This window comes from Bartonella sp. CM31XJBT, from assembly GCF_028618555.1.
In the GTDB taxonomy this organism is placed as follows: domain Bacteria; phylum Pseudomonadota; class Alphaproteobacteria; order Rhizobiales; family Rhizobiaceae; genus Bartonella.
In genome coordinates this window covers 1-49,484 of the sequence record NZ_JAQITD010000017.1, presented here as the reverse complement: position 1 = coordinate 49,484, position 49,484 = coordinate 1, and the positions used below count along the sequence as shown (strand labels likewise).

The 49,484-nt window shown below is 38.9% G+C and carries 41 protein-coding genes and 8 pseudogenes; 15 read left to right on the top strand and 34 right to left on the bottom strand.

Features of this window, described 5'->3' with window-relative positions; genetic code table 11:
- Positions 1-172 precede the first annotated feature (172 nt).
- The 6 genes from PVV63_RS07685 to PVV63_RS07660 all read left to right on the top strand — a co-directional run bounded on the left by PVV63_RS07685 (position 173) and on the right by PVV63_RS07660 (position 8,321).
- Complete coding sequence (locus tag PVV63_RS07685) at positions 173-529, top strand: hypothetical protein (RefSeq protein ID WP_273791363.1); 357 nt, start codon at positions 173-175, stop codon at positions 527-529.
- Positions 530-703: 174 nt separating this feature from the next.
- Complete coding sequence (locus PVV63_RS07680) at positions 704-1,066, top strand: hypothetical protein (RefSeq protein ID WP_273791362.1); 363 nt, start codon at positions 704-706, stop codon at positions 1,064-1,066.
- Positions 1,067-1,282: 216 nt separating this feature from the next.
- A complete protein-coding gene (locus tag PVV63_RS07675) occupies positions 1,283-1,645 on the top strand; it encodes a hypothetical protein (protein ID WP_273791361.1) in 363 nt (120 codons plus the stop codon).
- A gap of 637 nt (positions 1,646-2,282) precedes the next feature.
- Entirely contained in the window at positions 2,283-3,680 is a 1,398-nt protein-coding gene (gene thrC / locus PVV63_RS07670) for a threonine synthase (RefSeq protein ID WP_273791360.1), read from the top strand.
- 82 nt (positions 3,681-3,762) lie between these two features.
- On the top strand, positions 3,763-5,037 hold the full coding sequence (locus PVV63_RS07665; protein ID WP_273791359.1) for a pitrilysin family protein: 1,275 nt from the start codon (positions 3,763-3,765) through the stop codon (positions 5,035-5,037).
- A gap of 398 nt (positions 5,038-5,435) precedes the next feature.
- The gene (locus PVV63_RS07660) at positions 5,436-8,321 is read left to right on the top strand and encodes an EAL domain-containing protein (RefSeq protein WP_273791358.1); all 2,886 of its coding nucleotides are present in this window, start codon (positions 5,436-5,438) and stop codon (positions 8,319-8,321) included.
- 42 nt (positions 8,322-8,363) lie between these two features.
- On the opposite strand, the gene PVV63_RS07655 is transcribed toward PVV63_RS07660, so the two are convergent.
- Positions 8,364-8,948 carry a YqgE/AlgH family protein gene (locus PVV63_RS07655; protein WP_273791357.1) on the bottom strand — a complete coding sequence of 195 codons (585 nt, stop codon included), beginning with the start codon at positions 8,946-8,948 and terminating at the stop codon, positions 8,364-8,366.
- 71 nt (positions 8,949-9,019) lie between these two features.
- On the opposite strand from PVV63_RS07655, the gene PVV63_RS07650 reads away from it, so the two are divergent.
- A complete protein-coding gene (locus PVV63_RS07650) occupies positions 9,020-9,898 on the top strand; it encodes a protein-disulfide reductase DsbD domain-containing protein (RefSeq protein ID WP_273791356.1) in 879 nt (292 codons plus the stop codon).
- A gap of 26 nt (positions 9,899-9,924) precedes the next feature.
- On the opposite strand, the gene rnhA is transcribed toward PVV63_RS07650, so the two are convergent.
- The 4 genes from rnhA to cyoE form a co-directional block, all read right to left on the bottom strand.
- Positions 9,925-10,392 (bottom strand): ribonuclease HI, encoded by a 468-nt coding sequence (rnhA, locus tag PVV63_RS07645; protein WP_273791355.1) that lies wholly within the window; start codon positions 10,390-10,392, stop codon positions 9,925-9,927.
- 5 nt (positions 10,393-10,397) lie between these two features.
- Positions 10,398-11,357: a homoserine kinase gene (locus tag PVV63_RS07640; protein WP_273791354.1), complete on the bottom strand. Its 960-nt coding sequence runs from the start codon at positions 11,355-11,357 to the stop codon at positions 10,398-10,400.
- Positions 11,357-12,412 carry a 4-hydroxy-3-methylbut-2-enyl diphosphate reductase gene (gene ispH, locus PVV63_RS07635; protein WP_273791353.1) on the bottom strand — a complete coding sequence of 352 codons (1,056 nt, stop codon included), beginning with the start codon at positions 12,410-12,412 and terminating at the stop codon, positions 11,357-11,359. The genes PVV63_RS07640 and ispH overlap by 1 nt, the downstream gene beginning before the upstream one ends.
- Before the next feature lie 182 nt (positions 12,413-12,594).
- The gene (gene cyoE / locus PVV63_RS07630; protein ID WP_273791365.1) at positions 12,595-13,530 is read right to left on the bottom strand and encodes a heme o synthase; all 936 of its coding nucleotides are present in this window, start codon (positions 13,528-13,530) and stop codon (positions 12,595-12,597) included.
- A 344-nt stretch (positions 13,531-13,874) separates the two neighbouring features.
- Here cyoE and PVV63_RS07625 point away from each other — a divergent pair, with 344 nt between their 5' ends.
- Positions 13,875-14,414, top strand: coding sequence for an invasion associated locus B family protein (locus tag PVV63_RS07625; protein WP_273791352.1), 540 nt, complete (start codon positions 13,875-13,877; stop codon positions 14,412-14,414).
- Positions 14,415-14,524: 110 nt separating this feature from the next.
- Positions 14,525-15,949 carry a metalloprotease TldD gene (tldD, locus tag PVV63_RS07620; RefSeq protein WP_273791351.1) on the top strand — a complete coding sequence of 475 codons (1,425 nt, stop codon included), beginning with the start codon at positions 14,525-14,527 and terminating at the stop codon, positions 15,947-15,949.
- A 518-nt stretch (positions 15,950-16,467) separates the two neighbouring features.
- On the opposite strand, the gene PVV63_RS07615 is transcribed toward tldD, so the two are convergent.
- The 8 genes from PVV63_RS07615 to PVV63_RS07580 all read right to left on the bottom strand — a co-directional run bounded on the left by PVV63_RS07615 (position 16,468) and on the right by PVV63_RS07580 (position 25,086).
- On the bottom strand, positions 16,468-17,721 hold the full coding sequence (locus PVV63_RS07615; protein WP_273791350.1) for a class I SAM-dependent RNA methyltransferase: 1,254 nt from the start codon (positions 17,719-17,721) through the stop codon (positions 16,468-16,470).
- Entirely contained in the window at positions 17,718-18,461 is a 744-nt protein-coding gene (locus PVV63_RS07610; protein ID WP_273791349.1) for a TlyA family RNA methyltransferase, read from the bottom strand. Before PVV63_RS07610 ends, PVV63_RS07615 begins: the two co-directional genes overlap by 4 nt.
- 16 nt (positions 18,462-18,477) lie before the next feature.
- Positions 18,478-20,385: a 1-deoxy-D-xylulose-5-phosphate synthase gene (gene dxs / locus PVV63_RS07605; RefSeq protein WP_273791348.1), complete on the bottom strand. Its 1,908-nt coding sequence runs from the start codon at positions 20,383-20,385 to the stop codon at positions 18,478-18,480.
- 236 nt (positions 20,386-20,621) lie between these two features.
- Positions 20,622-20,876: an exodeoxyribonuclease VII small subunit gene (locus PVV63_RS07600; RefSeq protein WP_273791347.1), complete on the bottom strand. Its 255-nt coding sequence runs from the start codon at positions 20,874-20,876 to the stop codon at positions 20,622-20,624.
- A 7-nt stretch (positions 20,877-20,883) separates the two neighbouring features.
- Positions 20,884-21,987, bottom strand: a complete 1,104-nt coding sequence (gene ribB, locus PVV63_RS07595; protein WP_273791346.1) for a 3,4-dihydroxy-2-butanone-4-phosphate synthase — start codon at positions 21,985-21,987, stop codon at positions 20,884-20,886.
- Positions 21,988-22,002: 15 nt separating this feature from the next.
- Positions 22,003-23,091 (bottom strand): chorismate synthase, encoded by a 1,089-nt coding sequence (gene aroC / locus PVV63_RS07590; RefSeq protein ID WP_273791345.1) that lies wholly within the window; start codon positions 23,089-23,091, stop codon positions 22,003-22,005.
- A gap of 146 nt (positions 23,092-23,237) precedes the next feature.
- Positions 23,238-24,056 (bottom strand): enoyl-ACP reductase FabI, encoded by an 819-nt coding sequence (gene fabI, locus PVV63_RS07585; protein ID WP_273791344.1) that lies wholly within the window; start codon positions 24,054-24,056, stop codon positions 23,238-23,240.
- 127 nt (positions 24,057-24,183) lie between these two features.
- On the bottom strand, positions 24,184-25,086 hold the full coding sequence (locus tag PVV63_RS07580) for a J domain-containing protein (RefSeq protein WP_273791343.1): 903 nt from the start codon (positions 25,084-25,086) through the stop codon (positions 24,184-24,186).
- A 324-nt stretch (positions 25,087-25,410) separates the two neighbouring features.
- Between PVV63_RS07580 and pdxH the strand changes: the two genes are divergently transcribed.
- Positions 25,411-26,034, top strand: coding sequence for a pyridoxamine 5'-phosphate oxidase (gene pdxH, locus PVV63_RS07575; protein WP_273791342.1), 624 nt, complete (start codon positions 25,411-25,413; stop codon positions 26,032-26,034).
- A gap of 238 nt (positions 26,035-26,272) precedes the next feature.
- On the opposite strand, the gene ubiA is transcribed toward pdxH, so the two are convergent.
- Positions 26,273-27,277: a 4-hydroxybenzoate octaprenyltransferase gene (gene ubiA, locus PVV63_RS07570; RefSeq protein ID WP_273791341.1), complete on the bottom strand. Its 1,005-nt coding sequence runs from the start codon at positions 27,275-27,277 to the stop codon at positions 26,273-26,275.
- A gap of 90 nt (positions 27,278-27,367) precedes the next feature.
- On the opposite strand from ubiA, the gene purD reads away from it, so the two are divergent.
- Complete coding sequence (gene purD / locus PVV63_RS07565; protein ID WP_273791340.1) at positions 27,368-28,651, top strand: phosphoribosylamine--glycine ligase; 1,284 nt, start codon at positions 27,368-27,370, stop codon at positions 28,649-28,651.
- Positions 28,652-29,718: 1,067 nt separating this feature from the next.
- On the opposite strand, the gene PVV63_RS07560 is transcribed toward purD, so the two are convergent.
- From PVV63_RS07560 to PVV63_RS07550, 3 genes are all read right to left on the bottom strand, one after another.
- Positions 29,719-30,246 (bottom strand): DUF6101 family protein, encoded by a 528-nt coding sequence (locus tag PVV63_RS07560; RefSeq protein WP_012754813.1) that lies wholly within the window; start codon positions 30,244-30,246, stop codon positions 29,719-29,721.
- Positions 30,247-30,390: 144 nt separating this feature from the next.
- Entirely contained in the window at positions 30,391-31,800 is a 1,410-nt protein-coding gene (locus tag PVV63_RS07555; protein WP_273791339.1) for an FAD-binding oxidoreductase, read from the bottom strand.
- 2 nt (positions 31,801-31,802) lie between these two features.
- Entirely contained in the window at positions 31,803-32,765 is a 963-nt protein-coding gene (locus PVV63_RS07550; protein ID WP_273791338.1) for an L-threonylcarbamoyladenylate synthase, read from the bottom strand.
- A gap of 282 nt (positions 32,766-33,047) precedes the next feature.
- Here PVV63_RS07550 and PVV63_RS07545 point away from each other — a divergent pair, with 282 nt between their 5' ends.
- The gene (locus PVV63_RS07545; RefSeq protein WP_273791337.1) at positions 33,048-33,329 is read left to right on the top strand and encodes a type II toxin-antitoxin system RelB/DinJ family antitoxin; all 282 of its coding nucleotides are present in this window, start codon (positions 33,048-33,050) and stop codon (positions 33,327-33,329) included.
- A gap of 7 nt (positions 33,330-33,336) precedes the next feature.
- Positions 33,337-33,618 (top strand): type II toxin-antitoxin system YafQ family toxin, encoded by a 282-nt coding sequence (locus tag PVV63_RS07540; RefSeq protein ID WP_273791336.1) that lies wholly within the window; start codon positions 33,337-33,339, stop codon positions 33,616-33,618.
- A 60-nt stretch (positions 33,619-33,678) separates the two neighbouring features.
- Here the strand turns inward: PVV63_RS07540 and PVV63_RS07535 are convergent.
- From PVV63_RS07535 to PVV63_RS10370, 5 genes and pseudogenes are all read right to left on the bottom strand, one after another.
- Positions 33,679-33,896 (bottom strand): annotated as a pseudogene (locus PVV63_RS07535) (hypothetical protein).
- 146 nt (positions 33,897-34,042) lie between these two features.
- A pseudogene (locus tag PVV63_RS07525) lies at positions 34,043-34,244 on the bottom strand (hypothetical protein).
- Between the two features lie 66 nt (positions 34,245-34,310).
- Positions 34,311-34,598: pseudogene (locus PVV63_RS07520) on the bottom strand (glycoside hydrolase family protein); the annotation flags it as partial.
- Positions 34,593-35,606 (bottom strand): annotated as a pseudogene (locus tag PVV63_RS10510) (hypothetical protein); the annotation flags it as partial. The pseudogenes PVV63_RS10510 and PVV63_RS07520, both read right to left, overlap by 6 nt.
- Complete coding sequence (locus PVV63_RS10370) at positions 35,606-35,818, bottom strand: hypothetical protein (RefSeq protein WP_375645322.1); 213 nt, start codon at positions 35,816-35,818, stop codon at positions 35,606-35,608. The pseudogene PVV63_RS10510 and the gene PVV63_RS10370, both read right to left, overlap by 1 nt.
- Positions 35,819-36,070: 252 nt before the next feature.
- Here PVV63_RS10370 and PVV63_RS07510 point away from each other — a divergent pair.
- Both PVV63_RS07510 and PVV63_RS07505 read left to right on the top strand, forming a co-directional pair.
- A pseudogene (locus tag PVV63_RS07510) lies at positions 36,071-37,238 on the top strand (tyrosine-type recombinase/integrase).
- A 208-nt stretch (positions 37,239-37,446) separates the two neighbouring features.
- A pseudogene (locus PVV63_RS07505) lies at positions 37,447-37,646 on the top strand (helix-turn-helix transcriptional regulator).
- Positions 37,647-37,748: 102 nt separating this feature from the next.
- On the opposite strand, the gene PVV63_RS07500 reads toward PVV63_RS07505, so the two are convergent.
- The 12 genes and pseudogenes from PVV63_RS07500 to PVV63_RS07445 all read right to left on the bottom strand — a co-directional run.
- Positions 37,749-38,108 (bottom strand): hypothetical protein, encoded by a 360-nt coding sequence (locus tag PVV63_RS07500; RefSeq protein WP_273791334.1) that lies wholly within the window; start codon positions 38,106-38,108, stop codon positions 37,749-37,751.
- Between the two features lie 177 nt (positions 38,109-38,285).
- Positions 38,286-38,690 (bottom strand): hypothetical protein, encoded by a 405-nt coding sequence (locus tag PVV63_RS07495; protein ID WP_026500686.1) that lies wholly within the window; start codon positions 38,688-38,690, stop codon positions 38,286-38,288.
- A gap of 176 nt (positions 38,691-38,866) precedes the next feature.
- Entirely contained in the window at positions 38,867-39,268 is a 402-nt protein-coding gene (locus PVV63_RS07490; RefSeq protein WP_026500687.1) for a hypothetical protein, read from the bottom strand.
- Between the two features lie 180 nt (positions 39,269-39,448).
- The gene (locus PVV63_RS07485; RefSeq protein WP_273791333.1) at positions 39,449-39,853 is read right to left on the bottom strand and encodes a hypothetical protein; all 405 of its coding nucleotides are present in this window, start codon (positions 39,851-39,853) and stop codon (positions 39,449-39,451) included.
- 20 nt (positions 39,854-39,873) lie between these two features.
- A pseudogene (locus PVV63_RS07480) lies at positions 39,874-40,566 on the bottom strand (filamentous hemagglutinin); the annotation flags it as partial.
- A 50-nt stretch (positions 40,567-40,616) separates the two neighbouring features.
- Positions 40,617-41,021 carry a hypothetical protein gene (locus tag PVV63_RS07475; RefSeq protein ID WP_273791331.1) on the bottom strand — a complete coding sequence of 135 codons (405 nt, stop codon included), beginning with the start codon at positions 41,019-41,021 and terminating at the stop codon, positions 40,617-40,619.
- A complete protein-coding gene (locus PVV63_RS07470; protein ID WP_273791364.1) occupies positions 41,018-42,559 on the bottom strand; it encodes a hemagglutinin repeat-containing protein in 1,542 nt (513 codons plus the stop codon). The genes PVV63_RS07475 and PVV63_RS07470 overlap by 4 nt, the downstream gene beginning before the upstream one ends.
- Positions 42,560-42,643: 84 nt before the next feature.
- Positions 42,644-43,120: a hypothetical protein gene (locus PVV63_RS07465; RefSeq protein WP_273791330.1), complete on the bottom strand. Its 477-nt coding sequence runs from the start codon at positions 43,118-43,120 to the stop codon at positions 42,644-42,646.
- A 180-nt stretch (positions 43,121-43,300) separates the two neighbouring features.
- On the bottom strand, positions 43,301-43,705 hold the full coding sequence (locus PVV63_RS07460; RefSeq protein ID WP_273791329.1) for a hypothetical protein: 405 nt from the start codon (positions 43,703-43,705) through the stop codon (positions 43,301-43,303).
- Between the two features lie 20 nt (positions 43,706-43,725).
- A pseudogene (locus tag PVV63_RS07455) lies at positions 43,726-44,409 on the bottom strand (filamentous hemagglutinin); the annotation flags it as partial.
- 69 nt (positions 44,410-44,478) lie between these two features.
- Positions 44,479-44,892 (bottom strand): hypothetical protein, encoded by a 414-nt coding sequence (locus PVV63_RS07450; protein ID WP_273791328.1) that lies wholly within the window; start codon positions 44,890-44,892, stop codon positions 44,479-44,481.
- Positions 44,889-49,484, bottom strand: a 4,596-nt coding sequence (locus tag PVV63_RS07445) for a hemagglutinin repeat-containing protein (protein ID WP_273791327.1), incomplete at its 5' end; no start/stop codon positions are given. The genes PVV63_RS07445 and PVV63_RS07450, both read right to left, overlap by 4 nt.

Below are 49,484 nucleotides of genomic sequence, written 5' to 3'. Positions count from 1 at the left end.
CTGTTACTTTTTTACAATAATGTTTATAAAAAATTACAGTTATATTTTTATATGTATTTTTATTATTGACTAAAAATACATATTGAAATATATAAATTATATATAGTGTGAGATACATAAACATTATGTATATTTCTTACATATATAACTTAAAAATATTTGAGGTAAAGTTATGATAAAAATATTTAAAAATTATATCTTAAGCATTTTTATAGCGAGCACTTTTTTTATTTCACAAACTGTAAATGTTAATGCAAACTATTTGAAAAATGATACTCCAAAAGAGGAACTTTCTGTTTTCCCAATGGAACAAGTAAAATATGCGACATCCGATGTAGTTTCTACGACTGCTTTCTATGTTCCATCTGTAAATTATCAAACAGAAAATGGAACAACTGGTGAAGGAAAATTAGAAAAGGTCGTTGAGCCTATAACTATAGGAATGGGACTATTGTTTACTGGATATGCAATGAGCTTTATAGGATCGATAATAAGTTGGATAAAGGACATAGTATTGATGTTCAAATAATTCAACCTCATCTAGAACTCTAGAATATTAGCTTCCTTATGTGTCTATAATTTATTGTAAATAATTACATAATGAAGCTCATCTTTCTACAAAATATAAATGTTGTAGATTATATCCAAATATCCAAAGTATAAATTTACGCATATATATAGTATAAAATATTTGAGGTAAATTATGATTAAATTATTTAAAAATCATATATTAAGTATTTTCATTATGTCTGCCTTTTCTCTTTCTCAGGTTGTAAATGTACATGCAAACTCTTTGCAAAATAGTACTCATCGTGAGAATACTTTTGTTTCTGCAATAAAGCAGAAAAGAAAGGATGCAGTCCATACCGTTTCTCTCTATAGACCCAGTCTAAATCGTGGAGTGAGTAATGAAACTACTATTGAAGGAAAATTTGAAAAGGTCGTTGAACCTCTTACAATCGGGGCTTTTGGTATGGGGATGGCACTTGGATATGCATCAAGTACGATAGGCATGTTTTTAGGATGGATAATAAGTAAAATAATATCGTGTTTTAAATCTCGTTAGAATTGAAATTTCATCAGAATAAAACCTTCTCATATGAAATATAAACTATGGATATATTCTGTGTTGATCGATTGTTGATGACAAAAAACTAATGAATTATCACACTAAGAATGAAAAAAGCTTTAAATGCTTCTGTTTCTCTCAATGTGCACTAATTCTGCCGACGAATCTATTCAATTCAGATTAAAATAAAAGTAAAAGTATTGGTGAAAAATTATGATTAAAGTATTGAAAACTTACGTATTAAATATTTTAATAGCAGTTTCTTTTTTGCTTTCACAAGTTATAAATGTTCATGCCAATCATTTGAACAATGATACTCAATGGGAAACTGTCTCTTTAATAGAACAAGGAAAGAAAAAAGCTATCGATATAGCGGCTCTTTATGTCCCAAGTTTCACTCATAAAGCAAAAAGTGAATCTGCCTTTGAAGGAAAATTTGAGAAAGTGTTTGAACCAATTACGCTAGGAATTTTTTCTACAGTAGGAGCTTTAGGTTTTGGATTCTTGACTGGATTTGTTATGTCCATATTTAGCGGGATAATCGGATGTGCAATAGGAAAAATTAAAGGAAAATAATTCAAAGATACTCAGTATTTTTTCTATTAAAAATGAGAATACTTTACAGCCTGCTTCACATCATTTAGCAGGCTGTTGTATGTTTTCTATGGATAAACTTTAAGTTACCATACTGTATAGCATAAATATAATATCTATTATTATACAAAATGATAAATTATGCTAAAAAAAGATTATGCAAAGTATAGATTTGCGCACGAAATGCCATAAAATTACCTTATAAATCTTCCAGTGTGAATTCTGAGATGTATCATTTTAACATTCGGTTTAGCAGATGTAATTGTTACAAAGTATTAAGAGCATAAAATAACTATGAATGATTGAGTTTTATACAAAAGTTCTTCAGTAACTACCATTCTATCTATTTAATTTTATTATTTTAGAAGGTGCACAAGTGAAGATACGTTGTAAAATTTAAGTGAGTGAATAATAGAGAGGAAATTTTCGTCTGCAACAGATTTTCTGTGAACATTTGACGTTTATATCTTAAAAATAAAAATGCTTAAGACTATTTCCTTTCATTATTGAGTTAAAAAGAAGAAAAGAAGCTCTATCCATTTAATAATTTAAATATTATGAAAAACGTGAAATAAATAACTTCACCAATTTGCCAGAAATAAAAAAAAGGATAAGACTTATGGAATATATCAGCACGAGAGGTGAAGCTCCTGCTTTAAGCTTTACGGAAACAATCATGACAGGGTTGGCAAGTGATGGGGGACTTTATTTGCCAGATAAATTTCCTCAGCTATCATTTGATGCGTTACGAGCACTTCGTGGTCAGTCCTATACAACAATTGCTAAAACTATTCTGTGGCCCTTTGTGAATAACGAAATCGAATATACAGCTTTTGAAAATATGATCGCTGAATCTTATGCAACCTTTCACCATCCAGCAATCTGTCCGTTACGACAAACTGGAGCAGATGAATTTATCCTTGAACTCTTTCATGGTCCTACTTTAGCTTTTAAAGATGTAGCAATGCAGTTTCTTTCTCGACTGATGGATTATGTTTTGACTGAAAAAAATAGATGTGCAACGATTATTGCTGCAACATCAGGTGATACAGGTGGAGCTGCGATACAAGCTTTTGCTGGAAAAGAACACTCAGATATTTTTATTTTATTTCCTAAAGGACGTGTATCACCTGTTCAACAACGGCAAATGACAACCAATCAATGTTCAAATGTTCATGCCATTGCCATTGAAGGAAATTTTGATGATTGCCAAGCCCTTGTCAAAGCAATGTTTAATGACCACAATTTTCGTACAAAAAGAGCTCTTTCAGGTGTGAATTCTATAAATTGGGCGCGTATCATGGCGCAAATTGTTTACTATTTTTCATCTGCACTTTCTTTAGGAGCTCCTGATAGAGCTGTTTCATTTACTGTTCCTACTGGAAATTTTGGTGATATTTTTGCAGGTTATGTCGCAGCCCGTATGGGATTACCCATTGCTCAACTGGTCATCGCAACGAATGATAACGACATCCTTGTACGTACATTGACCAGTGGTACTTATGAAACACAACCAATAGTCCATACAACATCACCTTCTATGGATATTCAGGTCTCTTCTAATTTTGAACGTTTGCTCTTTGAAAGTGGCAATCGTGATCCAATCTGGATTCGCAATGCAATGGAAAACTTGAAAAAAACGGGGCTCTTTACTCTTGATGAAAAGCAACTCAAAAATATTCGTTCCCTATTTTCCGCCGGGAAAAGCAACATGGCTACAACAGCTCAAACAATTGATAGTGTCTATAAGGAAAGTGGCTATCTTGTTGATCCACATACAGCGGTTGCTCTTCAAGTAGCGCGTGAAAACAAAAAACCGCATATTCCAATGATCGTTCTTGCCACGGCTCATCCAGCTAAATTTCCTGATACGATTAAAAGCGCTTGTGGCCTTCATGCTCCATGGCCATCTCATCTCAATGATGTAATGAAACACGAAGAACATTTTATAAGTCTTGCTAATGATGAAAAAATAGTAAAAGATTATATTTCTTTAAAATCGCGTGCATCTTATTAAAGTTAGCTGCATTAATTTAAATCAAGAATATTCTAATACCTTTACAATGAGGTATTTAGCTTATTAATGGAGTTGTAAATACATGGATGTAGATATATGTCGCCTTAATAATGGTTTGACTATCGCCACACATACAATGCAACAAATTGATAGTGTTGCCCTCGGGATATGGGTTAAAGTGGGCTCACGCAATGAAACCTCCACACAGCATGGTATTGCTCATCTTCTTGAGCATATGGCTTTTAAAGGAACCGAAAACCGCACTGCTTTTCAAATTGCAACCGATATTGAAGATGTTGGCGGTGAAATAAATGCTACAACCAGTATTGAAACAACAGCTTACTTTGCACGTGTACTTAAAAGCGATATCCCTCTTGCTATAGATATTTTAGCCGATATTTTAATGCATTCAAAATTTGACGACAATGAACTAGAACGAGAAAAACAAGTAATATTTCAGGAAATTGGTGCTGCCCATGACACCCCTGATGATATTGTTTTTGATCATTTTACAGAAACAGCCTTTCGTCATCAATCCCTTGGGCGCTCTATTTTAGGAACAGCTAAAACTATTCAATCATTTACATCTACTGATCTCCATGATTTCATCAATAAACAATATAGTGCAGATCGTATGATTGTCGTTGCAGCAGGAGCTGTAAAGCACGAAAGTTTCTTGCGAGAAGTTGAAAGTCGTCTTGGTACTTTTCGCTCCCATTCAACCGCACCTCTTACTAATCTTGCAAATTATGTCGGTGGCGACTTTCGTGAATATCGCGATTTAATGGATACACAAGTTGTTCTAGGGTTTGAAGGACGCGCTTATCACGCGCGTGATTTTTATGCGGCCCAAATTCTTTCAATCATTCTTGGTGGTGGTATGTCTTCACGTCTTTTTCAAGAGGTAAGAGAGAAACGTGGATTATGCTATTCTATTTATGCTTTTCATTGGGGATTTTCAGATACTGGACTTTTTGGTGTTCACGCAGCTACCGGACAAGACGGGCTCAAAGAACTTATTCCTGTGATTCTTGATGAACTTTCCAAGGTCAGCAAAAATATTCACGCTAATGAACTACAACGAGCACAAACGCAATATCGTGCGAACCTGACAATGTCACAGGAAAATCCTTCTAGTCAAGCACATCTCATTGCTCGCCAAATACTCCTTTATGGTCGACCAATTCCAATATCGGAAACAATTGAACGCCTCAATCTCATTACTCCTAAAAGATTAACTGATTTAGCACATCGTCTTTTTACAAACTCCACACCAACACTAACTGCTGTCGGACCTGTAGGACCCCTCATAAATTTTGATGATTTAACGTCAACTCTTTCATACAAGCTAAAGTAAAAACTTCTTTTCAAAGCAGCATCACAATAACATCACATATTTTATCATAAAATTTACCACAAAAGCTCTTCTAATTAAATAAGTTTTGGAAATATTGGGCAAAGAGGCGTACAAAACTACCCAATTCATACTTCATGTGATAAAGATTCTAATGAGTGAAGGTATATCCGTGAAATCTGGAAATTTATGGTTTAACTTTGCCCTTTTAAAATATAAAACTTCATTCGCTTCAAGTTCTATTGGAGCAAATGGGTATGTGGTTTATTTGTATATAAAATCACACAACTTAAGAAAAAGTGATAACAATTTATTATGTAAATAAATTATAAAAGGTGGACGTTTTTTCTCAAAAATCGAAATGAAAATTAAACATCCTAAAATATTGAGAGTGGGACATTGTGAAGAGTTTGCGTAAAATAATTGACATCATTTTCATTGTAGTCGTTAGTTCTTTTGTCCATCTTACATCAGCACAAGCAATTGAGCCAGTTAAAATTTCTTCTCAAGATGCTGCTCTTGATCTCTCAAAAGCAATTGAAATTCACCATACAAACAACTCTATTTTTCAAACAAGTACAGCGCCAGGACCAGATGGTATTGTATGGCGTATTGAAGTGCAGGCAAAAAATGAAAAATTTTCCGGAAATTGGGCAGTTTTTTCTCTTGCAAATCCAACAGATGAACAAGTTGATCGTCTCATTGTTGCCCCCCATTACCGCATGGCACGTTCTGGATTTTTTTGGCCAGACCTTGGATCAGCAAGGATTCAATCCATAACGCCAAGCGAAGGTTTTTCCCTCGATCGTCAACTTAGTGCAAACTCTGATATCTTTCGTATTACTCTTAACCCTGGTGCTGTTGTTACATTTGTGGCCGAACTTAACTCTGCAAATCTACCGCAAATCTATTTATGGCAACCTGAAGCTTATAAAGATGCAATTAATTCTTATACGCTTTATCATGGTATTCTTCTCGGGATATCAGGTCTCTTAGCGCTTTTGTTAACTGTTCTCTTCGTCGTCCGTGGAACAGGGCTGTTTCCTGCAACAGCTGCTGTTGCTTGGGCAGTGCTTTTTTATATTGGTATTGACTTCAACTTTTTAAATAAATTCTTTGCAGTTACACTCACAACACAACCAATCTGGCGTGCTAGTACAGAAGTAGCTCTTACTGCTACACTCTTCATTTTTCTTTTTACCTATCTCAGCCTTAACCGCTGGCATTATCATTTTAGTTACGGTGCTATCGCTTGGACCATTGCCTTTTGCAGTCTAGGAGCCTTTGCTATTTATGATCCCATCAGAGCAGCTGGAATTGCGCGTTTGTCTTTTGGCCTTACCGCTGTGCTTGGTATAATATTAATCATCTATTTCTCAATCAGAAGCTATGACCGCGCTATTATGCTTATTCCAACATGGTTGCTCATTAGCTTTTGGTGTGTTGGAGCCTATGCTTGCATAGCTGGACATTTAAACAATGATATTATCCAGCCAGCATTAGCGGGGGGATTAGTGCTCATTGTTCTTCTCATAAGCTTTACTGTCCTGCAACAAACTTTTTCTAATGACGCTTTCCATGAAGGAATATTTTCCGACCTGGAACAACAAGTACTCGCAGCAAAGGGAGCTGGAAATATTATTTGGGATTGGAATATTGAGCGTGACCGTATTGTTGTACATCCAAACATGGCAACCCTTTTTGGTACTGAAATTCATAACCTCAATGGACCTATGCGCAACTGGATTTCAGCCTTGCACCATGATGATCGTGAACGCTTTCAAGCTGTATTGGATATCATTCTTAAAAATAAAAAAGGGCGCATTGATCAAATTTTTCGTCTTTCTTCTGGTGGTGGTTATTATCATTGGTTTTCTCTTCGTGCACGTCCGGCTATGCAAAAAGATGGAAAAATCACACGTGTCATTGGAACCATTGTCAATATTACTAACCATAAAAAATCCGAAGAACGCTTATTGCATGATGCAATCCACGACAGCTTAACCGGACTTCCTAACCAACAAATTTTCTTTGATAGACTACAAAATTATACCTCTTTAGCGAAAGCAAATATCAAAATTAGACCGACTGTCTTTATGATTGATTTTGACAATTTTCGCCAAATTAATCGCAAATTAGGCATAGCAGTTGGGGATACTGTACTGCTTATAATCGCACGTCGTTTAAATCGTCTCATTAACTTTCAAGACACCTTATCGCGTCTTTCAGCAGACCGCTTTGCAATTATTTTACTTAGTGAAACCGAACCACAAAAAATTGCAGCATTTGCAGATCATTTGCACAAAACAATTTCAGCACCTATTTCACTTTCAGAAAACAAAATAATCCTTTCAACCTCTATCGGATTGGTTACATGGAGTGAAAGCCGATCGACGGCTAAAGATATTTTTAATGATAGTGAATTAGCGATGATTCGCGCAAAACAAATGGGTGGAAACCATATTGAACCTTTTCGTCCTAATTTTCGCACTTTGGGTCTCGAACATAATACTCTGGAGAAAGATGTTCATTATGCCATAAAACGTAATGAGATGAAAATCCTCTACCATCCTATTCTTAATTTATCAGACGGACATATTATTGGTTTTGAAACAATTGTAGAATGGCATCATCCCACTTATGGAAATTTAAATGTCTCTGATTTCATAAAAATCGTAGAAAATGAACAAATTGTTATGGATTTGTCACAGTTTATCATCGATAATGCCATTATTGATCTTATAAATGTACAAGAAAAGTTTTCCCAACAATCTTTCTTTATTTCAATTAATTTACCAAGCGCAGAAATGATTCATCCTCGTTTTATCAGTCAATTGCGTGCCGCTTTGCTTCGCCATCCGCTCCACAAAGGGCGTCTGATGATTGAAATATCTGAATTTGTCTTAAGAAATAATCCTGAACAATCAGCGCACTTTCTTGAACAAATTAAAACACTGGGAATGAATCTCGCACTCGATAATTTTGGAACAGGTTATTCGTCTCTGACCTATCTCGTACGTTATCCATTTGATATGGTTAAACTTGATCGTTCACTTATCTCAATCGACTCTCTTAAGAAGAAAATTGTTCTAAAGTCTATCATTAATATGGCAACAGATCTTAATTTGCAAATTATCGCAGAAGGTGTTGAAAATGAAAAAGAAGCAATCTTTCTTCGTCAAGAAGGCTGTAAATATGTTCAAAGTACACTTGTGACGAAACCGATTGCCATAGAAGAATTAATTACACTCGTTCAGAGCCATTTCCCTTATAAAATAAAAACATAATGGATAAAATAACGTGTAAAGTTAAAAAGCTTAGAAAAAACTCTACGCGTGTCCCATTTCAGAAGCAAGATAAGTTGAATCGATACCCATGCGTGTTAAACTTTTATCATATTTGCAGCTTAAATCGCTTTCAAAAAGAAAACTAGGTGATGTAGAACTGATTAGCCAACCATTTGTAGAAATTTCTGCCTCAAGTTGCCCCGCTTTCCATCCAGCATAGCCTAATGCGACCAGTGCATGTTGCGGACCTTGTTCGCAACTGATCGCTTTTAATATATCAATTGTCGCAGTAAAACAGATCTTATCTGCAATAAAAACAGTTTCTTCACAAGCATAATCATCTGAATGAAGGACAAAACCACGCAAAGGATCAACAGGACCACCATAGCGAACTGGAAACTGTTTTATTGGTTCAGAAAGACTTTTTTTTTGGCCACTGTCTATGACTCCCAAATGAAGCAAAAGCTCTGGAAAATCAATATGATGCAATTGATTAAGAATGATGCCCATCGCACCGGCATTAGAATGCGCACAAATATAAATAACAGAACGAATAAAGCGTTTGTCATTCATCCCAGGCATTGCTATGAGTAATTGTCCACCTAAAAAGCCATTACACCGCTTCATTAATCTGTTATTCTCCATAATTTACATGATAAAAGTTTGTTCATTTAGCACACTAGGAAAATAAAACTCCAATGAAAAAAAGTCGTATATTTACAAATTTACAAAATATCGCAACTTTCTTTTATAAAAAGCTTTTCGTTACTTTAAGCTTAACATTCATAGTTTTAGAATTACTTAACATTCCTGTAAATGCTCAAACAGAACAAAAACTCCAGCTTTTCGCAACATCTTGGTATGAATCAGATGGTGGTCGTATCCGATTAGCGATCACTGAACCTTCTCTTTCTGGAATAAGAGAAGGCATTATTGAAATTGAACTTAAACCAGGATGGAAAACTTACTGGCGTAATCCAGGTAATTCTGGCATGGCACCATTTTTTAATTTCAACCAACAGATTTCTTATGAAATCTTCTATCCTACTCCACAGCTTTTTGAAACAGAAAATGATTGGTCATTAGGTTATAAAGATAAAGTAATATTGCCCTTCAATCTTTCTGGTTCAAGCAAAAATTTAAGTGGTGCTTTCACTCTTGGATTATGTAATAAAATCTGTCTTCCATTTACTATTAACTTTGATTTTTCGCCATCTGCTCTTAAAAATAAACATCTTCCTGCTTCCTTCTTAAAAAAGGCGCAAGATTCTTTGCCCCGCATGATGCAGAATGCACTAAAAATAAGTGCCGAAAAAAATAACAGTACCCTTCTTATAAAAATACAAAATAACAACAAAACTACACCTTCCTCTCTCTTTTTAGATGGAGGAGAAATGCAAATTGGAGCAGCAAGAAAAGTCAGTGATAACGCAGAATATACACTCTTCAGTGCTCCACTCTATTTCGCACCAGAAGAAATAAACCAAAAAATTTTTTATACAGTTTCTTTTAAAGATCACGCCTTAAGTGGAACATTCATATTCCATACGCAGCCAACCCCGCTTGCGACTCCGTGATAAAAGAAAAAGCTCCCAAACAGCAATTATGCTGGAAAACGTCCATTTTCACGATATTGAGTAATTGCTTTGCGAGCAAGGGCATCTGCGCGTTCATTTTCTGGATGTCCCGCATGCCCTTTTACCCAGTGCCATCTGACTGTATGACAAGAACTAGCATCCTCAAGAGCTTGCCATAGCTCCATATTTTTAACAGGACTTTTTGATGCGGTGCGCCAATTATTCTTTTTCCAATCTTCAATCCACTTAGATATACCGTTACGCACATAAACTGAGTCTGTATAAAGATCGACCAAACAGGGCTCTTTAAGCGCCTTTAATGCACAAATAGCCGCCATGAGTTCCATTTGATTGTTTGTCGTATGAACCTTACCGCCATAAAGCTCCCGTTCATGACCATTCCAGCGTAAAATTGCCCCCCATCCTCCAATTCCAGGGTTCCCTGAGCAAGCACCATCTGTATAAATTTCAACGACTTTTTGTTGAGTTGCCATAAAATTTAAAAACCTAATTCACTTAGCGAATTTACATTACTGAAAAAACAAAGCTTGTGCCAATACTCCCATGGATCTTTCTTAATAACAAAGCTATTAGGCGGTGTATTAAACCAATCATATAGACGTGTGAGTAAGAAACGTAGAGACGCACCACGAGCTAATAAAACCATCTTGTCCAATTCTAAAGGGATCAATGGTCTTATTTTTTGATAACTTTCCAATAACTTACGTGCTTTGGTAAGATTATAGGAATGATCAGGCTCAAAGCACCAAGCATTTAAACAGATCGCTAAATCATAAGCAAAAAAGTCATTACAAGCAAAATAGAAATCTATCATCCCAGAAAGACGATGATTCACAAAAAAGACGTTATCATTAAATAGATCTGCATGAATAATGCCTATTGGTAAATTGAACGGCCAATTTTTCTGTAAAAAAGCCAATTCCAACTCAATTTTTTGTCCAAATTCTTTTAACAATGCATCTTCTTTGGTTTGACAACGTTGCCACAAGACCTTCCAATCCATAACAGAAAGAGTATTTTTACGACTAAGTGTAAAATCCTGTCCTGCTAAATGTAATTGTGCGAGCCCCATCCCCACTTCGCCACAATGATCTATATTGGGCTGGCGGATCCACTCTCCTTCCAGAAAAGTAATAATAGCGGCAGGACGTCCTGCTAGTTCACAGATCATCATTCCATCATTTTGAATAACAGGTTGAGGACAAGGAATTCCACGCTGTCCTAAATGCTGCATCAAGCGACAAAAAAAAGGTAAATCATCTTTTGAAATACGCTTTTCATAAAGTGTTAAAATAAATCGCCCTTGTGTTGTCTCTAACATAAAATTAGAATTTTCAATCCCCTCCTCTATACCTTGATAAGACAAAAGTGATCCTATTGCATAACGTGTTAAAAACACTTTTAAATCATTTGGGTGAATATCTGTATAAACGGCCATTATTCTGCTTTCGTTGTAGATATGTTTGTATTCTGATTTTCATTTTTTGCATTATTTGCTTGACCATTGACGAAAGCCATATCTTGAGACGTTAAAATGACGTCACGTAATTCGCGACTCACTAAAAATTTTTCCGTTTCTACCGCTGTTTCAGCTAATTCTATTGTGACATCATAACGCTCACGAAATGCTGAAATAATTTCATCAATAATAATTTCAGGAGCCGAAGCCCCTGCTGAAAGACTGACAATAGAAAGAGATTTTAGGTTTTCAAAATTAATTTCATCAGCGCGCTGAACTAAAATAGCTTGCCGCGCACCAGACTTTTCGGCAACCTCTACTAAACGTCGTGAATTAGAAGAATTTGGTGCTCCAACAATCAAAAACAAATCGCTCCCCTTTGCCGCTGCTTTAACCGCATCTTGTCGATTCGTTGTAGCATAGCAAATTGACTCAGCCGCTGGGGCTGCTAATGTAGGAAAACGTTGATGTAATATATCGATAATTCCTGCAGTATCTTCAACAGAAAGCGTTGTTTGTGTCACAAATCCTAATTTATCTGGATCATTGGGTTGATAATGCAAAGCATCTTCTATCGTTTCAATAAGCGTCACAGCCCCTTCTTCAAGCTGTCCCATTGTCCCTATCACCTCAGGATGACCAGCATGACCAATCAATATAACATGACGACCATGACGTTGATGTCGTATCGCTTGTTTATGCACTTTCGAGACCAACGGACATGTTGCATCGAGATAAAACAAATTATAGCATCGCGCTTCTTCTGAAACAGATTTTGGTACACCATGAGCAGAAAAAACAACCGGTTGATTGCGATGTTCTTCTGGAATCTCATCAAGTTCTTCGACAAAAACAGCTCCCCGTTGCTGTAATCCCTCAACCACGTAGCGGTTGTGTACAATTTCATGACGAACATATACTGGAGCACTATATTTTTTTAATGCAAGCAGAACAATCTGGATAGCACGATCAACCCCTGCACAAAATCCACGTGGACCACAAAGACGTATCGTTAAAGGGGGAAGTCCAGACATAAATCATCCTTAATCTCTATAGTTTTAGCTATATATTCAAACAACCTATTATTATACATGAATAAGCAATGTAAAAAAACGCGCAATATCATCTTTTGCATAAGAACAGACTCTATCGTGTTTTCTTACAGAATTTTCTTGAAGAAAAGCTCTTTTTAAATTTGCTTTTTCATTTTATTTGCCTAAAGAGCGATAAAATACCAAACAAGAGATTCAATCAAAAGAACTCCAAAGATAGCTGCCAAATAGAGTAACGAAAAGAAAAACGTTTTTTTGGCCATCAAAATAGTTTCATTATGTGTATCAGCTTTCCATAAACGATAGGCAAAATAAATAAAGATAATGCTTAAAATTGTTGAAAAAATAGCATAAAAAATTCCGCCAAGACCAATAAAGCAAGGAGCAGCAGCACATAATGCCATCAAAATAGTATAAAATAAAATCTGTTTTTTTGTTGAATGTTCACCTCGTACATTAGGCATCATAGGGATGCCTGCAGCCTCATAATCAAGAGATGAAAATAAAGAAAGAGACCAAAAATGGGGGGGGGTCCACATAAAAATGATCAAAAATAATAAAAAGCTATCAATACTCACTGTCCCTGTTGCCGCGGCCCATCCAATCATTGGTGGAAAAGCCCCAGAAGCACCACCAATAACAATATTTTGTGGTGTGATACGCTTTAACCAAATTGTATAGATAACGACATAAAAGAAAATCGTAAAAGCAAGAAAAAATGCCGCAAACCAATTAATGAAGCTCCCCATAACCAATACCGAGAGCATAGAAAGAACCATGCCAAAAATAAATGCCTTTTGAGAGCTGATTTTACCCATGGGAATGGGACGCTTTTTAGTCCGTTCCATCACAGCATCAATGTCAGCATCATACCACATGTTCAGTGCTCCCGCACCACCGCCACCAGCAGCAATACATAAAATTGCTAAAAAACCATACCACGGATTGATAGGAACAGGAGACACCATCAAACCAACTAAAGCCGTAAAGATCACAAGAGACATAACACGTGGCTTTAATAATGTGATATAATCACTAATAGTGGATTTTGGTGGCGTTGATTTACCATTCACAACCGATAACTTTTCTGAAACTGACATTCCACTCAAAGCCCTTTTCCATTTCTGTCATTCACAAACCCAATATTATCTGACAAATATTATCTAGCGTATGGAAATGACCAATTAAGACCAATCGTATTTTTGAGAAAATATGAAATATCTCTTTCGCACGTATACCCTAAAAGTAGATGAAAATACTGGCAATAAAAACACATTTTTTCAATCAACGTTCTTTCCCATATTACAAGTGTATCATAAAAATATATCCTATGAATTAATATATTTGGGTAAATACTGATTTTGTGTTATAGTTTTTTATAGGGAATTCATTTTTTATGTAAATCTATGCATGGTTGTGAGTGTTAAGTCGGATAGGATTTTCTGTGATACTTTATAAATTACTCAAAAAAACTTTTTTTATTGGCACTGTTTTTTACACACTTTATAGTAGTTTTATCAGTCATGCATTTGCACAAACACCCTATGCGCAAAGTGTCCCTGCTCCACAAACCTATGGTGCATGGACAAAAGTTTGTTCTCTACCACCAGGTACACCTAACATGCAGTGTGAAGTTGTACAAAACGTTCACACACAAGGGCGTCAAGATATTACCTTGCGCGTTACATTTTATAAACTTCCTCAAAAGCAAGGTGCCTTGATGCGTGTTTTTGTTCCGATTCGCGTTGAATTACGTCCTGGCGTTGGAATTAAAATTGACGATAAAAATATGGGCAGAATGGAATATCGTCGTTGTCTTGGTGATAATTGTGTTGCTGAAGCCTTTCTTAAAGAAGACATATTGCAGCTCTTTTTAAAAGGAAAAATGGCAACCTATTTTATCTTTACAACTCCGGAACAAGGGATTGGAGGTTTTGTTGACCTTCATGGTCTTGGCGACGCCTATGCAACCTTACCAACATGAGTGAAATCAATACACTTTAAACGATTGAAATTTCATCGTATATTTTGAAAGATTCTTAAAATTAGATTGATAAAAATCTTCTAAGCCCCCATAAAAATAGGATAATTCTTATGAAATCGCTGATTGATCATTTTGATATTGCTTCCTCTAAAGTGCAATCACTTGTACAGGAAACACTTCATCATGCTGATGATGGTGAGCTTTACCTTGAGTACACAGAAAGCGAAGCTCTTTTATTTGATAATGGGCAGCTTAAAAACGGCTCATTTCATCAAGATATGGGATTTGGACTACGCGTTGTTGCTGGAGAGGCTACTGGATATGCTCACTCTAGTGAGTTATCAGCTGCTGCACTCAAACGTGCCAGTGAAGCTGCTAAAGCTGTTACCTATAATAATCATGCAGGGCCTTATAGTATAGCACCTCAACAAACAAACAAAAGACTTTATCAACCGCATAATCCCCTTGATGCTCCATCATTTGAAGAAAAAAGTGCTCTTTTGCAAAAAATTGATGCCTATTTACGTGCTAAAAATGATAAATTGCATCAAGTGACTGTTTCTCTTTCCGGCTCGCTACAACATGTTGAAATTTTACGTGCAGATGGTTATTTGGTTCGTGATATTCGTCCCCTTGTGCGACTTTCTATATCTGTGGTCGTAGCTGAAGGCAATCGACGTGAAAATGGTTTTTATGGGTGTGGAGGGAGACAAGCATTTAACCAATTTATTCATGAAGACAATTGGAAGAAAGCTGCAGATGAAGCCTTACGTATGGCTTTAACAAATTTAGAAGCAGAAGCAGCACCTGCTGGATCTTTTGATGTTGTCTTAGCCAACGGATGGCCTGGTGTTATGCTCCATGAAGCCGTAGGTCATGGTTTAGAAGGTGACTTTAACCGTAAAAAAACATCCGCTTTTGCTGGACTTTTAGGACAACAAGTTGCAGCAAAAGGTGTTACAGTTGTTGATGACGGAACAATTCCACAATGCCGTGGCTCTCTCACTGTTGATGATGAGGGGACCCCTTCAGGATATAACGTTCTCATTGAAGATGGAAAGCTCGTTGGTTTTATGCAAGACAGGCTTAATGCACGGCTTATGGGAGGTAAATCAACTGGAAATGGACGGCGTGAATCTTATGCTTATGCACCAATGCCACGAATGACCAATACAATCATGCTAGGAGGAGATAAAACACCTGAAGAAATCCTTTCTTCACTTAAAAGTGGTATCTATGCTGTTTCATTTGGTGGAGGACAAGTTGATATTACTTCTGGAAAATTCGTCTTTGAATGTACTGAAGCATACCGAGTAGAAAATGGTAAAATTTGTGCACCAATCAAAGGGGCAACTCTTATTGGAAATGGACCGGATGCTATGAAACGTATCACAATGATTGGTAATGATAGTAAACTAGATAATGGTATTGGTATGTGTGGAAAAGCTGGCCAAAATGTCCCTGTTGGTGTTGGCCAACCTCACCTTCGAATCAATAATATGACAATCGGTGGAACTGCGCTTATAGAGGAATAAGCTTGCTCATTCCTTCCCCGTATTGCTTCCTTCTCGTCTATTACGACTATTTTGTGAGGGGGTACAATGCATTGATTTATAAAGATAATCTAGCGTTATTCATATTGTATTAGAACCTTGAATACCGTAAGATTCTCTCATTTTAAATCTGTGTCTGTTGAACCAATCAAAATCATTCGTTTATACATTACAGGCAGGGAGAGTTATATGGATAAAAACTGTACAAGAAAGAACTAAAGATTCTTCTTATGGACCGTCTCAAGTACCAAGAATTTTAGAAACATTGGGAGATGGCAAATATAACGATGGAACAGGCTTATTCAGACACATATTCTTCGTAATCCATTCGTCTTTTTTGTGGTTTTTTTGTGTGGGGTAACTTGTCTTTTATATTTCATAATAAAAAAGCACTTTCTACATTCAGTGCTCTTAGATCAACGAGAAAAAGGTTATTATTATAGATAAATTTTGGAGAGATTTTATAATAATACTCAGGTAAACTTTTAAAAAAAATTAGGCTAAAGTTTCCAACCTTTCTTTTTTTTCTTTTTGCTCAAAACAGCAACAATTTCGACATGTGGTGACCATAAAAATTGATCGATCGGTATGATTTTTTCTACTGTATACCCCCCTGCAACAAGAAGAGATAAATCACGAGCAAATGTAGTAGGATTACAAGAAATTGCCACAACACGTGATACTGTTGTCTTCGCTAATTCACGTACTTGTTGCTCTGCACCAGCACGGGGAGGATCAAAAACAACACTCTCAAAACATTCAAGTTCCTTTACAGAAAGGGGATGTCGGAAAAGATCACGTTTTTCACAAGCGACCGTTTTTAAACCAGTCGCAAAACGTGCTGCTGTATTTAGATTTCTTAATGCATCTTCATTATTTTCTACTGCATGAACACTCATCTTTTTTGCCATACGCAAGGTAAATGTTCCTACCCCTGAAAACAAATCAACAGCATTCTTTGCTTTTTTTAAATGAGTCAAAATAATATTGCCCATTATATTTTCCGCTTCACAAGTTGCTTGCAGAAAACCACCAGAAGGAAATTCAACACGGACATCTCCAAAGTAAATCTCTGGTTTTTCTCGTTCAACCAAAACTTCACCGTCAACAGATAAACGTATAATCCCATATGAAAGAGCAGCACTGATCATTTTCTGACGAAGTGATTCATGGTGTATAATGCAACCGCTTAAAGCAACATCTAAACCATTTTCAACACATGTTATCGTAACATGAAACCGTTTGGCAGAGTTCTTTAGAAAAGCACAGAGCTCTCTGATATTATGCAACTGAGAAATAAGCTCTGGACGGCTTACTGGGCATTCCTCAAGAGCTACAATCTCATGAGAGAGATAACGGTTAAAACCAACTTTTTGCCCCTGTGGGGTCATGGATGCTGTTAGAGTAATCCGCCGTCGGCTATAAGGTTTACATTCTATTAAAGGCGCAACAACATTATTAAGTCCATACTTTTTAAGCGCCTCAACAACCAATTGTTGTTTCCATACGCGATAAGCATCCATATGCCAATGCTGAAGAGTACACCCTCCACATTCTCCAAAATGCTGACAAAGAGTATCAATGCGTTCTGATGATTTTTCTTTTAATGCTATATATGTTGCATATTTTCCATGAACAGTAATTTCAGCACACTCTCCTGGTAAAGTAAAAGGAACAGAAACGAAGCCGTGAGACGTCTTAGCAATACCATAACCATTTGCTCCGATATGATCGATTATGACATTGTCATTCACTCTTGTTTTTCTCCGAATAGTAAATATTCCACGTTGCCATCACCACCTGTAATAGGGGAAGAAATTAAACCTTTTGCACTCCACCCTGTTTGTGTATTTACCCAAACAAAAAGTGCCTCAGCAGTTTCTTTAGCACTTGATGGACTTAATATTCCTCCCTTACTAAAATGTTTACGACCAACCTCAAACTGAGGCTTTACCAGTAAAACAGCTTGGGCACCCTTCTTGGCTAAAGACAACACGGGAGGCAATGCAAGTTTGAGAGAAATAAAGCTAACATCTGAAACGATAAGATCAATTTCTCGCCCACCTAAATGTTCCTGTTTAAAATCTCTGACATTCAAGCCTTCTAATAACGTTATAGCACTGTTGCCCAATAAACGTTTATCAAATTGATGATGCCCAACATCAACAGCAATGACATGATCTGCTCCACGCTCTAAGAGAACTTGCGTAAAACCACCTGTTGATGCACCAACATCAATGGCTGTCACTTTATCTGTTATAATTGGAAATGCATCAAGTGCAGCAATCAATTTTAACGCTGCCCGAGAAACATAATTCTGCGCTGGATCACAAACGGTAATCTCTGCATCATCAAAAACGATTTGCCCAGCTTTAAAAACGATTTCTCCGTTAACTTTAACAGTTTGGCGCATAACAGCATCACGTGCGCGTGAACGTGTCTTAAAAAAGTTTTTTTCAACTAAAAGAATATCGAGTCTTTTTCTGGCAGCCATCTCATACTCGAATTTTTTATCCTGTTCGAATCTCGCGGTCCAAAGCTGTAAAAACCGTGTTGACAATGCCCATAGCATCAAGCCCGATACGTGAAAGAACTTTTTCTGGTGAGCCGTGATTCAAATATTCATCTGGAAGTTGTAGTGTACGAACTTTCAAACCATGCTCTAAGAGCCCTTCTTGCGCTAAAAATTGTAATATGTGCGCTCCAAATCCACCGATTGCCCCTTCTTCAATTGTTACCAATACCTCATGCTCACGTGCCAAACGACGCATCAAATCCTTATCTAAAGGTTTTGCAAACCGTGCATCTGCAACCGTTGTAGATAACCCTTCAACCTCCAACGCATCAGCAGCTTGCAACACTTCTGACATCCGCGTTCCAAAACAAACCAAAGCGATCTTATTCCCTTCACGCAGAACGCGCCCTTTTCCAATTTCTAATAACTCACCACGTTGCGGTAAATCTATACCAATCCCCTCACCACGCGGATAACGAAAAGAAATTGGTCCCTGATCATAAGCTGCAGCTGTACGCACCATATGCATCAATTCAAGCTCATCAGAAGGTGCCATAACAACAAACTCAGGAAGAGTGGACAAAAAAACAATATCAAAACTTCCAGCATGTGTTGCGCCATCTGCCCCCACAAAACCTGCTCGGTCAATAGCAAAACGTACCGGTAATTTTTGAATTGATACATCATGAATAATTTGATCATAAGCACGCTGTAAAAAAGTAGAATAAATTGCAACAAAAGGCTTATACCCTTCACAAGCAAGTCCTGCCGCAAAAGTTACGGCATGTTGCTCAGCGATACCAACATCAAACATTTTTTCAGGAAATTTTTTCGCAAAAGAATCAAGACCTGTCCCTGTTGGCATCGCTGCTGTTATGCCAACAATCTTATCATCATGGTGAGCTTCTTCTATTAAAGCTTTAGAAAATACCTTGGTATAGGGTAGAATATTACTTGATGCTTTAACCTGTTTTCCTGTCGTGACATCAAAACGATTAACACCATGATATTTATCAGACGAGGCCTCTGCAGGTGGATATCCCTTTCCCTTATGGGTTACAACATGCACCAAAACAGGACCATTAGGATATTCACGAACATTTTTAAAAACAGGCAATAAATGCCCCAAATTGTGCCCATCTATGGGTCCAACATAATAAAAGCCGAGCTCATCAAATAAAGTTCCCCCAACCAAAAGGCCACGCGCAAATTCCTCTGAACGACGGGCCTTATCCAAAAAAAACTTTGGCAATTTTTCGCTCAACATCTTTACGCGTTCACGCAAATGACGATAAGAAGGACGAGACACTAATCGTGCAAGATGTGCACTCATAGCACCTGTAGGTGGTGCTATAGACATATCGTTATCATTAAGAACAACAATCAAGCGCGCATTCAAAACACCAGCGTTGTTCATTGCTTCATATGCCATACCCGCAGACATTGCACCATCACCAATGACAGTTATGATATTGCGTCTTGTCTCTGCTTTCAAAGCACTTGCCACCGCCATGCCAAGCCCCGCTGAAATAGAAGTAGATGAATGCCCCGCTCCAAATGGATCATACACACTTTCTGAACGTTTTGTAAAACCAGATAATCCGCCCTCTTGACGTAATGTGCGAATTTTTTCTCTACGCCCCGTTAAAATCTTGTGTGGATAGGTTTGATGACCAACATCCCAAATAATCCTATCCTCTGGTGTATTAAAAATATAATGTAATGCAACAGTGAGCTCAACAACACCAAGTCCCGCCCCAAGATGACCACCTGTTACAGAAACCGCATCAATTGTTGCTGTCCGCAACTCATCAACCAACTGTACCAAATCAGACTCATGCAATGCCCGCAAATCTTGCGGAAAACAAACACGGTCAAGCAATGGTGTTAGGACCTGAGACAAAAAAAATCCTTTCTATTATCTTAACTCAAGAAAACGCAACGAAATACATCTTCTCTACTCTTATTTACAGTTTTGCATCTTTTTTTACTGAAAAATGCTCTTTTCTATTGAGATGAACTATAATTTCCTCATTTTTAAATTATTATATAAAAAAGAAATCAATAAATTTTTCTGTTTATAAACTAAGGTTATTGCATCTCTTAAGTCCCACAATAAATATCCAAAAAGATTTAATATTATTTAGCATCAAGTGGTTCTACTCCTTCTGGAGAACCTTCTTCTGAAAACTGGATTTTTTCAACTTTAGCTTCAGCAACTCTTAAGAGTTTTTCACAATGCTTTTTAAGCGCTTCACCGCGTTCATAAATATCAATGGATTGTTCCAAAGGCACATCGCCACGTTCCAAATTTTCGACAATAACTTCAAGTTGCTTAAGCGCTTGCTCGAAACTTAAGGTCGTAATATCCCCCTCTTGTATCTCTTTTTTCATATGAACCTCAAAAAATATCTGTTCTGGATATACGAATTCCAAAACCTTCCAAACCTACATAATGGCGCTCTTTAGAAGCATAAACAATAACAGAGCCTATTCCTAAATATTTTAAAATTTGTGATCCTAAACCAATTTTGCGCCATTCTTCTTCGCGTTCAATCGCCTGCACATGGTTTTCTGAACTGTCTCTTGCCATGTTTTGAATATCAATAGCTGATTGTATAACAGATCCTTCACGCAAATAAATAAATACGCCACGTTTTTCTTTTTCCATCATACGCCGCATCATCATCATAATATCTGAAGTTTGACAAAAAACGTCATTTATAATGTTTTCATGATGTAAATACACAGGAATATCCTCCCCCTCACGGACATCACCAAAAACAATTGCAATATGCTGAACGGCTTCCCAAGGGAGTTGATAACTTTGAATAATAGCGGGACCTACAAATGTTTCAATAGGCATTTCTCCAACATTTTTGATCAATATTTCCTTACGTTGGCGGTAAGCAATTAAATCTGCAACCGTTATAATATGCAACCGATGTTCTTGCGCAAATTTCATAATCTGATCGCCATGTTTAACGCTTCCATCATCATTAACTAACTCACCGATAACACCAACCGGCGGCAAATTAGCTAATTTACATAAATCAACAGCCGCCTCTGTGTGACCTGAACGCATGAGCACCCCCCCTTCATGCGCAATCAAAGGAAAAACATGCCCTGGACGAACAAAATCATCCGCACTTGCATTTGAATTCGCAAGATTACGTACAGCTAATGTACGGTCATGTGCTGAGATCCCTGTTGTTATGCCGTGTTTAAAATCAACAGTAACCGTAAATTGTGTCCCATGTGCAGAATTATTATCTGGTACCATAGGAGAAAGATTAAACCGTTTTGCTTCTTTTTTTGGCATAGGTGTGCACACAATACCTGTTGTGTGACGAAGAATAAACGCCATCTTTTCTTCTGTACAATGCGCTGCAGCAACAGTTAAATCACCCTCATTTTCACGGTCATCATCATCTGTTACCACAACAATTTCACCGTGTTCAAAAGCTTTAAGTGCAGAAACAATTTTTTTTTCATCATACGCCATTGTTCACCTTCTCAATCACCCAACTTGACCGCGATGTCTTAGATAATGGTCAGCAATAGCACAAGCAACCATCGCTTCACCAACAGGAACGGCACGGATCCCAACACATGGATCATGACGCCCCTTTGTTATAACGTTTATATCATGACCATCAACATCAATAGAGCGACGAGGTGTTAAAATTGATGAAGTAGGCTTTACAGCAAAACGTGCAACAATTGGCTGTCCACTCGATATTCCCCCTAAAATACCTCCAGCATGATTTGATAAAAAAAGCGGTTTTCCATCATTTCCCATTCGCATTTCATCGGCATTTTCTTCTCCACTCAAGCGGGCTGCCGCAAAACCATCACCAATTTCCACACCTTTTACCGCATTAATCGACATAAGTAACGAGGCAATATCTTGATCAAGCTTTGCGTAAATAGGGGCTCCTAAACCTGCCGGAACATTTTCTGCAACGATCTCAACAACCGCTCCAACAGATGTCCCCTCTTTACGGAGTTTACTGATATAATCACTAAAAATGTGAACCATCTCTGCATCAGCTGTAAAAAAAGGATTATTATCAACCTCTGACCAATCCCAACGATCACGATTAATATTATGAGGACCAATTGCTATCACTGCTCCTCGTACAATCAAACCAGGAACGATTTTACGAGCAAATGCACCAGCTGCAACACGTGCTGCCGTCTCCCGTGCCGAAGAACGTCCCCCACCTCGAAAATCACGAATGCCATATTTAATATCATAAGTATAATCCGCATGTCCTGGACGATACTGATGGGCAATCGAGCTATAATCCTTCGAACGCTGATCTGTGTTTCGAATCAACAGAGAAATTGGTGTACCTGTTGTCACCAATGTCGTCCCATCGTCTTGAACAACAACTCCTGAAAGGACCTCTACTTTATCTGATTCTCGGCGCTGCGTTGTATATTTTGATTGTCCTGGTTTGCGTTTATCAAGATAAGCTTGAACTTCTGCAAGAGTAAAAATAATTCCAGGTGGACAACCATCAATGACACAACCAAGAGCAGCACCATGACTTTCACCCCATGTTGTTACACGAAACAAATGACCAAATGTATTATGCGACATGAAAAAGATCCGTTTCTCTGTCAAATATTACAACGACAACGCATGTTGTATGCTATACACAAGGTAGCTCTTTGCGCTCAAATACTCTTAGCCACTTTAAATTTGGTCAAATTACTGCTGTCCAATAAAATCCTATAAACCAAACTTTATTCTTTAACGACAGAAATGTCTGGTGCATCAACGGCTTTCATACCTATGATATTATAACCCGAATCGACATGATGGACTTCACCAGTAACAGAACGAGACAAATCTGAAAGAAAATAAAGCGCAGAATCACCAACCTCTTCAATTGTTACCGTACGACGTAATGGAGCATTATATTCATTCCATTTTAAAATATAACGAAAATCACCAATACCAGAAGCTGCTAACGTTTTAATGGGTCCAGCAGATATAGCATTAACACGAATATTTTGAGGACCTAAATCTACCGCTAAATATTTCACGCTCGCTTCGAGAGCCGCTTTAGCAACCCCCATTACATTATAATTTGGAACAACCTTTTCTGCTCCATAATAGGTCAGTGTCAAGATTGAACCACCATCTGGCATCAATTTTTCTGCACGCTTCGTTAGAGCCGTTAGGGAATAAACGGAAATATTCATGGTCATCATAAAATTTGATTCGCTGATATCAATATAACGACCACTTAATTCATCTTTATCAGAAAAACCAATAGCATGAACTAAAAAATCGAGTTTTCCCCATTTCTTCTCTATTTCTTTAAAGACCGTATCAATAGAGACACTGTCAGAAACATCACAATGTCCACAAACAAACCCCTTTAATTCTTCAGCCAAAGGCTCAACACGCTTTTTCATTGCTTCACCCTGATAGGTAAAAGCAAGCTCTGCCCCTGCGCTACTTGCCGCTTTAGCGATTCCCCAAGCGATGGAGCGATTATTGGCCAACCCCAAAATTAAACCACGCTTACCGTACAATAAACCATTACCCTTAGCCATCAGCACTGCCCCATTGTTACTTAAAATTAATATTATTCATCTGCCTATGACACAGGTCAACTTTTTCTTCAAGCAATTGGTTTAAAATCAAACAAAAACTACGCTTTTATATATAAAAATTTTAAAATTAATCTTGTTGCATTTGCAAAAACTGTTCTAGCGCGGCATTTTCACCTTCCGGCAACATAATGCGAACATGCACATAAAGATCATCTCTTGTACCATTTTTTAAACGAAGCCCTTTCCCTTTCAACCGTAAAACGCGATCAGAACTTGACCACGCAGGAATCGTTAAAACCACACGTCCCTCCAACGTCTCAACTTCTTCTTTTGCTCCCAAAACAGCATGTTTAAGAGAAACTGGTAAATCAAGATGAAGTGCTCTTCCTTCAACCCGAAAACGAGGATGTTTTTGAATCTGAATGGTTATCAACGCATCTCCTGCTTGCCCAAGAGCTACCTCTTCTCCCTGACCTTTTAAACGAATAACCTGTCCGTCTTCAATATAATATGGAAGTTTAATTTTTAACTTTTTTCCATTTGGAAAAACAGCTTCCACCTTTTCTGCGCCAACCATCTGCTCTAATGTTATGGCAAGATTAGCACGCACATGTGCTCCTTGTTGGGGACGGTTATAGTGTGTGGAATTCGAAAAGCTACCTCCTCCTCCAAACAGATCCCGAAAAATATCACTCGCATCAAAACCTGCACCACCTGAAGAGGAAAAATCAAATCCCTTTGCTCTTCCTGAAAAAGGATTTTGTTTATTGCTAAAATTTTCACCAGTACCATAGGCCTGATAAAGCGGTTTTCCTTCCATATCAATTTCACCGCGGTCAAATTGTGCCTTTTTATCTTTATCACCTATAATTTCATAAGCTTGATTAATTTCAGCAAATTTTTCTTTAGCCTTTGCATCATCTCTATTATGATCTGGATGATACTTCTTTGCTAATCTTCTAAATGCCGATTTAATCTCTTGCGATTTTGCGGTACGTGCCACACCCAGAATCGTGTAGGGATCACGCATATTGCCCTCTTTTCAATTTCTTCGTTTTCAAAATATCAACTGATACGTTGTTAATACCCTTTATAGCTTCATCAATCTATTCTAGAGAATAATTTCTTCTTTTCTCTTTATATGTCTATCAATAAACTAAAATACCAGATAAAATGAGATATTTATTTAATATAGCTCCTTGTAGTCTATGCTAAAGTAAAAATAATTAAACTACCATAGAAATACACGATAGCATTGGCTTTTTGAAAATAAGGAAAAATGGTACTGTGACTTCTTGATGATAAAGTAAATGAGAAAATGCCTCACCCATGCTCACTGATATTTGGAGAAACTATGAGCAAAAAAATACCAACAGATGATCATTTTATGCAAATGCAAAAACCTTTTGAACTTTTCGAAAAGTGGCTTGAAGAGGCAACGATAAGTGAAATAAATGATCCGAATGCTATGGCATTAGCAACAGTTGACGAAACAGGACTCCCTAATGTTCGTATGGTTCTCCTCAAAGACTACAGTCCCCAAGGCTTTGTCTTCTATACCAATTATGAAAGCTGTAAAGGACAAGAAATTTTAAAATCAATGAAAGCATCCCTAGGTTTTCATTGGAAATCGCTCCGTCGTCAGGTCAGAATTAGAGGAATTGTTGAAAAAGTAAGTCAACAGGAAGCCGATGCCTATTTCCAATCGCGACCACGTGGTAGTCGAATTGGTGCATGGGCATCTAAACAATCTCAACCTTTAGACAATCGTTTTGTGCTCGAAAAAGCAATTGCTCAATATACTGCGCGTTATGCTCTAGGTAATATTCCACGACCACCTTATTGGTCTGGGTTTCGTGTTAAACCCCTTTCTATAGAGTTCTGGTGCGATCGCCCATTTCGTTTACATGATCGTCTGCTTTTTACACGCGATTGTATTGAAAACAATGATTGGAAAAGACAAAAACTTTATCCCTAATCCTTCAAACTTCATCGTTATGAAGATTTTTTCTTCCCAACAGTTAAACAAATATTTTTTATTTGAAAAATTCTAAAAGAAGATGATGTATTTTATTTAAATAGAAGAATTTCATTTCCACTGTAACAGTTGATTAGTAATATTTTCTACTGTATCGCTTAAAAATAGATTAGCAACAAGCTTATTTAAAAAAAACATACTGTATTCAGTAGAAACTATGATTTTAGCTAACTTATTTTTAGACCGCAGGATAAAATATCGTCCATATACCCCCACATACTAAACCAGCAAAAATCACAAAACCAATAAGCGAATTAGATTTGAAAAGCCTGAGGCATTGTGAACTGTCATCTATATCAATGACTTTAATTTGAATAAACATATGGATACTTGCCACAAAAATCCCCAAAAAACTAAGAACAGGGACTCCAGCTAAATAAAATGCTAGACTAATGAACATCACAAAACCACCATACAAAAATACTAAAGCACGCTTGGTTGCTTTACCAAAGAGAAGAGCCGTAGAACGGACACCAACAGTAACGTCATCTTCTTTATCTTGATGTGCGTAGATTGTATCATATCCTATGGTCCACAAAATTGATCCCACATAAAGCAAGATTGGTGCCCAGCTTAAACTTCCAAAAACAACAGCCCACCCCATTAATGCCCCCCAATTAAACGCAACGCCTAAAAAAAACTGCGGCCAATATGTTACGCGTTTCATAAAAGGATAAAATGCAACAGCTATCAATGACGAAATACCTAGAAAAAAACTAAACCTATTAAATTGTGATAAAACGACTAAACCAACAAAACATTGCACAAGGATAAAAACTCTCGCTTGAAACCGACTCACATGACCTGTCGGCAATGGGCGAGAACGTGTCCTTTCTACCTGAGCATCAATTTTATGGTCAATAAGATCATTCCAAGTACATCCTGCCCCTCGCATAGCAATAGATCCCAGAAAAAAAAGAAAAAGATACCAAACCCAATGAAGAAACATTGATAAAAGAGTATCGTAATGCATTTTATAAGAGAAAAAAGCCATTGTTGTTGACCAAAAACAAGGCCACATCAACAATTGCCATCCAATAGGCCGATCCCAACGCGCCAATTGCGCATAAAACCATAAAGAACAGGGAAGGAAATTGTAGACCCATTGTTTGGAAGATGCATCCATAACCCGTCCTTGGCTATCATAGGACTGAACATGCGCGATATTTTTATTTTTTTTCATCAAATGATTTACCTTTGGTCTTGCGATAGAGACATTTCATTCTTATGAGAAGGGGATGAGATTAATCATCTTTTATGAGAGGAGCAAGCAATGAATATTCTTCTTATTGGCTCAGGTGGACGAGAACACGCTTTAGCATGGAAAATAGCAGCATCACCACTGCTAACAAAGTTATACTGTGCTCCTGGAAATCCTGCAACAACAGAATTTGGTGAAAATATTAATTTAAACATTGATGACCATTCCCTTGTTATTGATTTTTGTAAAGCACGTTCTATTGATCTTGTAATTGTAGGACCAGAAGCACCATTGGTTGCGGGTATAACAGACTCTCTTAATAGCGCTAACATCTGTGTATTTGGTCCTACTCAAAAAGCTGCTCAACTAGAAGGTTCAAAAGCTTTTACAAAAGATTTATGTCGTAAGAATAACATTCCTACAGGAAGTTACCAATGCTTTAATGATGCCTCTAAAGCTAAAGCTTACATTCAGCAACAAGATGTTCCCATTGTTATTAAAGCTGATGGCTTAGCAGCTGGCAAAGGTGTTGTGGTTGCAACAACTATGGAAGAAGCATTTAACGCAGTTGATGCCTGCTTCAAAAGTACATTTGGAGATGCAGGAAACAAAATTGTTGTAGAATCTTTTCTTGAAGGTGAAGAAGCAAGCTTCTTCTGCCTTTGTGATGGTAAAGTTGCTCTTCCTTTTGGATCTGCTCAAGATCATAAACGTGTAGGTGATGGGGATATTGGAGCAAACACCGGTGGTATGGGTGCTTATTCACCAGCGCCCATCATGACCAAAGAAATAGTGAATCGTACTCTCAAAGAAATTGTTGAACCAGCTTTAAAAAGCATGAAAGAAATGGGCGCTCCCTTTAAAGGTATTCTCTTCGTCGGATTAATGATAACGCAAAAAGGACCCGAATTAATTGAATTTAACGTACGATTCGGTGATCCTGAATGTCAAGTTTTAATGATGCGCCTCAAAGATGACATTTTGCCAATTTTTCTTGCTGCTGCTCAAGGAAAACTTGAAAATAAGCCTCTTCGGTGGTCTGAAAAAGCTGCTCTCACCGTTGTTATGGCTGCTAATGGTTATCCAGACTCCCCCCAAAAAGGTACTGTTATCCGTAACGTTGATCAAGTAAACTCTCTTCCCGATGTGAGAGTTTTTCAAGCTGGTACAGTGTTGCGTGATGGAGAACTCATTGCAAATGGTGGACGTGTTCTCAATATAACTGCAACAGGAAAAACGATTACGCATGCACAAAAACGTGCCTATGAAGCAGTTGATTGTATTGATTGGCCAGAAGGTTTTGTTCGTCGTGATATCGGATGGAGAGCCGTTGCGCGAGAAAATAAAATCCTTTGAATATTCTTTTTTACGATTTTATTATTTTATATAAGAGCATGACACACAAATTTTCTCACTGTTTTACGTTGACCATAATTTTGAAAAAATGAGTGTGCTTTCCTTTGAACAATCAAATATTATAAATAGAATATCTACTCATGATAAAATAGGAAAATTTTTTGAATCTGAAAATGTAATATAAAATGATCATTTTACTGTTACTTTAAACGTATTTTCTCATCACTTTTATAAACACTTTCTTTCTTATAAAGTCCTGAAGAAAAACATATATACTATCATTTCTTTTATCTATCGCGTTTTTAATGAAATTCCGCTTTTACAAAAAATAAAATGCCCAAAAAAGATAGTTATATTATTCACATACAAATTCTTAAACAATACCTCTCATGCTCATCACTCCCATTTTACGACACTACCTGCAAATAGTATAAATCCACTCTTCCATCTTTCTGGAATAAAAACCGATACCATCTTTGTATTTTCCAACTCTCAATATTACGATAACCCTTTCTATCTAAATGATTTTGATTATAAGAGAGAGAGATGAAATAAGAATATTCTGCAATATTCAAAGCTCTCATTCAACATGGAGAAATTATTTATAAAAAAATTCAAAAACACTTCCAGCAATCTGCTGGTGTTTTTATGATGTGGCAAAAACCCAAAATTATACCGCCAAAAAAAACAGTTTCTATTGTTATGAAAACCGTTTTTACCTCTCCGAAAAAAGCGTTTTACATAATCGATTTCTGCTGCCAATGTATGGTGTCAAAAAACTCTCATTTACAATCATTGACTTCCTCTTTTTGTTTTCAAGAACCAAAAGTCACACCAAATCCCGTCTGTAAAGGTCTGGATTCTCATTGAGCGGGTTCCTCTTGCTTCCCACTCCTATGCTGCACTTACACAAATACCTACAAGCAAACTTAAGAATATTTGCCATATCTCCTAAAACACTTCATGTGTGAAGTTTACATGCCTTATATTACCGCTCCAAACAACGATGTTTTACAGCACAACAAGATAAATGCTGACGGTAGTACAAAAATAAATGCATGTTAATATTACTGGAGTGCAATTCGATTCGCAATCACCAAACGCAAGCCTAACGGATTGCTATAACGAAGTAAAAAACGCTTTTGTTTAGAATGTGCTGTTGTACCAAAAAATCGATGTAAATCAGAACGATCTTTTACAACCAGAATGCGATTATCTTCATTGATCATAAGCATGGGAAGGCCATAAGTATCCGCCCATAACCGCCAATCCAGAAGAACATTATTCAAATCTCTGGAAACCAAAAGCGGTATACAAGCTTCCTCATCGGCATGAAGTAATTCTAATGCAACAGCTCTTTCTCCTGAACGCGTTTTTACGGTACGTGCTGCAATTCCTTGGAAATGATAAGGGGGTATTAAATGCGATAAACTTGAAGGCATATCCGTTTTAAAAGAAACACCACGCTCATTTAACGAACAAATAACCTGATTACCCGTTTTGGATGAAAAATATGTCGTCGTTTGTGGCAAATGGCACGGATCTAACCGAAATTCAAGCACCGCTTTTGCCTGATTAAAGCATTGATTAGCCATATACATTATCCCAATTTATCTTAAATAACATACACCCTTTAGCAGCTTTTTCTCATTGGATTATTAAAAGTTTGAATAAAAAACAACTGGTTTCTTTTTTGGTTATTAAAATCTAAACAAAAATACATGATCACCATTCTTGAATTATAATACTTTTCCAGGATTCATTATCCCTAAAGGATCGAGCGTTTTTTTAATCCCTTGCATAATATCCAATGCGACAGGCGATTTAAAAGAACGAAGTTCTTCGCGCTTAAGCTGACCAATTCCATGCTCAGCAGAAAATGCACCTCTATAGTCCACCACTAAACTATGAATGCGATGATTCATTGTTGACCATAACTGCAAGAACACTGTCGTATCAGCTCCTACAGGTTGTGTAATATTATAATGTAAATTTCCATCACCCATGTGTCCAAAACAAATCACCCGTGCTCCTGGAGCAATATCTTCTACAATAAGCGCTGCCTCAGCAATAAAATCAGGAATAGAAGCAAGTGGGATTGCAATATCATGCTTAATGGACCCTCCTGCTAACTTTTGTGCTGATGATATACTTTCTCGTAATTGCCAAAAAAAATCTTGCTGTTTTAAAGATTGCGCAACAACTGCATCTTCTATCACCGCATTCTTTAAAGCTTCTTCTAAAATAGTACTCAATACCGATAATGCCTCATCATTGCCTTGCAACGATGAAATGTTCATTAATACATACCATTCATGTTTCCGCTGAAGAGGAGGCTTCTCACACATCTTATAATCTAAAGCCATTTGCAAACTGAGATTTCCCATGAGCTCAAAACCTGTCAACATCCCTCCTCCATATTCTTGAGCCAGAGATAAAAACTCTAAAGCCTTCGCCGGACTATATAATCCCACCAAAGCAACAGCTTTTCCTTTTATTTTTGGAAACATCTTCAAAACGGCTGCGGTTATAACTCCCAATGTGCCTTCTGCACCAATAAAAAGATCTTTTAAATCGTAACCGCTATTGTCTTTTTTAACAAAACGCAAATCATCTAAAATACGCCCATCCGGTAAAACAACTTCTAAACCAAGACAAAGATCACGCATATTGCCATAAGCTAAAACAGCTGTCCCTCCAGCATTCGACGAAAGATTGCCTCCTACTTGGCAAGAACCTTCAGATGCCAAAGAAAGAGGGAAAAAACGACCTGATTCATCCACTTTTTTCTGTAAATCCTGTAAAATAACACCAGCCTCTACAACAACAAAATTTCCCTCAAGATTTATAGCTCTAATCTTATTTAATCGCTCCATGGATAAAAGAACGCTCCCTCCTCTTTCATCTGGTTGTTGTCCCCCCACAAGCCCTGTATTTCCACCCTGTGGCACAATCGGTGTGCGCGTTTTGCTCGCTAACTGCATAATCGATGAGATCTCTGCGCAAGAAGATGGACGTAAAAGTAAAGGTGTTTTTCCATGAAAAAGCCCACGCTCTTCAAGCAAATACGGCGCAATCAACGCTTGATCTGTTATAGCATGCTTAGCACCAACAATTTCCCTAAACCCCTCAATTAATTCCTGCTCCATGTTCATTTCTCCTTTGGAGCTGCAGCCCGTATAAGACGATCATTGATAGCCTCCCCTAATCCGTATGATGGAATAGGTTCTACTGCGATACATCTCACTTTAAATGAATCTAATTCCTTCATATATTGAAATAAATGAGAAGCTGCCTCTTCCAACTTTCCATCTTCGCTAAGGTTTAAAATAGAAACGGCATTTTCAGCCCCCATAACACGCTTTGAACCAAATGCTAAAAGCGCTTCACCATTTTCCACCTTTTCTACATTCAAACGAACCGTGGCATTGGGGGCATAATGCGATTTTAACATCCCAGGAGCTTCAATCGCCGCCCTTTGATCTATCCGTTTTAAAGACTTCCCCACAACTTCTTCAATTTTATCAGCCGTAAGCCCCCCTGGACGCAAAAGATAAATATTTTCACCACAAATTTTAATAATCGTTGATTCTAGTCCTATTTTAGCAGGTCCTCCGTCCAATATTAAAGGAACAGATTCCCCCAAAGATGCAAAAACAGCCTCAGCTGAAGTAGGGCTAAGACGCCCCGATTGATTCGCACTAGGAGCAGCAAGTGGACGGCCAAAATGTTGTACCACTTCCGCAAAACGACTGTCTGGAAAACGAACAGCCAAGGTATTCAAACCAGAGGTTGTTAAAGGATGGATATTATGCTGTTCCTTTAAAGGCAAAACCAATGTCAAAGGCCCTGGCCAAAATTCCTCCATTAATTGGCGTGAAAGAAAGTCAATTTCAACATAACGTTGTGCCATTTCGATGCCGCTAACATGCGCAATAAGAGGATTAATTTGCGGACGACCCTTTGTAGAATAAATAGAAGAAATTGCCCTCCCATTGGTTGCATCGCCCGCTAATCCATAAACAGTTTCCGTTGGTAACGCTACTAACTTCCCTTTTTCAAGAAGCGCTATTGCTTCTCTTATCGAAGCACTATCGAGTGGTAGAATCGTCATGATACATCATTTCTATAACACTCTTTTAGTGATATTATGCTCTTTTTTATTCATATATCACATTGATTTTATATAGTTTTTTTTAAAAGTGCGAGGTTCATAAATAAAGGTTAGGGAATAGGATTTTCCAATATTCTTCTACAAAACATATCTTATTCTGCCAACTTTCTCTAATCATTTTTTGAATTTTGCTAAGTTCTCTTGTGAAAAGCTATTGTTGAAACTCTTAACATAAACTTAACGTGTAGTACATTGTACTACAATTGAATAGGAGGTTTAGCAATGGGAAAAATTCAAGCCCGCATACCTGATGAAGTTCAAGAAATTGCAAGTGCAGTTATTAAGTCTACGGGTTTAACTGTATCGGATGCAGTACGCATGTTTATGACCCGCATTGCTAGAGATCGAGCATTACCGCTTGATCTATTCCAACCAAATCCGGAAACATTACGAGCTATCGAGGATGCTGAAATGAGACGCATCGAACATACATCATTAGACGGCTTAAGGACCATGATACGGGAAGATAGAACCGAAATGCGTAAATCTGAAAAGCAAACCTAAGCTTGCTATGCGGGAAATTGTCTATACGCGTTCATTCCGGTGTGATCTTAAACATGAAAGCAAAGGTAGGTATGCTAATGCACTAGAGGAGAATTTACTGCTTGTGGTCAAAGCGTTAGCGGAGAATGAACCGCTAACGGCGCATTGGAGAGATCATGCACTAACATGTCAATGGCGCAATTGTCGTGATTGTCATATCAAGCCAGATTTAGTTGTGATCTATCGAAAGCCAGATACCAAAACACTAGAGCTCTTACGACTTGGTTTGCATTCTGAACTACGCTTATGATTGGATCTCCAATTCATAGTAAAAAGGATTTTTCGAAGTTTTGCTTGTATGACAGTTTTTCTAATTCTTTAAGAACCATTGTTTTAAATGTGCGAAGATGTTGTCTATTGCATCCATGAGGCGTGCAAAATCAAGGATAAGCAAAAAAAGAAAAAATGCTATCCACTTCATCAAGCGAGACATCATTTTCACGCTTTGATAGGTGATGATCATTTCTTGAAGCATTTCTTTTCTACTTCTGTAAGCTCTGTGTGTTTTTTGGATTTTTTTCTAACCATGTTTCCACCCACACAAGCGTTGACCCTGCTTGTTATGCTTTAAGAGCTCTCTTCCTAAGTTTGAGCTAATGGTGTTCAGATCTTGCCGGCTTAAATAAACAGGTAACCAACCAACACAAGAAGAAGCATATTTATTTGTCGCGCAATCAATCAAAGAGAGCAGCACGCACATCAGCAGCACTTTTTTGATTAACTTCACTTTCCACCTCCAGACGTATTGTGGCTGCTTTTAAAGCTTTTTCTGTTTGCTTTTGTTGTTCTGCTTTTTTTCCAAGAGTAAAGGCTCTTGCTAAAATCATAAAAAAAAGCGGCTAAAGCCGCACCTGTTAGCATCAGATTTCTTTTCATCCATAAGATTCATAGGCAGTGCTCCTGAAAAGGTTTAGCAACAAATAAAATACCAGCATATGCGGCTCAAACCATAATGGCGGCTAAAGCCCATTGAACTAGACCATTGCCCGCTAAAAAACCGCCAAGACCTGAGAAAAAACCAATAATGGGTGCCAATGCTTCTGCTTTACCCCCCGTTTCTACTGTTTGATAGTTAGAGGAAACATAAGCACCTTTCGTCCATAGCCCTTGCCTCTGATACACGCCGGAGTACAAGACCTTGTAAACGTTTGCCTCTTGGCTTTGGTCCATTTTCTGCAATTCGGTTGGTACAGCTTCATAATCACCCCGATTAAGCCTTTTAAGCAATGTTCTATAGCCTTCTTGAGGGCTTAACGTGTTGCCTATGATTTTCATGGCAAGATCTGGATATTGTGTGAGTGCTTGCGCATCTTCATCGCTATACCCTTTAGAGCGTAAAAATTGCAAAGTTTGTTTATGTTGTGCACGTACATTATTGCCCTGCCGCATAAGGATAGATGCATTTGAAAAACTTTCTTGTGGTGTCTTTCCTAACGCAAGCCCCGCAAAAAAATCCATTAAATGCTCGGAAAATTCTGATTTTCTAAAACGCTCCCATAAGCTACTTGGATTTGCTCCTGTCTGAACAAAGTTATCAAGTGACTTGATATAATCTGTTTTTTGTTCAAGATCACCACTTGCTTTTAAATGCTCCTCTTCTGGTAAGTGTGCATTCAAATGTTTTTCTTCTCCTATGGGTGCCTCAAAAAGCTTTTCCTCATCATTTCCAGAATTGTTTTTCAAAGAGTTTTCCGCTATAGATTTCTCATTAAGTTGAGCAATATAATCCATCACATCTTTTTGCTGTCGCCCAGCTTCATCCCCACTAGACTGATCAATGTTCCCAACAAGTGGAGATTGAGGAATCATTGATGCAAAACCTCCCTGCTCTGAAAAGTCATGCTTTTGTTGCTCTGGCGCCTCTTGTATCTTAACAGTATCCTTTGAAACATCCGGCAATGGAGGCATTTGGCGCTTTAAATCATCTGTAGACATAATCAATTCTGTGGGCGTTTTTTTCCCAGCTTCTCCTCCTCCTGTTTGAGAACCGCGAATAAGCTCTGTAGGACTCAATTTTTGTGGAGTATCAGCCCCATTGCTCGCATCAAAAGGGTTTGTGCTAAAAGCAACACGTTCTAAAAAACTTTGCGTGTATTGCCCTTACAACGGCGTGCTTAGAGGGGTAGAGAGTTGTTGAAATAAATATCTAGGTAACTGCGGTATAACCTGATACATAAAAGGACGCAAAAATTTTGGATCAAACAACTTTGATAGAGAATTCGTGTTTTCTTGTTCCATCACTGCACCCTTTCCATCTCAAAGCCAAGCTTGCCATAATCCACATGCAAAAAGCCTGTCGCCTTATGCAAGAAAACAGCTTCAGGTTTTGACTTCAAAACATCTTGCGCCATCACCCCGCGATAGCGCTCTGGATAGCCCTTGTAATTATACTCATAGAGTTTGTGTCCATCTCGCTGCCCTACTCGTACAATATTTTCTTTCGATCTGATGTCGCTAAGCCCAGCAAAAGTACCAAGGATAGTTCCAACATTTCCAACAATCTCTCATGGATTAGGTTTTGGCTACAACAAGATATTGATTTATAATGATAATCTAGCGTTATTCATATTGAATTAGACCTCCGAATATAGTAAGATTTTCTCATCACAAACCCTCTCATATTGAATCAATTAAAATCACTTGCTTGCACGTCAAAAGCGGGGCTGGCGTGTGGGTAAAAACTGTATAAGAAAGGAGTAAAAATAGCTCTTATGAACCGTCTTAATGCGAGGTCTGTCGCAACACCCACGAGCTGGCAAATATAATGATGGTGCCGGCTTGTTACTTCATAAGCGTAAAGATGGAGGTGCTCAATGGATTTACCGTTTTACCATTCATGGGCGGCGCCGTGAAATGGGCTTGGGTGCCTTGAGAGATGTTTCTTTAAAACAAACCCGTGAATTGGCAACTGGGTGGCGTGCTGTTTTACGTGAAGGTCGTGATCCTATTAAAGAACGTGAAAAACAAAAGCGTGAAGCAATAAGCAATCTCCATTACTTAAAAGACATTGCCGTGGATGCTTTTGAAATTCGTAAAGCCGAATTAAAAAGAGATGGTAAGGCTAGTGATTGGTTTTCACCTTTGCGGCTTTACATTCTCCCTAAATTAGGTTGCCTCCCCGTTTCAGAGATTACACAAACAGAAATACGCGATACGCTTTCTCCCATTTGGCATACAAAAGCTGGAACAGCTCAGATAGCATTGATACGTCTTAATCTTTGTCTCAAACATGCAGCTGCTTTGGGTTTGGATGTTGATTTACAAGCAACAGAAAAAGCACGCGCTCTCTTAGGTAAACAACGCCATAAAACGCAAAATTTTCCAGCTATGGATTGGAGAGATGTCCCTGCCTTTTATAAAACACTTTGCGAAGCATCAACCTTAACACAACTGGCTTTGCGTTTGCTTATTCTGACAGGCGTTCGTACCAACCCTTTGTGTCATATTCATAAAGACCAAGTTGATGGCGATATCTGGACAATCCCTGCTGAAAATATGAAAGGTCGACGTGATACTACAGAAGAGTTTCGCGTGCCTCTATCATCAGAAGCATTAGAAATCTTAAAACAAGCGCGCTTGCTTTCTCGTAATGATTTCTTCTTTTCTGCAACCGGTCGGGGTCCCCTCGCTGCAAATTGTATGGCTCAATATATGAGAGACAATAAAATTGAGGCATGCCCCCATGGATTTCGCTCTAGTTTACGCAATTGGCTTGCTGAAACAACCGATGCCCCCTATGAGGTCGCTGAAACTATTCTAAGTCATACAGTTGGCGGCAAAGTAGAGCGTGCCTATCGTCGGACTGATTATCTAGAACAGCGCCGTGTCTATATGGATAAATGGGCAGCTTATGTCACCGGTCAATCTTAAGATATGGGGTGCATAACCCCATTATCTGTGGATAACTTTAGCTCTCTTTTCTCTCATTCTTTCTCAATAAGATTCATAAATTATCACATCAGAAACTGTATGATAAAATATTGTTTTATATAAATAAAATACCTTAAAAAATAAACCAAAATGTGGTTAATAAATAGTTATAGTTTGTTTTCTTTTTTTATAGTGAAAGGATTTTAGTATGACAGAAAATGATATTCTTTTAACAGACCGTGAAAGTGCAAAATTGCTTCATATGAGTGTCTCAACTTTCCGCCGTCATGTTACCAATGGCTCTCTCCCAAAACCTTTAAAATTTGGCTTTTTATCCCGTTGTTACAATCAGATCTTTTGAATGTCATCGAGCAAGCAAAACAGCAACGTCAAAGTGACGCGGCATAAAAAGAAAACCTTGTCACGTAAGGACGGACAAGGCTTTCTCAAGCTCATCAACCTAGAGCTTTATTTGGTGTAAATTCAAGGCTTTCTCTGCTGAAGCAAGACCTAAGGTTTGCATTCAAGTTGTTCTGAATGCTTTTTACAATAAGGGCTATTTAAGCGTCTCTCAATGCTTCGCTGAGGCATCACAGCACCAGGACGACATATGGGAAGGTTGTCTGATTTATGATTTTCACACCATTCTTGTATTGTAAAGCTAGGGCGAAAACCTGATTGCGCCATACACATTTCAATACTGGCAAATTGATTCAAATCTAGCGCCACAACCTTATTAAGGTCCGGTACTCCACATTCTAAAAGTATTTTATTTCTCCATAATGCTGGAGAAAGTGAGGGAATTGAATTAACACATCCAGTGATACTTAACAGAGCTATACAACTCAACAGTTTTAAGATTTTCTTCATTTTTCCCCTCTTTCAATGGATTTATTTACTATAAAACAGCTCATAAACCTGTTGATATTTTCTGTCACCGCTGCTTAAAACAACAGTGAACAATATTGAGATGACGGATTGAGGAAACAATCGCGCCATTCCAAGTGAAGGCAAGGATGGCAGATTGTTGATCATCACTAGCAGTGCTTAAGGTTGGCATTCTGGTTTATTTTTATATTTTTGGCAATAAGCGCTATTTAAACGCTTCTTGACACTTCGTTTTGGAATGACAGCACCTGGCACACAAATCGGAAGATCTTCGGCATTATAATTTCTACACCGATCTCTCCACTTCCCTCCTAATTTACTATGAAAACCTGCTTGGGTTAGACATGCATAAATAGATGTATTCGCATTTATACTTAACTCTCTATAATCCATCATATAATCATCATGAGGATTCAGCATTCCACATTCTAATAGTGCTTTTTTAATCTCAATCTTATCTTCTCCTAGCTTCTCTAATACATCCACAGCCTGGTAAGGACCTGGAAAACATCCAGCTATAATAAGCAAAGCCAATCCACTCAATAACTTTAAAGTTGCTTTCATTTTTTCTCTCCTTCAATGATTTTTTATCATAAGATTGCTTATAAGCTTGTCGATGTTTTATATTCCTCTGTCCATATCAATTTGAAACATGTTGAGTGCCGATACAATTGGCCCACACACTTATGCAAAAGATAAAAAAACTAAAGATTGCTCTTAATCATACCATCATCAAAAAACTACGGTAGACATTCAGGCTTGTTTCTATTTCTTTTACAATGGGGGCTGTTCAGGCGTTTCTTAACACTTCTTTGAGGAATGACAGCACCTGAATGACAAATTGGAAAACGAGCATCAAAAAACTCACACGAACTCAAATATCCGGATTTATATCTAAAACCTGCTTGAACCATGCAAGCTTCAATTAATGCGTTCGCATTTCCGTCTAACTTTCTGTTGTATTCATCACGATTATAAGGTGTTGGCATGCCACATTCTAACAGCGCTTTCCCTATATCAATTGTATTTGCACCAGGCTTATCCCATAATTCCCAAGCTGATAAGGGAACCTCAGCTTTATACTCACATCCAGCTATACTTAACAGAGCTATGCCGCTCAATAATTGCAAGACTTTCTTCATTTTTCCCCTCTTTCAATGGATTTATTTACTATAAAACAGCTCGGAAGCTTGTTGATATTTTCTGTCATCGCTGCTTAAAACAACGGTGAACAATATTGAAATGGTTGGTTGAGGAAACAATCCCGCCATTCCAAGCGAAGGCAAGGATGGCGGATTGTTGATCATCACAAACAGCAAGACTTAAGGCTGGCATTTGCGACTATTTTTATATTTTTTACAAAACGGGCTGTTTAAGCGCTTCTTGACACTGCGCTGTGGTATGACAGCACCTGGACGACATATGGGAAGATCCTCGGCTTTATGATTTACACACCAAGTTCCCCCTCCCACTTTATCACGAAAACCTGATTGAATCATACAAGCTTCTATGGTTGCTATTGCATTGTAGCTGAGCTTTCTGCTTTCTGGATCAGTATCATAAGGGGTTGGCATTCCACATTCTAATAAGGCTTTTCCTACCTCAGTAAAATCAGTAACACCATTTTTCTCCCACGTAGCTATCTCTCCTAGAGGAGGTTTATCGATATTACATCCAGTTACACTCACCAAAACTATTCCACTTAATAACTTTAAAATGTGTTTCATTTTTTACTCCATGATTTAATTCAAGGCTTTTGTTCTAAATGAGATGTGCCATAAAACTTTTGGCATTTATAACCCACATCTCCAAGACAAGTATGGGAACTTATGGGATTTGTAGCCACTCTCCACCATTCTTTCCACCAGTTACTGCCAGCAGGTATTGTCTCGTAGGTATAGCCATTGCCGCCAATAATTCTGCTGACAAAGTCGTATCTATTCCCATTAAAGCCAACAGTGGTTTGTTTGCCGTCACTCACATAACCTAACAGACCGGATTCAACTAAAACATTAAAGGCTGATCCATAGAGATTGATAGTCGTGTTTTCGTTGGCTATACCGTGAACACCTTCTTGTTTGAAAGAATTCAGCATATTCCCCAATGTCATTGTCCCGCGACTATGTCCATAAAGTTCTAATCCTGTAAGACCATAGCTATACATCAAATCTTTTGCTTCTTGTGTGGAATTGGTCAAACCCCAAAAGTTATTTTCCATAAACTTCTGATAGCCCGCGACTAGAAGTTCTGAGATAGCAGAATCGGCTTCTGGGAACACAACAAAATAAAGCGGTTCATTTTTATTCTCCGCATGTTGAACCGCATAAACAGCAGCTTCCTCTGGTGGAGTAAAGATGCCATTAAAGGACACATGCACCTTGCCATCAGCACCCTCTTGTAAATGCTGCTTTTCTTCATCCGTTAAATAATGTGCGTGAGGAAACAATCGCGCCATTCCAAGTGAAGGCAAGGATGGCGGATTGTTGATCATTAAGGCTGGCATTTGCGACTATTTTTATATTTTTTACAAAAAGGGCTGTTTAAGCGCTTCTTGACACTGGGCCTCGGGATCACAGCGCCTGAACGACAAATGGGAAGGTTTTCGGCTTTAAAAGTATAACACCATCCACCCTCATGTTCATTTTCATAATGGAATCCTGATTGAACCATACACGCATGAATTGTTGCCCATGCATTGATACTAAGCTTTCTGCTTTCTGGATCGGTATAATAAGGTGTTGGCATTCCACATTCTAACAAGGCTTTTCCTACCTCTGTAAAATCTACTCCTGGTTTCTTCCACGCTGCCACCTCTCCTAGAGGAGGTTTATCGATATTACATCCAGTTATAATTAACAAAGTTACAGTGCTTAATAATTTTAGAGTTTGTTTCATTTTTTACTCCGTGATTTACTTAAAGGAAATTGTTCACGATGAGATAAACCATAATCATATCTACATTGTGGACTCGCATCTCCAAGACAAGTATGGGAGCTTATGGGATTCATGATCACTCTCCACCATTCTGTCAAAACGTTACTGCCAGCAGGTATTGTCTCGTAGGTATAGCCATTACCGCCAATAATTCTGCTGACAAAGTCATATCTATTCCCATCAAAGCCAATAGTGGTTTGTTTGCCATCACTCACATAACCTAACAGACCGGATGCAACTAAAACATTAAAGGCTGGTCCATAGAAATTGATATTCGTGTTGTCGGCTATCCCGTGCACCCCTTCTTGTTTGAAAGAATACAGCATATTCCCCAATGTCATGGTACCACGGCTATGGCCATAAAGTTCTAACCCTGTAATACCATGGCTATACACCAAATCTTTTGCTTCTTGTGTGGAATTGGTCAAACCCCAAAAGTTATTTTCCATAAACTTCTGATAGCCCGCGACTAGAAGTTCTGAGATAGCAGAATCGGCTTCTGGAAACACAACAAAATAAAGCGGTACATTTTTATTCTCCGCATGTTGCTCTGCATAAACAGCAGCCTCATAGGGTGGTGTAAAAATGCCATTGAGGGACACATGCACCTTGCCATCAGCACCTTCTTGCAAATGCTGCTTTTCTTCATCCGTTAAATAATGAAACTTAGGAATATTTTGTCCACGAGCGTCTCTTATAGGTACCCCATTTGCATCTATTTCATAGAGTATATTACCCTTTTCATCACGGTCGACCACGGCAATGGGATGCTCTTTGATAAACATGGTTTTATAGGAATCATCGCTGTATTTAAACCCCTCTTCTAAGAGTTGCGTTACCATTTCACGGTTTTCATGGACGATTTGTTCCAGCTTGCCTACATCGAGCTGTTGTACACCCTTATGGGCGCTAGCAGTATCCCGATTAAGGGAGGCGATGGCTTGCTCAACATCTTGCCCCGTCAACGCCTTCTGCCCTGCTTCATCAGTAATGACAATGGTGCCATTGCTGATAGCAGATTTGGTATATCCTTCCTCTGAATCTTTAGCTTTTGAATGATCTAAGACATTTTTAGCAATGTTTTTCCCGACACCATATTTGCCCTGATACATCGGACCACCCGCAGAAATGCTTAAACCTTGGCTGCTAGCTTGAGCATGCGCACTGTTGCTGATATCACTGGTGCTAATGCTTCCTGTGGTCAGGCTGTTTTTTTCTGCCGGCGCGGTACCAGCGATAATATCGGCTCCAACACCATGGATGCTGCCTTTGTGGGCTTGCATATTAACAGCGCGTCCTGCTTCTATTGTTGTGGTCATCGCGGTGGAAGCTTGAGAAGAAGCTTCTGCTTTCTTAAAGCCCACTGTCATACTGCCAGATGCGCCAGCCTCGGTCAAACCGCTTAACGTATCCTGTGGATTGCCCCACGACTTTGGCTTCAAAATACGCATCCCCCGTAATGAAACCTCACCTGCCTTATTGTCGACTATCTTAAACACCAAATTAAAAGTGCCCGTTGCGTGGATAAAGAAGAAGACAGCTTTGATCCTCTACTTCATTCGTGATTTTATCCAACGACCTTTTTAACGATGGGGAGGACGCTTTGGTGATCGCTTTTGTAAAGCTTTTTGCTTTTGCTGACGTTTTCTTTCATCCTCAAAATGCGTTAGTAAAGCGCGTTCCTGTTTCGTTTTGTTGGTCACACCAAAGGTATCATTGTCCATAAATTGCTGATATCCAGCTAGCATCAAATTAGCTAAAAACGAGTCACTTTTCAGAGGTTGTACAAAATAGAGCCCTTTTGAATCTTGCAATTTATACCGAAAACCTGCTTTTTTCATGCACTCATAAACTGAGGCAAATTCACTCGCATACGAATTCATATCACTAGAAGAAGCATAAACCGGTTTCCAACCACATTTTGATAAGGATTGTTGGATCATCGCTTTATCGACACCTGGTTTTTCCCATAATGCTAAAGTTGATGGAGGAGGTTGGTTAACACATCCAGCTGTATTTAAGAGAGCTATGCAACTCAATAGTTTTAAGATTTTCTTCATTTTTCCCCTCCTTCAGTTGGTTTCTTTACGATAAAACAGCTCATAAACCTGTTGATATTTCCTGTCACCGCTGCTTAAAACAACGGTGAACAATATTGAGATGATGGGTTGAGAAAACAATCCCGTCATTTCAAGCGAAGGCAAGGATAGCGGATTGTTGGTCATCACAAACAGCAAGACTTAAGGATAGCATTCATATTGTTCTGGATGCTTTTTACAAAAAGGGCTATTTAAGCGCTTCTTGACACTGCGCCTGGGGATCACAGCGCCTGGACGACAAATGGGCAAGTTTTCAGCTTTATGATTTCCACACCAGCCTCCCCCCACATCATATTTATAGCGAAATCCCGCTTGGAGCATGCAAGCATCAATGGTTGCATTTGCATTATAGCTGAGCTTTCTACTTTCTGGATCCTTATCATAAGGGGTTGGCATACCGCATTCTAACAAGGCTTTTCCTATCTCCGTAAAATCTGCTCCTGGCTTTTCCCATGCCCCTATAGAAGATATGGGAGTTTTATTAAACTGACATCCGGTGATACTTAACAAAGTTACAGCACCTAATAGCTTTAGAGTTTGTTTCATTTTTTACTCCATGATTTAATTCAAGGTTTTTGTTCACGATGAGATGTGCCATAGCGCCATGTACACTTATCACTCGCATCTCCAAGACAGGTATGGGAGCTTATGGGATTTGTAGCCACTCTCAACCATTCTGTCCAAACGTTACTGCCAGCAGGGAGTGTCCCGTAGGTATAGCCATTGCCACCAATAATTCTGCTTACAAAGTCATATCTATTCCCATCAAAGCCAATAGTGGTTTGTTTGCCATCACTCACATAACCTAACAGACCGGATGCAACTAAAACATTAAAGGCTGGTCCATAGAAATTGATATTCGTGTTGTCGGCTATACCGTGCACACCTTCTTGTTTGAAAGAATTCAGCATATTCCCCAATGTCATTGTCCCGCGACTATGTCCATAAAGTTCTAATCCTGTAAGACCATAGCTATACATCAAATCTTTTGCTTCTTGTGTTGAATTGGTCAAACCCCAAAAGTTATTTTCCATAAACTTCTGATAGCCCGCGACTAGAAGTTATGAGATAGCAGAATCGGCTTGAGGGAACACCACAAAATAAAGCGGTTCATTTTTATCCTTCGCATGTTGAACCGCATAAACAGCGGCTTCCTCTGGTGGAGTAAAGATGCCATTAAAGGACACATGCACCTTGCCATCAGCACCTTTTTGTAAATTCTGTTGTTCTTCAGGCGTTAAATAATGTGCGTGAGAAAACAATCGCGCCATTCCAAGCAAAGGCAAGGATGGCGCATTGTTGGTCATTACAAGAAAGACTTAAGGCTTGCATTCAGATGCATTTTTATACCTTTTACAAAACGGGCTGTTTAAGCGCTTTTCGACACTTCTCTTCGGGATGACAGCACCAGGCTGACAAATGGGCAAGTTTTCGGCTTTATAGTTTTGACACCAAGTTCCTCCCCATTTATCTTTATAGTGGAATCCTGCTTGAACCATACAGGCATCAATTGTTGCCCATCCATTATTGTTTACCTCTTTATTTTCTGAATCAGGATCGATAAGACTCGGCATTCCACATTCTAATAAGGCTTTTCCTACCTCAGTAGAATCTGCTCCTGTCTTCTCCCACATATTCACGTACCCTGGAGCAGGTTTGTCAATGTTTTCAATGTCACATCCAGCTATACTTAATAAAACTATCCCACTCAATAATTTAAACAGTGTATTCATTTTTTTCTCCATAAATAACCTAAACCTAAATTATCTAAAATTGCATAAGGTGCATAAATTTTTGTATTATCATTATGATGTGCTCCATAATCACGTTTACATGCTGCCGACGCATTACCATAACACCTATGGGTGCTAGATTTAAAGCCGCCTAGAGCTTTCCCTTGCTCTATCATTGGAGTTGCTGGTGGAAATATTGCATAAGGGAACCTCAAGGGTGCCTTATAAAAAGTAGGTAGATTGTGACCAATTCCTGTACCAATGGGATCGAATATATGGTTTTGTAAATAAATATGATCTTTTTTACCATCACTCACATAATATAGTGCATTCGCTATTGATTGAGAGTTATCAGCTGGTCCAAAAAGATAGATATCTGTTTTTTCTGCTATACCGTGAATGCCACGTTGTTCAAAGTCACGCATTCCATTGCCCACTGTCAAACTACCACGGCTATGCGCACTAACAATCGCCCCTGTATTGCCATAACGATAGATAAAATCTTGTAACTTCTTGGTCGAATTACTCCATCTCCCAAAATACTCATAAATCGCTACTCCGATCTCTACGAGCCTGTCTTTAGCTTGTGGGTGGTATGTAAAATAAAGGGGCTCATGCTCATTATCAGCTAACTGAACCGCATTACGCGCTGCTTCATCTGGTGTGTTAAAAATACCATTATAGAACATACGCCTGTTGCCATCAGAGCCAGCTTGTAAATACTGCTCATCTTCAGCATTTAAAAAGTGATACAGAGTAATATATTCTCCATCGCTGTCTTTTATAGGTTCTCCATTTTCATCGGTTAAATAGAGTACTTTGCCATTTTCATCATGCGCAATCTCACCTACTGGATGCTCTTTAACATTTGCGACTTCGCGCACTTTGTCCCAGTATCCCAATCCTTCATCCGATAAATCATTGATCATATCTACGCGATTATGCACTGCTCCCTCAAGCGGTGCGACATCTAGCTGTCCTACTGCTTGGTGTGCTGCTGCGGTGTTGCGGTTGAGAGAGCCAATGATTTGTCCAGCATCTTGCCCCATCGCCCTCTGTCCAGTTGTATCAGTAAGGATGATAGTCCCATCACTGATAGCAGATTTGGTTTCCCCTTCTGCTGTATCCTTGGCTTTGCCGTGATTTAAAACATTCTTGGCAATGTTTTTTATCGTGTCATTCCCAGAAAGGCTAAACCCATGGCTGCTGGCTTTAGCATGCGCACCGTTGCTGATATCACTGGTGCTAATGCTTCCTGTGGTCAGGCTGTTTTTATCTGCCGGCGCGGTGCTGGCAATGATGCCTCCGGTCAGCGTTGTTTTGTCTTTAACTATGATATTAAAGCCGCCATCACCAGCTTTGATGCCTGATTGCTCCACAACACTATGATAATCGCTGGAGGATTTATCCTTTTGGAAAGAGGCGCTCATGGACCCCCCACCACCCGTTTGTCCAGCACCAAACCCAACAGAAACAGAGTTTTGCTTACTGGAAGTTTGTCCCGTATCACTGCGGCTGATAATGGCAAAATCACCCCCTACTTCCATTTCTACACGCTCTCCAGAAACCACGGCGCCTGCCAATGTGGTGTTTGCCCCACTCGTGGTATGAACAGTGCCGCTACCTATAATATGGCTGTTTTTGTGTTGAACTTCCTCACTGGAACCTTCCCCTTGACTAAAAGCAGCACTACCCGTTGCCCCTGCGCCACCCGTGCCATAACCGGTGCCAACACTCATTGAAGCACTTTCACTGCTGTTTTGTGTGCTTTGCGTGTTTTGTGCACTTTCAAAGATGATATCTTCACCTGCTTCCATGGTGATCTTTCCGCTCTGTGCATCATTTTCCAGCACATAGATTGGATTGGTACCAGCGATAATATCAGCGCCAACACCATGAATGCTGCCTTTGTGGGCTTGCATGTTAACAGCGCGTCCGCCTTCTATGCTATCTGTCACCGCTGTGGAGACTTGAGAAGAAGCTTCTGTTTTCTCAGTTTTAAAGCCCACGGTTACACTGCCAGATGCACCAGCCAGATTGGCAAGAGCATCCTTGGTGGAGCCCCCCACCCCTCCTAATGAGCTACTCAGTCCTTTGGTTGTGTTCCCCTTTTCCCCCGTATTGCCAGTCAGCCAATTAATAAAGTTCTCTCCTTTATTAAAGAGGTGATTGATTTTCATGCCGGTCAGTATGCCATTAATAACTGTATTGTTACCATCCTTATTGTTCATGCGGTCCGCTGAATCTTTTAAGCCTTGTACCGTGCCAAGGACACCGATATCAACGGAAGTTGTCACACCAGCAAAAGACTTTTCATGTGTCTCTTTGCCGTTAGAGGTATCATAGCTTTCTGATAGGGTGATATTATTGCCGGCATCCATGTTGACATCACGATCCGCCGAAACAATGGCTGCTTGCATATTCACATCATTGTCAGCAGTAATCTGCACATCTTGGCGTGCCGTGATGTGTGATTGTGTGGAAGTATTTTCCCATTGATCGCCCGTATCTTTGGCGCTTGCAATTCCAACACCTACAGAAGCACCGCTGTTGCTCTTTTCAAACTGAATGCCAAAACCTGTACGTTCTTCCTTTGAGCTTGAGGAATGGCTATTATGACCAACAAGCACATTCACATCATGCGCTGCCGAAAGATTAATATTCTCACCTGCAAGATCAGAGCCAACAATTTTCACATCTTTTTTCTTGGCAGTGATGTTGATCGTACCATCCGCATTGAGAGAAGAACCTTGATGCTCAAAACTCTCTTCATTTTCTGTCTTTCCCTCACTCCCATATATCGACACAAAGCCCTTGCCTGATCCCACACCAAAACCTGTTTCATGCTCCTCTGAATGGCTTTTATGATGATCTGTCATGCCATCAATCGTCACACTTTCTCCGCTCACATTGATATCTTGACCGGAAAGCAGATGAGAAGCAGAAATCTTGGCTTCTCCTTGTGCGTCTAACACGATGTTGCCCGTTGCCCCAAGGATAGAGGAGACCGTCGTGGTATGCGATTGAGATGTATCGGACGATTTCTCATGCAAAAAGCCACTTGAAGACGATTGTGCTTGCTGATCCAAGTGTTCTTGGGCGCCTTTGATAGTAATCTTTCCCCCAGAGTGAATGGTAATATCCGCTTGTTTCTGTTCTCCTGGTGCTTTCTCTCCTGACGTTTCCTCTGCCTTACCGGCTACGAGCGTCGAGGCTACAACTTCCGTGTTGTTTACTGAGTCAATGGCAATGCCTTCACCCCCTGTTATGCTTGACCCCACAACTTGGCGCACATCCATCTTGTTATGCTCAGATTTACTGCTACTAAACACCCCACCGTCTTTATGGTACGACATCTCATAATGTAAGCTATCCTCTGCATTATTGATCAGGACATCGTTGCTGGCTTTCAGCCCTACCTTGCCATCAGCCGCAATGGAACTGCCTGTGATGCTAAGATCATGCGGTTTGCCATCCTGCCCTGCAATGACAGTGGTGTCACCTCCCGATTTTATCGAAGAGCCAACGGCATGAGAGGCTTGCATGTCCACTTTCGTGTTTTTGGTGCGAAGATGATACTCCATCTCATCGTTTCTCACCCCTATTGTTATCTCCCCTTGGGCACCAAGACCAACATTGCCCTTGGCATCTATATCGGAAGCAGCAATATGGATATCGCCACCCGATAGAACAGTGGTCTCTTTTCCAGAACTTAAATGAGAGCCATTGTGCAAGGCAACATGAGATGTTTCACTCCCACTCTGATTGTCCATACTGTTGCGTGTGGCATCAATCGAAACATTCCTCTCAGCTTGCAAGAGAAGTTTATCCGTTGCTTGAACATCAGAGCCTAGAATATTCAAATCTTGTCCAGAGAGAAGTGTCGTCGAGCCACCAGAGTTGACTTCTGATTTATGATGCATGGTAGCATCACCGTGTTCATCATGGTAATGGGTTTCTGCTGAACCGATCGTCAAGTTGCCTTCTTCTGTAGCCATGGCAAGATCACCTCCGGTAGTGATCCCCACCCCGGAGGCGGTAATATCTTGTTTGGCAATCACGCTCGCATTACCCCCAGCAGAAAGCGCCTCGGTGTTTAAAACGGTCTCCACGCCGTCAACCGTTGTGCGCCCTGCATCCAAACGAATATTCTTCTCCGCAAGGAGAACAGCATCCCCACCCGCCGCAAAATGCCCCCCTTTACTAAAAATATCCCCTCCATGCACATGCAATTGGTGGTTTGCCGCAATCCGCCCTGAATTAGTTATTGTGGAATTGCTCGTATTTTGGCTGGTGATATTGACATCATCGCCCATGATCAAAGCCCCAGCAGAAACAAAGGAGGCTCTGTCTTTTTCAGGGATGTAAAGCACCGGTGCGTAAACATCCATGCCCTTGACCTGTTGGCGCACATAAATCACCATCGGGGCTTCTAGGGACGCCAATTGTTCTTCACTCAAAGCCTCACCAAAGGGGAGATTGTGTGCTTTTGCATATTCTGCCCCGACATCCAGCAAAGTTTTGACTTGTTCAATGGCATCACTTCCAGGAATAAAGGAACCTTTGCCCAAACCTTGACCCACCAGATCACG

Coding starts and splice junctions, on each gene's coding strand:
- PVV63_RS07490 (WP_026500687.1), bottom strand. CDS start 39,268: ATGAAGAAAGTCTTGCAATTATTGAGCGGCATAGCTCTGTTAAGTATA.
- purD (WP_273791340.1), top strand. CDS start 27,368: ATGAATATTCTTCTTATTGGCTCAGGTGGACGAGAACACGCTTTAGCA.
- PVV63_RS07485 (WP_273791333.1), bottom strand. CDS start 39,853: ATGAAACACATTTTAAAGTTATTAAGTGGAATAGTTTTGGTGAGTGTA.
- PVV63_RS07540 (WP_273791336.1), top strand. CDS start 33,337: ATGCGGGAAATTGTCTATACGCGTTCATTCCGGTGTGATCTTAAACAT.
- rnhA (WP_273791355.1), bottom strand. CDS start 10,392: ATGGCAACTCAACAAAAAGTCGTTGAAATTTATACAGATGGTGCTTGC.
- PVV63_RS07580 (WP_273791343.1), bottom strand. CDS start 25,086: ATGCGTGATCCCTACACGATTCTGGGTGTGGCACGTACCGCAAAATCG.
- PVV63_RS07685 (WP_273791363.1), top strand. CDS start 173: ATGATAAAAATATTTAAAAATTATATCTTAAGCATTTTTATAGCGAGC.
- PVV63_RS07450 (WP_273791328.1), bottom strand. CDS start 44,892: ATGAATACACTGTTTAAATTATTGAGTGGGATAGTTTTATTAAGTATA.
- PVV63_RS07560 (WP_012754813.1), bottom strand. CDS start 30,246: ATGGCTAATCAATGCTTTAATCAGGCAAAAGCGGTGCTTGAATTTCGG.
- PVV63_RS07600 (WP_273791347.1), bottom strand. CDS start 20,876: ATGAAAAAAGAGATACAAGAGGGGGATATTACGACCTTAAGTTTCGAG.
- PVV63_RS07675 (WP_273791361.1), top strand. CDS start 1,283: ATGATTAAAGTATTGAAAACTTACGTATTAAATATTTTAATAGCAGTT.
- PVV63_RS07475 (WP_273791331.1), bottom strand. CDS start 41,021: ATGAAACAAACTCTAAAATTATTAAGCACTGTAACTTTGTTAATTATA.
- PVV63_RS07655 (WP_273791357.1), bottom strand. CDS start 8,948: ATGAAGCGGTGTAATGGCTTTTTAGGTGGACAATTACTCATAGCAATG.
- PVV63_RS07640 (WP_273791354.1), bottom strand. CDS start 11,357: ATGGCCGTTTATACAGATATTCACCCAAATGATTTAAAAGTGTTTTTA.
- ubiA (WP_273791341.1), bottom strand. CDS start 27,277: ATGAAAAAAAATAAAAATATCGCGCATGTTCAGTCCTATGATAGCCAA.
- pdxH (WP_273791342.1), top strand. CDS start 25,411: ATGAGCAAAAAAATACCAACAGATGATCATTTTATGCAAATGCAAAAA.
- thrC (WP_273791360.1), top strand. CDS start 2,283: ATGGAATATATCAGCACGAGAGGTGAAGCTCCTGCTTTAAGCTTTACG.
- ispH (WP_273791353.1), bottom strand. CDS start 12,412: ATGTCTGGACTTCCCCCTTTAACGATACGTCTTTGTGGTCCACGTGGA.
- PVV63_RS07610 (WP_273791349.1), bottom strand. CDS start 18,461: ATGGCTGCCAGAAAAAGACTCGATATTCTTTTAGTTGAAAAAAACTTT.
- fabI (WP_273791344.1), bottom strand. CDS start 24,056: ATGGCTAAGGGTAATGGTTTATTGTACGGTAAGCGTGGTTTAATTTTG.
- cyoE (WP_273791365.1), bottom strand. CDS start 13,530: ATGTCAGTTTCAGAAAAGTTATCGGTTGTGAATGGTAAATCAACGCCA.
- PVV63_RS07555 (WP_273791339.1), bottom strand. CDS start 31,800: ATGGAGCAGGAATTAATTGAGGGGTTTAGGGAAATTGTTGGTGCTAAG.
- PVV63_RS07680 (WP_273791362.1), top strand. CDS start 704: ATGATTAAATTATTTAAAAATCATATATTAAGTATTTTCATTATGTCT.
- PVV63_RS07460 (WP_273791329.1), bottom strand. CDS start 43,705: ATGAAACAAACTCTAAAGCTATTAGGTGCTGTAACTTTGTTAAGTATC.
- PVV63_RS07650 (WP_273791356.1), top strand. CDS start 9,020: ATGAAAAAAAGTCGTATATTTACAAATTTACAAAATATCGCAACTTTC.
- aroC (WP_273791345.1), bottom strand. CDS start 23,091: ATGTCGCATAATACATTTGGTCATTTGTTTCGTGTAACAACATGGGGT.
- PVV63_RS07500 (WP_273791334.1), bottom strand. CDS start 38,108: ATGAAGAAAATCTTAAAACTGTTGAGTTGTATAGCTCTGTTAAGTATC.
- PVV63_RS07665 (WP_273791359.1), top strand. CDS start 3,763: ATGGATGTAGATATATGTCGCCTTAATAATGGTTTGACTATCGCCACA.
- tldD (WP_273791351.1), top strand. CDS start 14,525: ATGAAATCGCTGATTGATCATTTTGATATTGCTTCCTCTAAAGTGCAA.
- ribB (WP_273791346.1), bottom strand. CDS start 21,987: ATGGCGTATGATGAAAAAAAAATTGTTTCTGCACTTAAAGCTTTTGAA.
- PVV63_RS07545 (WP_273791337.1), top strand. CDS start 33,048: ATGGGAAAAATTCAAGCCCGCATACCTGATGAAGTTCAAGAAATTGCA.
- PVV63_RS07550 (WP_273791338.1), bottom strand. CDS start 32,765: ATGACGATTCTACCACTCGATAGTGCTTCGATAAGAGAAGCAATAGCG.
- PVV63_RS07465 (WP_273791330.1), bottom strand. CDS start 43,120: ATGAAGAAAATCTTAAAACTATTGAGTTGCATAGCTCTCTTAAATACA.
- PVV63_RS07495 (WP_026500686.1), bottom strand. CDS start 38,690: ATGAAAGCAACTTTAAAGTTATTGAGTGGATTGGCTTTGCTTATTATA.